Source organism: Stenotrophomonas sp. RIT309 (genome assembly GCF_000632045.1).
GTDB lineage: Bacteria > Pseudomonadota > Gammaproteobacteria > Xanthomonadales > Xanthomonadaceae > Stenotrophomonas > Stenotrophomonas indicatrix.
Genome location: NZ_JFYS01000001.1, coordinates 341,369 through 398,195, shown reverse-complemented (window position 1 = coordinate 398,195; position 56,827 = coordinate 341,369). Strand labels below are relative to the sequence as shown.

The 56,827-nt window shown below is 67.3% G+C and carries 56 protein-coding genes (2 of these 56 cut by a window edge); 5 read left to right on the top strand and 51 right to left on the bottom strand.

What is annotated here, in order from left to right; all coding sequences use genetic code 11:
- From flhF to BW38_RS18830, 42 genes are all read right to left on the bottom strand, one after another.
- A protein-coding gene (flhF, locus tag BW38_RS18625; RefSeq protein WP_032974844.1) for a flagellar biosynthesis protein FlhF crosses the window boundary here: on the bottom strand, positions 1-582 show its beginning. 1,044 nt of this gene lie to the left of the window's left edge; the window shows 582 of its 1,626 coding nt (coding positions 1-582); the start codon lies at positions 580-582; its stop codon lies off the left edge, out of view.
- Between the two features lie 145 nt (positions 583-727).
- The gene (gene flhA / locus BW38_RS18630) at positions 728-2,830 is read right to left on the bottom strand and encodes a flagellar biosynthesis protein FlhA (RefSeq protein ID WP_032974843.1); all 2,103 of its coding nucleotides are present in this window, start codon (positions 2,828-2,830) and stop codon (positions 728-730) included.
- The gene (gene flhB / locus BW38_RS18635) at positions 2,827-3,957 is read right to left on the bottom strand and encodes a flagellar biosynthesis protein FlhB (RefSeq protein ID WP_032974842.1); all 1,131 of its coding nucleotides are present in this window, start codon (positions 3,955-3,957) and stop codon (positions 2,827-2,829) included. Before flhB ends, flhA begins: the two co-directional genes overlap by 4 nt.
- Positions 3,958-4,123: 166 nt before the next feature.
- A complete protein-coding gene (locus tag BW38_RS18640; RefSeq protein ID WP_032974841.1) occupies positions 4,124-6,253 on the bottom strand; it encodes a bifunctional diguanylate cyclase/phosphodiesterase in 2,130 nt (709 codons plus the stop codon).
- A 161-nt stretch (positions 6,254-6,414) separates the two neighbouring features.
- Positions 6,415-7,206, bottom strand: a complete 792-nt coding sequence (fliR, locus tag BW38_RS18645) for a flagellar biosynthetic protein FliR (protein ID WP_032974840.1) — start codon at positions 7,204-7,206, stop codon at positions 6,415-6,417.
- A 16-nt stretch (positions 7,207-7,222) separates the two neighbouring features.
- Positions 7,223-7,492 (bottom strand): flagellar biosynthetic protein FliQ, encoded by a 270-nt coding sequence (locus BW38_RS18650; RefSeq protein WP_005413254.1) that lies wholly within the window; start codon positions 7,490-7,492, stop codon positions 7,223-7,225.
- Between the two features lie 109 nt (positions 7,493-7,601).
- Complete coding sequence (gene fliP, locus BW38_RS18655; RefSeq protein ID WP_025878986.1) at positions 7,602-8,381, bottom strand: flagellar type III secretion system pore protein FliP; 780 nt, start codon at positions 8,379-8,381, stop codon at positions 7,602-7,604.
- A 1-nt stretch (position 8,382) separates the two neighbouring features.
- Positions 8,383-8,787: a flagellar biosynthetic protein FliO gene (gene fliO / locus BW38_RS18660; protein ID WP_032974839.1), complete on the bottom strand. Its 405-nt coding sequence runs from the start codon at positions 8,785-8,787 to the stop codon at positions 8,383-8,385.
- Entirely contained in the window at positions 8,784-9,119 is a 336-nt protein-coding gene (fliN, locus tag BW38_RS18665) for a flagellar motor switch protein FliN (RefSeq protein WP_025878988.1), read from the bottom strand. The genes fliO and fliN overlap by 4 nt, the downstream gene beginning before the upstream one ends.
- Complete coding sequence (fliM, locus tag BW38_RS18670; RefSeq protein WP_025878989.1) at positions 9,116-10,120, bottom strand: flagellar motor switch protein FliM; 1,005 nt, start codon at positions 10,118-10,120, stop codon at positions 9,116-9,118. The genes fliN and fliM overlap by 4 nt, the downstream gene beginning before the upstream one ends.
- 10 nt (positions 10,121-10,130) lie before the next feature.
- Positions 10,131-10,646: a flagellar basal body-associated FliL family protein gene (locus tag BW38_RS18675; RefSeq protein WP_032974837.1), complete on the bottom strand. Its 516-nt coding sequence runs from the start codon at positions 10,644-10,646 to the stop codon at positions 10,131-10,133.
- A 221-nt stretch (positions 10,647-10,867) separates the two neighbouring features.
- Positions 10,868-12,031 carry a flagellar hook-length control protein FliK gene (locus BW38_RS18680; RefSeq protein WP_032974836.1) on the bottom strand — a complete coding sequence of 388 codons (1,164 nt, stop codon included), beginning with the start codon at positions 12,029-12,031 and terminating at the stop codon, positions 10,868-10,870.
- Positions 12,031-12,498, bottom strand: a complete 468-nt coding sequence (fliJ, locus tag BW38_RS18685) for a flagellar export protein FliJ (protein WP_025878992.1) — start codon at positions 12,496-12,498, stop codon at positions 12,031-12,033. Before fliJ ends, BW38_RS18680 begins: the two co-directional genes overlap by 1 nt.
- Entirely contained in the window at positions 12,495-13,895 is a 1,401-nt protein-coding gene (locus tag BW38_RS18690; RefSeq protein WP_025878993.1) for a FliI/YscN family ATPase, read from the bottom strand. Before BW38_RS18690 ends, fliJ begins: the two co-directional genes overlap by 4 nt.
- Positions 13,892-14,533, bottom strand: coding sequence for a FliH/SctL family protein (locus BW38_RS18695; RefSeq protein WP_032974835.1), 642 nt, complete (start codon positions 14,531-14,533; stop codon positions 13,892-13,894). The genes BW38_RS18690 and BW38_RS18695 overlap by 4 nt, the downstream gene beginning before the upstream one ends.
- Positions 14,530-15,516: a flagellar motor switch protein FliG gene (gene fliG / locus BW38_RS18700; protein WP_025878995.1), complete on the bottom strand. Its 987-nt coding sequence runs from the start codon at positions 15,514-15,516 to the stop codon at positions 14,530-14,532. Before fliG ends, BW38_RS18695 begins: the two co-directional genes overlap by 4 nt.
- A gap of 10 nt (positions 15,517-15,526) precedes the next feature.
- Entirely contained in the window at positions 15,527-17,173 is a 1,647-nt protein-coding gene (fliF, locus tag BW38_RS18705) for a flagellar basal-body MS-ring/collar protein FliF (RefSeq protein WP_025878996.1), read from the bottom strand.
- 12 nt (positions 17,174-17,185) lie between these two features.
- Complete coding sequence (gene fliE, locus BW38_RS18710; RefSeq protein WP_025878997.1) at positions 17,186-17,551, bottom strand: flagellar hook-basal body complex protein FliE; 366 nt, start codon at positions 17,549-17,551, stop codon at positions 17,186-17,188.
- 450 nt (positions 17,552-18,001) lie between these two features.
- Positions 18,002-18,418, bottom strand: coding sequence for a hypothetical protein (locus tag BW38_RS18715; RefSeq protein ID WP_032974834.1), 417 nt, complete (start codon positions 18,416-18,418; stop codon positions 18,002-18,004).
- Between the two features lie 249 nt (positions 18,419-18,667).
- Entirely contained in the window at positions 18,668-20,173 is a 1,506-nt protein-coding gene (locus BW38_RS18720) for a sigma-54 dependent transcriptional regulator (RefSeq protein ID WP_025878999.1), read from the bottom strand.
- Positions 20,170-20,547, bottom strand: a complete 378-nt coding sequence (locus tag BW38_RS18725) for a response regulator transcription factor (RefSeq protein ID WP_025879000.1) — start codon at positions 20,545-20,547, stop codon at positions 20,170-20,172. Before BW38_RS18725 ends, BW38_RS18720 begins: the two co-directional genes overlap by 4 nt.
- Before the next feature lie 14 nt (positions 20,548-20,561).
- A complete protein-coding gene (gene rpoN, locus BW38_RS18730) occupies positions 20,562-21,971 on the bottom strand; it encodes an RNA polymerase factor sigma-54 (protein WP_025879001.1) in 1,410 nt (469 codons plus the stop codon).
- Between the two features lie 300 nt (positions 21,972-22,271).
- The gene (locus BW38_RS18735; protein WP_025879002.1) at positions 22,272-22,904 is read right to left on the bottom strand and encodes a response regulator transcription factor; all 633 of its coding nucleotides are present in this window, start codon (positions 22,902-22,904) and stop codon (positions 22,272-22,274) included.
- Positions 22,905-22,995: 91 nt separating this feature from the next.
- Complete coding sequence (locus tag BW38_RS18740; protein ID WP_025879003.1) at positions 22,996-23,574, bottom strand: PilZ domain-containing protein; 579 nt, start codon at positions 23,572-23,574, stop codon at positions 22,996-22,998.
- Positions 23,571-23,864, bottom strand: a complete 294-nt coding sequence (locus BW38_RS18745; RefSeq protein WP_025879004.1) for a hypothetical protein — start codon at positions 23,862-23,864, stop codon at positions 23,571-23,573. Before BW38_RS18745 ends, BW38_RS18740 begins: the two co-directional genes overlap by 4 nt.
- A complete protein-coding gene (fliS, locus tag BW38_RS18750; RefSeq protein WP_025879005.1) occupies positions 23,861-24,277 on the bottom strand; it encodes a flagellar export chaperone FliS in 417 nt (138 codons plus the stop codon). Before fliS ends, BW38_RS18745 begins: the two co-directional genes overlap by 4 nt.
- A 129-nt stretch (positions 24,278-24,406) precedes the next feature.
- Positions 24,407-25,825 carry a flagellar filament capping protein FliD gene (gene fliD / locus BW38_RS18755; RefSeq protein ID WP_025879006.1) on the bottom strand — a complete coding sequence of 473 codons (1,419 nt, stop codon included), beginning with the start codon at positions 25,823-25,825 and terminating at the stop codon, positions 24,407-24,409.
- A gap of 443 nt (positions 25,826-26,268) precedes the next feature.
- Entirely contained in the window at positions 26,269-27,447 is a 1,179-nt protein-coding gene (locus BW38_RS18760) for a flagellin (RefSeq protein ID WP_032974833.1), read from the bottom strand.
- 86 nt (positions 27,448-27,533) lie between these two features.
- Entirely contained in the window at positions 27,534-28,724 is a 1,191-nt protein-coding gene (locus BW38_RS18765; RefSeq protein ID WP_032974832.1) for a flagellin, read from the bottom strand.
- 72 nt (positions 28,725-28,796) lie between these two features.
- Positions 28,797-30,017 carry a flagellin gene (locus BW38_RS18770; protein ID WP_025879099.1) on the bottom strand — a complete coding sequence of 407 codons (1,221 nt, stop codon included), beginning with the start codon at positions 30,015-30,017 and terminating at the stop codon, positions 28,797-28,799.
- 487 nt (positions 30,018-30,504) lie between these two features.
- Positions 30,505-31,707: a flagellar hook-associated protein FlgL gene (gene flgL / locus BW38_RS18775; RefSeq protein ID WP_032974831.1), complete on the bottom strand. Its 1,203-nt coding sequence runs from the start codon at positions 31,705-31,707 to the stop codon at positions 30,505-30,507.
- Positions 31,704-33,584: a flagellar hook-associated protein FlgK gene (gene flgK / locus BW38_RS18780; RefSeq protein ID WP_032974829.1), complete on the bottom strand. Its 1,881-nt coding sequence runs from the start codon at positions 33,582-33,584 to the stop codon at positions 31,704-31,706. Before flgK ends, flgL begins: the two co-directional genes overlap by 4 nt.
- 8 nt (positions 33,585-33,592) lie before the next feature.
- Positions 33,593-34,786, bottom strand: coding sequence for a flagellar assembly peptidoglycan hydrolase FlgJ (gene flgJ, locus BW38_RS18785; RefSeq protein WP_025879102.1), 1,194 nt, complete (start codon positions 34,784-34,786; stop codon positions 33,593-33,595).
- 1 nt (position 34,787) lies between these two features.
- Entirely contained in the window at positions 34,788-35,924 is a 1,137-nt protein-coding gene (locus tag BW38_RS18790) for a flagellar basal body P-ring protein FlgI (RefSeq protein WP_032952134.1), read from the bottom strand.
- A gap of 8 nt (positions 35,925-35,932) precedes the next feature.
- Positions 35,933-36,625 (bottom strand): flagellar basal body L-ring protein FlgH, encoded by a 693-nt coding sequence (gene flgH / locus BW38_RS18795; protein ID WP_025879104.1) that lies wholly within the window; start codon positions 36,623-36,625, stop codon positions 35,933-35,935.
- Between the two features lie 22 nt (positions 36,626-36,647).
- Entirely contained in the window at positions 36,648-37,433 is a 786-nt protein-coding gene (flgG, locus tag BW38_RS18800; protein ID WP_025879105.1) for a flagellar basal-body rod protein FlgG, read from the bottom strand.
- Between the two features lie 103 nt (positions 37,434-37,536).
- On the bottom strand, positions 37,537-38,286 hold the full coding sequence (locus tag BW38_RS18805; protein WP_025879106.1) for a flagellar basal body rod protein FlgF: 750 nt from the start codon (positions 38,284-38,286) through the stop codon (positions 37,537-37,539).
- 32 nt (positions 38,287-38,318) lie between these two features.
- On the bottom strand, positions 38,319-39,542 hold the full coding sequence (gene flgE, locus BW38_RS18810) for a flagellar hook protein FlgE (RefSeq protein WP_032974827.1): 1,224 nt from the start codon (positions 39,540-39,542) through the stop codon (positions 38,319-38,321).
- A 32-nt stretch (positions 39,543-39,574) separates the two neighbouring features.
- Positions 39,575-40,258, bottom strand: coding sequence for a flagellar hook capping FlgD N-terminal domain-containing protein (locus BW38_RS18815; protein WP_025879108.1), 684 nt, complete (start codon positions 40,256-40,258; stop codon positions 39,575-39,577).
- Between the two features lie 23 nt (positions 40,259-40,281).
- Positions 40,282-40,689: a flagellar basal body rod protein FlgC gene (flgC, locus tag BW38_RS18820; RefSeq protein ID WP_025879109.1), complete on the bottom strand. Its 408-nt coding sequence runs from the start codon at positions 40,687-40,689 to the stop codon at positions 40,282-40,284.
- 3 nt (positions 40,690-40,692) lie between these two features.
- A complete protein-coding gene (flgB, locus tag BW38_RS18825) occupies positions 40,693-41,088 on the bottom strand; it encodes a flagellar basal body rod protein FlgB (protein WP_025879110.1) in 396 nt (131 codons plus the stop codon).
- Between the two features lie 160 nt (positions 41,089-41,248).
- Entirely contained in the window at positions 41,249-42,193 is a 945-nt protein-coding gene (locus BW38_RS18830; RefSeq protein WP_025879111.1) for a chemotaxis protein, read from the bottom strand.
- A 132-nt stretch (positions 42,194-42,325) separates the two neighbouring features.
- Between BW38_RS18830 and flgA the strand changes: the two genes are divergently transcribed.
- The 4 genes from flgA to BW38_RS18850 all read left to right on the top strand — a co-directional run bounded on the left by flgA (position 42,326) and on the right by BW38_RS18850 (position 45,008).
- Positions 42,326-42,982 (top strand): flagellar basal body P-ring formation chaperone FlgA, encoded by a 657-nt coding sequence (flgA, locus tag BW38_RS18835; RefSeq protein ID WP_025879112.1) that lies wholly within the window; start codon positions 42,326-42,328, stop codon positions 42,980-42,982.
- Between the two features lie 75 nt (positions 42,983-43,057).
- Entirely contained in the window at positions 43,058-43,363 is a 306-nt protein-coding gene (flgM, locus tag BW38_RS18840; protein ID WP_025879113.1) for a flagellar biosynthesis anti-sigma factor FlgM, read from the top strand.
- Positions 43,360-43,698: a flagella protein gene (locus tag BW38_RS18845; RefSeq protein WP_025879114.1), complete on the top strand. Its 339-nt coding sequence runs from the start codon at positions 43,360-43,362 to the stop codon at positions 43,696-43,698. The genes flgM and BW38_RS18845 overlap by 4 nt, the downstream gene beginning before the upstream one ends.
- A gap of 92 nt (positions 43,699-43,790) precedes the next feature.
- Complete coding sequence (locus tag BW38_RS18850; RefSeq protein ID WP_025879115.1) at positions 43,791-45,008, top strand: ATP-binding protein; 1,218 nt, start codon at positions 43,791-43,793, stop codon at positions 45,006-45,008.
- Between the two features lie 95 nt (positions 45,009-45,103).
- Here the strand turns inward: BW38_RS18850 and BW38_RS18855 are convergent, their stop codons facing one another.
- The gene (locus tag BW38_RS18855; RefSeq protein ID WP_032974826.1) at positions 45,104-46,879 is read right to left on the bottom strand and encodes an EAL domain-containing protein; all 1,776 of its coding nucleotides are present in this window, start codon (positions 46,877-46,879) and stop codon (positions 45,104-45,106) included.
- A 4-nt stretch (positions 46,880-46,883) separates the two neighbouring features.
- On the bottom strand, positions 46,884-48,986 hold the full coding sequence (locus BW38_RS18860) for a PAS domain-containing sensor histidine kinase (protein ID WP_032974825.1): 2,103 nt from the start codon (positions 48,984-48,986) through the stop codon (positions 46,884-46,886).
- A gap of 143 nt (positions 48,987-49,129) precedes the next feature.
- Between BW38_RS18860 and BW38_RS18865 the strand changes: the two genes are divergently transcribed.
- Positions 49,130-51,889, top strand: coding sequence for an EAL domain-containing protein (locus tag BW38_RS18865; RefSeq protein ID WP_032974824.1), 2,760 nt, complete (start codon positions 49,130-49,132; stop codon positions 51,887-51,889).
- A 139-nt stretch (positions 51,890-52,028) separates the two neighbouring features.
- On the opposite strand, the gene BW38_RS18870 is transcribed toward BW38_RS18865, so the two are convergent.
- From BW38_RS18870 to BW38_RS18900, 7 genes are all read right to left on the bottom strand, one after another.
- Positions 52,029-52,556 (bottom strand): hypothetical protein, encoded by a 528-nt coding sequence (locus BW38_RS18870; protein ID WP_032974823.1) that lies wholly within the window; start codon positions 52,554-52,556, stop codon positions 52,029-52,031.
- Between the two features lie 67 nt (positions 52,557-52,623).
- Complete coding sequence (locus tag BW38_RS18875; RefSeq protein ID WP_025879121.1) at positions 52,624-52,839, bottom strand: hypothetical protein; 216 nt, start codon at positions 52,837-52,839, stop codon at positions 52,624-52,626.
- Between the two features lie 98 nt (positions 52,840-52,937).
- Positions 52,938-54,128 (bottom strand): methyl-accepting chemotaxis protein, encoded by a 1,191-nt coding sequence (locus tag BW38_RS18880; RefSeq protein ID WP_025879122.1) that lies wholly within the window; start codon positions 54,126-54,128, stop codon positions 52,938-52,940.
- A 174-nt stretch (positions 54,129-54,302) separates the two neighbouring features.
- Positions 54,303-54,917 carry a high frequency lysogenization protein HflD gene (hflD, locus tag BW38_RS18885; RefSeq protein WP_025879123.1) on the bottom strand — a complete coding sequence of 205 codons (615 nt, stop codon included), beginning with the start codon at positions 54,915-54,917 and terminating at the stop codon, positions 54,303-54,305.
- Positions 54,914-56,056 (bottom strand): tRNA 2-thiouridine(34) synthase MnmA, encoded by a 1,143-nt coding sequence (gene mnmA, locus BW38_RS18890; RefSeq protein ID WP_032974822.1) that lies wholly within the window; start codon positions 56,054-56,056, stop codon positions 54,914-54,916. The genes hflD and mnmA overlap by 4 nt, the downstream gene beginning before the upstream one ends.
- Entirely contained in the window at positions 56,053-56,514 is a 462-nt protein-coding gene (locus BW38_RS18895) for an NUDIX hydrolase (RefSeq protein WP_032974820.1), read from the bottom strand. Before BW38_RS18895 ends, mnmA begins: the two co-directional genes overlap by 4 nt.
- Before the next feature lies 1 nt (position 56,515).
- Positions 56,516-56,827, bottom strand: the 3' portion of a protein-coding gene (locus BW38_RS18900) for a hypothetical protein (protein WP_025879126.1). 177 nt of this gene lie beyond the right edge of the window; the window shows 312 of its 489 coding nt (coding positions 178-489); the start codon falls outside the window, past its right edge; its stop codon occupies positions 56,516-56,518.

Genomic DNA, 56,827 nt, shown 5'->3' with positions numbered 1-56,827 from the left:
CGGCGGCGGCGTCACTGCCGGCAGCTGCGCGCTGTCTTCCAGCGGCGGGTCGATCTGGAAGCGGGCGCGGTTCACCGGCGCGGCTGCCGCAGGCGAGGGCGAGGGCGCCACGATGGCGTCGGCAAACGGGGCGAAGATCTGTTCCGGCAGCGTCGATTCATTGACGGCGGCGCGCGCCAGGGTGGCGGCGAAACCGGTGCTGCCACGCGTCGGCACGATCTCGTCGGCGCTGTCCAGGGTGCGCCCGGTAGCGCCGACGGCGGCGCGGGCGAGGGCGGCAACGGCCGAGGTGGTGGCGGCCACCGGCTCCGGTGCCGGGGTGCTGCTGCGACGGCGGGTGACCGCGGCGATCACTGCGTCGGCGGCGCTGCGCGGCTTCGGCGCGGGCGGCGGTGCCACGTCGCGGCGCGACGCTTCCAGGGCGCGCTGCACGGCGCTCTCATCGTAGTTGGCGGCGGCCACGATCTCGATGCCTTCCTCGATCCGGCGGTTGGACAGGATCACGGCATCAGGACCATGTTCCTTGCGCACCAGGTTCATGGCCGAGCGCATGTCGGCGGCGACGAATCGTTTGATTTTCATGCTGTGGTCACGGGACGAAGTCGGCGGAGTGGCGGTCGGAGAACGCGGATGGTCGGTGGTCTGCACGGTTCGGGTTCCCCTTGGAATCTGTCTGTTGCGGGTGTTTGAAAGTGGTGTCTGTTTTCTGGCGCGTTGCAGGGCGGCGTCAGCTGATCGTTCCGACCAGCTTCAGGCGCTTGTCCTCCGGCACCTCGCTGTAGGCCAGGACCGACAGCGACGGAACGCTGTGGCGGACCAGGCGGGCCAGCGCGGCTCGCACCGGGCCAGGTACCAGCACCACCGCGGGCTCGTTGCGGGCTTCCTGCTTGCTGACACATTCGGCCAGGCTCTGGTGCAGTCGCTCAGCGAGTCCGGGTTCCAGCGCGGCGCCGTTGCCCTGCGTGGACTCCTGCAAGACACGTTCCAATTGCGGGTTGAGGGTGAACACCGGCAGCTCCGCCGACATTCCGGCGATCTCCTGCACGATGAAGCGGCCCAGTGCGGTGCGCACGGCGGCGGTCAGCGTGGCCGGGTCCTGGCTGTGCGGGGCGTGTTCGACCAGTGCTTCGGCGATCTTGCGCAGCTGGCGGATCGGAATGCGCTCGACCAGCAGGTTCTGCAGCACGCGCACCACCGCCGACAGCGGCAGCGCCTTCGGCGTCAGATCTTCGACGAGCTTGGGCGCGCTCTTGGCCAGGTTGGCCAGCAGGTGCTGCACTTCCTCGTGGCCGAGCAGTTCCGGTGCGTGCTCGCGGATCAGGTGCGAAAGGTGGGTGGCCACCACCGTGGCCGGGTCGACCACGGTATAGCCCAGGGTTTCGGCCTGGGCGCGCTGGTGTGGCTGGATCCAGGTCGCGTCCAGTCCGAAGGCAGGGTCCTTGCCGGCGATGCCTTCCAGCGGACCGAGGGCACTGCCCGGGTCCAGCGCCAGTTCGCGGTCGGGATGGATCTCGGCAGTGGCCACCGGCACGCCATGCACCAGTACCCGGTAGCCGTTGGCCGGCAGTTCCAGGTTGTCGCGGATGTGGACCGAGGGAATCAGGAAGCCGACGTCCTGGGTCAGCTTGCGGCGCACGCCCTTGATGCGCGGCATCAGCTCGCCGCCCTGGTTGCTGTCCACCAGCGAAATCAATCGATAGCCCACTTCCAGGCCCAGCGGATCGACCGGGCGCAGCTCGTCCCAGCTCAGTTCCGCGGTGGGTGCGGGGGCAGCGGGGCGGCCCAGCGCGTTCAGTGCGTTGGCGTCGCCTGCAGCGGTGTCGGCCTGCGCCGGCACCAGGCCCTTGCGGTACACCTTCCAGGCGATGAAGCCGAGGATGGCCGCCAGCGTCAGGAAAGCGACGTTGGGCATGCCCGGCACCAGGCCGACCACGCCGAGGATGCCGGCGGTGATGGCCAGCGCACGGTACTGGCCAAACACCTGGCCGGTCATCGCCTGCGCCATGTCCTGCGAGCGCGAGGCACGGGTAACCAGCATCGCCACCGCGCTGGAGACCAGCAGCGCCGGCAGCTGCGCCACCAGACCGTCACCGATCGACAGCAGGGTGTAGGTGGCGGCGGCATCGCCGAACGGCATGCCATGCTGCAGCACGCCCACGGCCAGGCCGCCCAGCATGTTGATGAACAGGATCAGGATGCCGGCGATCGCGTCGCCGCGGATGAACTTGCTGGCACCGTCCATCGCACCGTAGAAGTCGGCTTCCTCGCGTACTTCCTCGCGGCGCAGCTTGGCTTCCTCGCGCGTCAGCAAACCGGCGTTGAGGTCGGCGTCGATCGCCATCTGCTTGCCGGGCATGGCGTCGAGGATGAAGCGCGCGGTCACTTCCGAGACGCGGCCGGCGCCCTTGGTGATGACCACGAAATTGATGATGGTCAGGATCGCGAACACCACGATGCCGACGGCGTAGTTGCCACCGATCACGAACTCACCGAATGCGGCGATGACCTTGCCGGCCGCTTCGTGGCCGTTCTGGCCGTTGAGCAGGATCACGCGGGTGGAGGCCACGTTCAGCGCCAGCCGCAGCATGGTGGTGATCAGCAGCACGATCGGGAAGATGGTGAAGTCCAGCGGGCGCTTCACGTAGACCACCGCCAGCAGCACCATCAGCGAGATGGCGATGTTGAAGGTGAACAGCGCATCCAGCACCGGCGCGGCCAGCGGCACCACGACCATGGCCAGCAGGGCCAGCACGATCAGCGGCGCGCCAAGGCCCTGGCGGATCATTTCAAGCGCGCGGCGGGTATTGAAGCTGGATGCCTGGGCGCTCATGGACGGCCCCCGTTGCCGAACTCATCAACCTGGATGTGCGGCGTGGACGGCATCGGGCCGGTCCGCCAGCTGCGCAGCTGGTAGACGTAAGAGAGGACCTGGGCGACGGCTGAATACAGTCTCACGGGGATTTCCTTGCCGAGTTGGCCTTCCCGATACAAGGCGCGTGCCAAAGGCGGGGCAGAGACGATGGCGACCTTGTTGCCGTCGGCCACTTCACGGATGCGCAGGGCGGTTTCATCCACGCCCAGGGCGACCACGGTGGGGGCATTCATGGCCCCGCCTTCGTACTTCAGGGCCACCGCGTAGTGGGTGGGGTTGACCACCACCACGTCGGCAGTGGGGACCGCCTCCATCATCCGGCGGTTGGCCATCTGCTGCTGCAGCTGGCGGATGCGGCCCTTCACTTCCGGGCTGCCTTCGCTTTCCTTCATCTCCCGGCGCAGCTCCTCGCGGGTCATCTTCAGCTTGCGCATCCAGTTCCAGCGCTGGTACGGCGCATCGATGGCGGCCAGCACCAGCATCGCCCCGGCGGTGGCCAGCAGCAGCCGCAGGGTGAAGCCCAGTCCGTCGCTGATGGCCGTTTCCAGCGGCTGGTGGATCAGCCCGCGCAGGGTGTTGAAGCTGGTCCAGACCACCATGCCGGCGGCGACGCCGACGAAGGCCACCCGCAGCAGCGACTTGATGAACTCGGCGATGGCTTCGGGGCCATACAGGCGCTTGAGCCCGCTCATCGGGTTCATGCGGTTGATGTCGGGCATCATCGCCTTGGCCGACCAGCGCAGGCCGCCCATCACCACCGGCGCCAGGAAACTGGCCAGCAGGCAGACCAGCACCAGCGGGGCGATCACCCACATCAGCTGCAGCAGCAGGTCGCCGAAGTGGCCGAACAGCGCCTTCGGGTGCTGGCGCAGGCTCTGTTCGGGGCTGAGCGCATGGCGCATCCAGGCGCTGGCGCCGCTGGCCATCGAGCCGCTCATGGCCATCACCGCGATCACCCCGGCGCCGAACACGGCGGCCGTGCCCAGTTCACGCGAGCGCGGCAGGTTGCCCTGTTCACGGGCGTCGCGCAGGCGTTTTTCTGTCGGTTGTTCGGTTTTTTCGCCGGCGGATTCGTTCTCGGACATCACAGGCACTGCAGCAGGGAATGCCGGGGTGCGTGCAAGATTCGTTCCGTTACGGGTGCATGTGCCAACCGAAGTTGGCGCCTGCCGGAGCAGGTACCGGTAGCGCCGGGCCATGCCCGGCGAGCGGGCAGCCTGGATCATTGCATCCGGCGGGCATGGCCCGGCGCTACCCCGGGGGCCGGTCCTGCGGGCTCTGCGCCAGTTCCACCCGTGGCCGCGGCAGGTCGTGCAGCTGCATGAAGCGGGCCGCGTCCACTGGCCGGCCCAGCAGGAAGCCCTGCAGGTAGTCGCAGCCCAGCCGTTCCAGGTAGGCGCGCTGCGCGGCGGTCTCCACGCCCTCGGCCACGATGTCCATGTCCAGCGCATGGCCCAGCGCAACGATGGCCGACACGATCACCACGTCTTCGGCGCTGTGTTCCAGGTCGCGCACGAATGCGTGGTCGATCTTGATTTCGGTGGCCGGCAGGCGCTTGAGGTACAGCAGGCTGGAGTAGCCGGTGCCGAAATCATCGATGGAGATGCCCACGCCCAGGGCGGAGAAGCTCTGCAGCAGGCGCAGGCTGGTATCGGTATCGCGCATCACCGTGCTTTCGGTGATCTCCAGCACCAGGTTGCGCGGGGCGATCGCGTAGCGCTCGATCACCTCGCGCACGTCCTGCAGCAGGTGCGGCGAACTGAACTGCACCGGTGACAGGTTCACCGACATCGTCCAGCCTTCATGGCCGGCATCGTGCCAGTGGCGCAGCTGCTGGCAGGCCTGGTCCAGCGCCCAGCGGCCGATCTCGTTGATCGCGCCACTGCGCTCGGCCAGGCGGATGAAGCGGTCCGGCGGAATCAGGCCCTGTTCCGGATGACGCCAGCGGATGAGCGCTTCGGCGCCAGCCACCTTCTGCGTAGCCACGCGGATCTTCGGCTGGTAATGCAGGAACAGCTGCTCGCTGCCGATCGCGCGGCGCAGGTCGGCCAGCAGGCGGAACTGCTGCTCGGCGCTGTCGTTCATCCAGTCGGCGAACAGCACGAACGCATTGCGGCCCGACTCCTTGGCCTGGTACATCGCTGCATCGGCGAAGGCCATCAGCTGGCGTTCGCTGGCGGCATGGTCGGGGCAGATCGCAATCCCGATGCTGGCGCTCACCTGCAGCTCGTGGTCCGGCAGCAGCGGGCCGCTGCCCACCGCCTGCAGGATGCGCCGGGCCAGGGTCGGCAGGTCCTCGTCCTGTTCGATGCGCACCACCAGCACGAATTCGTCGCCGCCCAGCCGTGCCAGCATGTCGTGCGGCCGCAGCAGCTGGCGGGTGCGTTCTGCCACGGCCACCAGCAGCGCATCGCCGGCCTGGTGGCCATAGGCATCGTTGACCTGCTTGAAGCCATCCAGATCCATGAACATCACCGCGAAGCGGCTGCCGCCCTGTTCGGCCTCGGCCAGGGCCTGCAGGATGCGCCGCTGCAGCAGCAGCCGGTTCGGCAGGCGGGTGAGCGGGTCGTGCAGCGCGGCCTGGGTCAGTTCCTGCTGGGCGTCGGTCAACGAGGTGCTGAGCAGCGAATTGCGCAGGCGCAACAGCTGCGCCTCCACCCGCTGGTCCAGCCAGGACACCACCAGCACCACCGCCAGGATCGCCACGGTCAGCACCACCACCAGCATCGCCAGCCAGTTGTTCTGCAGGCCATCGCCCACCGCTGCGCCGCAGACGCTGCCTTCCGGGAAGCGGGCGGCGGCCATGCCGGTGTAGTGCATGCCGACGATGGCCAGGCCGAGCAGGCCGGCGGCGGCCAGGCGGTCGCCGATGCGGGTGTGCTGTGCGCGCAGGCGGAAGGCCACGTACAGCGCGGTCCACGACGCGGCCACTGCGACCAGCAGCGACAGCAGCAGCCACACCGGCTGGTAGTCGATGCCCGGTTGCATGCGCATTGCGGCCATGCCCACGTAGTGCATGCTGGCGATGCCGCTGCCCATCAGCAGCGCACCGCCGGCCAGGCGAGGATGGGGCAGGGTGCGCAGCGATACCAGCCAGAGCGCGAACACCGACGAGCCGATTGCCAGTGCCAGCGACAGCAGGGTGATGGGCAGGTCGTAGCCCAAGGGAATGGGCAGGTCGAAGGCGAGCATGCCGATGAAGTGCATCGACCAGATGCCCAGCCCCATCGCAAAACCGCCGCCCAGGCGCCACCACCAGGTCGCGCCCTTGCCGGGCGCGGTGACGGTGCGCCCGGCCATCGCCAGTGCGGTGTAGGACGCCATCACGGCAACCAGCAGTGAGGTCGCCACCAGCCATGGGTTGTACGTGCCTACCAGCATTCGTCAGTCTCCCGGACCTGCCTGTCAACGGAAAAACTACGGTGGGGCATGCGCAAGGCGGGCGACCAGAGCCGCCGGTTGCAGCGTCCCCCCGGTCGCTGCGCATTCACTCTAACGCGGGCACCGGGGGGGACGGCAAGCAGCAGAACGTGACGACCGCGTCAGCGGGTCACCGCACCGGCCGCCTGGAAGGCAGCGTCGAACAGGCGCTGCACTGGCGGCCCCATTTCGCCGACCAGCAGGGTCAGCAGGAACAGGCCCAGCAGCAGCGAGACCGGCAGGCCCAGCTGGATCGGATTCAACGCCGGCGCGGCGCGGGCCAGCACGCCGAAGGCCAGGTTGACCGCCAGCATCGCCACGGTCAGCGGGATGGCCAGGGTCAGCGCGCCGCGCAGCACGGTCAGCAGGAAGGTCGGGGCGATGCTGAAGAACGCGTGCGGGTCGGGCAGGGGCGCGCCGATGGGCAGGGCGCGATAGCTGTCCACCACCAGCGAGATCAGCGCCAGGTGGCCGTTGGCGGTGAAGAACAGCAGCCCGAACAACAGATAGAACCATTGGCCGATGACACCGGAGGTGCCGCCGCGCAGCGGGTCGCTCATCTGCGCAAACGCCAGGCCGGTGCCCTGGGCGACCAGTTCGCCGGCCATGGCGCCAGCCTCGAACACCAGCCGCAGCATGAAACCGATGGCCACGCCGATCGCCAGCTCGCGGGCAATGGTCAGCACGGTAGCGGCGTCGAAGCCAGTCCAGTCCGGTACCGGCGGCAGCAGCGGCGCCAACGCAATGGCCAGGGTGCCGGCCAGCATCACCCGAACCCGGCCGGGCACCGCGCGGGTACCGATCATCGGCATTGCCATGGCCACTGCGCCGATTCGCAGCATGGTCCACAGCACGGTGCCGATCATGCCGAAGGCGTTCAGGCCGTCGGCAGCCATCTGGGTGGCGGCGTCCATCTGCGTGCGCGTCCGTCTAGCCGATCAGGTGCGGGATGCGCTGGAACAGCAGCGTGGTGAATTCGACCAGATGGCCGATCAGCAGGCTGCCCAGTGCAAACAACACCGCTGTGAGGGCCGCAGCCTTGGCAACGAAGGCGATGGTCGGCTCGTTGAGCTGGGTCGCCGCCTGCACCACGCCCACCACCACGCCGACCACCAGTACGGTCAGCAGCAGCGGGCCGGCCACCCAGAGCACGGTAATCAGGCCACCACGCAGTTCGGTCAAGGCAAGTTCGGGAGACATCATGGTTCCATCGGTAGCGCCGGGCAATGCCCGGCGGTGGTCAATGCGGCGGCCGGCACTGCCCGGCGTCGCCTCTGTAGAGCCGAGCCATGCTCGGCTGACCTTCGGATCAGGCCGGATTGAAGCTGGCCGCCAGCGTGCCGACGGTCAGCACCCAACCATCGACCAGCACGAACAGCAGGATCTTGAACGGCGCAGAGACCAGCATCGGCGACAGCATCATCATGCCCATCGACATCAGCACGCTGGCCACGACCAGGTCGATGATCACGAACGGGATGAAGATCAGGAAGCCGATCTCGAAGGCGGTCTTCAGTTCGCTGGTGACGAACGACGCAACCAGTACCGGGAACGGAATCGCATCAGGGCTGGCGTAGGTGCCGTGACCGGCGATGCCGGCGAAGGTCATCAGGTCGGTCTCGCGGATCTGCGCCAGCATGAAGGCGCGCAGCGGCGTGGTGGTCAGCGTCCAGGCAGTCTGGAAGTCGATCTCGCCATTGAGGTACGGCGCCATGCCGGTGCTCCAGGCCTTGTCCCAGGTCGGCAGCATGATCATCGCGGTGAGGAACAGGGCCAGGCCCAGCAGGACCTGGTTGGACGGCGTCTGGCCGGTGCCCAGCGCCTGCCGCAGCAGGCCCAGCACGATGATGATGCGGGTGAAGGAGGTCAGCACCAGCAGCATCGACGGGATCAGGGTGATCGCCGTCATCAACAGCAGTGTCTGCAACGGCAGGCTGACCGGCGCACCGCCGATCTTGCCGACGTTGATGTCCGGCAGCGGCGTGGTCGGCGCGCCCGGGGCGGCGAACGCCAACGCAGGCAGCAGGCACAGGGCGATCAGGCTCAGCCACGGCAGCAGGGTGGCAAGACGGGAACGGGTCACACGCATGTCAGGGGTCCTTGCGCAGCCGCTGTTGCAGCAGCTGGGCGAAATTCGGCAGGTTCTTCAGGTCGGGTACGCGTACCGGCGCAGGCGGTGGCAGCGGTTCGGGCAGGGTGTGCAGGGCGTTGATGCCACCGGCGGTGACGCCCAGCAGCAGTTGCTGGCCATTGACCTCGACCACCACCACGCGTTCCTTGGCGCCAACATTCAGGCTCGCCACCAGCTTCATGCCCTCGGCCGGGCGGAAACCGCTGCCGGGCAGGCGCTTGAGCAGCCAGCCCAGGCCGATGACCAGGGCCAGCACTGCCAGCAGGGCCAGCACCGCACCGAACAGGCTCGGTGCGGCCGGCGCATGCTGGCCGACCTGCGGGGCCGTCTTGGCGACGGCCAGAGTGGTGGCGAGCAGGCTCAACGCAGTCTCCGGATCCGCTCGCTGGGGCTGACCACATCGGTCAGGCGCACGCCGAAGCGGTCGTTGATCACGACCACTTCGCCATGGGCGATCAGCGTGCCGTTGACGAACACGTCCAGCGATTCGCCGGCACCCCGTTCCAGCTCGACCACCGAACCCTGGTTGAGCTGCAGCAGGTTGCGGATCGGCAGGCGGGCGCGGCCGACTTCCAGCGACAGCGTCACCGGCACATCGAGGATCACGTCCAGGTTCAAATCCGGGCCGGTCGCTTCATCGGCCTGCAGGTTGCTGAACTGGGCCGGGGTCGGTTCGAGGGCGTCGATATCGTTCATTGCGGGTCTTCCTGGATGACGGGTACGCGCGGACGGGTGCCCGGCGGATGGGTAGCGGTGATCTTTACGGCGTTCATGCCGTTGGCGACGCCGAACTCACCGGTGAACACCGGGATGTTCTCCACGCACAGCGGCACCTGCGGGCTGAGGTCGATCGGCAGGATGTCGCCGACCTTCAGCCGGGTCAGGTCGCGCAGGGTCATGCGCTTGCTGGCCAGCACGCTGGACAGGGTCACTTCGGCCACGTTGAGCTGCTCGCGCAGGGTGCGGCCCCAGCTCTCGTCGCGGTCGTTGCGGTCACTCTGGATGCCGGCGTCGAGCAGTTCGCGGATCGGCTCCAGCATCGAGTAGGGCAGGGTCACGTGGATGTCACCGCCACCGCCGTCGAGTTCGACATGCAGGCGGCACACCACCACGTATTCGCGCGGCGTCACGATGTTGGCGAAGTGCGGGTTGATCTCCGAGTTGATGTACTCGAATTCCACGTCCATCACCGGTGCCCACGCTTCACGCAGGTCGGCGAAGGTCTGCTTCAGCAGCAGGTGGATCACCCGCATTTCGGTGGCGGTGAATTCGCGGCCTTCGATGCGCGTCGGGTAGCGCCCGTCGCCGCCGAAGAAGTTGTCGACGATGGCGAACACCAGGGTCGGTTCGAACACGATCAGGCCGGTACCGCGCAGTGGCTTGAAGCGGATCAGGTTCAGGTTGGTCGGCACATACAGCGAGTGCATGTAGTCGTTGAACTTGATCAGCTCGATGCCGCGCACGGACAGTTCGGCCGAACGCCGGATCAGGTTGAACAGGCCGATCCGCCACAGGCGCGCAAAACGCTCGTGGACCATTTCCAGGGTCGGCATGCGACCGCGGATGATGCGGTCCTGGCTGGCGAAATCGTAGGAGCGTGCTTCGCCACTGGGGGCGTCCGGCTCGGTTTCGACCGCGCCACTGTCCACGCCATGCAACAGGGCATCGATCTCATCCTGGGACAGCAGGTCATTCATCGGGGAGCCCTTACTGGGTCACGAAGCTGGTGAACAGCAGGTCGTCGGCACCGTTGCTGCCGGTCTCGGCCTTCAGCACCTTCTGCACTTCGGCCAGCGAATCGGCCTGCAGCTTCTGCTTGCCGGCGATGTTGGCGATCTGCTGCGGGCTGACCTGCGAGAACAGCATCAGCAGGCGCGCGCGGATGGCCGGGGCATGGGTCTTGATCGCTTCCAGCGCGGCCGGATCGCGGGTCATCAGCTGCACTTCCACCTGCAAGTAGCGCGGGCCGTCGATTGAGCCGTTGAGGTTGACCACGAATGCCGGTTCCAGCGCGAAGTACTGGGCCGGGGCCGGGGTGGTGGTCTTCTTCGGCGCCTGCGCGGCCTTGTCTTCGTGCTTGGACTGGGTGAAGAACCAGACGCCGCCACCGGCGGCACCGGCGGCCAGTACGGCGACCAGGGCGGTGATCAGGATCGGACTGCGCGGCTTGGCGGTCTTGTCCTTGTCGGCGGTCTTCTTGGTTTTGTCAGCGGCTGCGGCCACGGGGTGAAGCTCCTGAGGGTTGCTTCACCGGGATATGCAAGGGGTGTGCCGGAGCGGCCGGGGAGGGCGGTGACGGAATTCCGTCGGGTGTTCATATCGGCAGCGCCGGGCCATGCCCGGCGGAATGTCGGGAATCCGCCGGGCATGGCCCGCGCTACCCGTGTACTGCCAGGTGCCAACCGTCCCGCTCTGGTGGGTGCCAACCTTGGTTGGCACGCCTGTCAGGCGTACGCGTCCAACAACCCGCGCTGGCGGATCAGCTGCGACGCCGACACCGTGGTGTCGCCCAGTGACGGTTCTCCGTCACCGCCACGACCGCCGCCGCCCGCCGGGCTGCCCGGAGTGCCGTCGCCACTGTGCTGCTGGCCGACATCGGCATGGGCCAGCTGGAAGCCCTGCTCGCCGAGCAGTTCACGCAGACGCGGCAGGCTGCTTTCCAGCGCCTGGCGTACATCCACATGCGGGCTGCTGAAGCTGGCATGGACCTTGTCACCGTTCATCTGCAGGCGCACGTCCACCGGCCCCAGGTCTTCCGGATTGAGGCGGATGTGGGCATGGCCGATCTTCTGGTCGGCCAGCCAGCCGATGCGCGCGCCGATGGCCTGGTCGAAACCATCATCGCCCAGCACCGGCTTCGGAGTCGGTTCGCCATTGAAGACGGCATTGCTGGCCAGTGCGGCCTTCAGGTCCTGCAGGGCGGCGGGCAGGGGGGGCTGCAGCGGTGCCGGAGGTGCGCGGTCGCCGATCTGCAGGCTGTCACCGTCGTCGGCACGATCCAATGCCTTGCCACTCATCACCAGCTCCGGCAACGGCAGGCCACTGGCCTCATCATCGCCGGCAGCGGATGCCGGAGCGCTGGCGGCCGGCGCTGCCGCACCCTGCGCGGCATTGGTGGCCACTGCGGCGGCCGCAGGTGCCAGTGCAGCGGAGGGCAGCGCGCCGCCTTCGGCATCGCTGGCCGCTGGCGGCGGCAGCACAGGCGCCGGATCGACGCCGGTGGGCACGGCCAGCATCAGGCCGGCCAATCCGAGTGGCGGCCAGGGCGCGTCGTCCGCATTGGCCGGGGTGTCCTTGTCGTCGCTAGCAGCCGACGTTGCCGGTACAGCAGGTGTCGATGTGCTGGCGTCCGTGGCGGCTGCTTCGCCGTCGGTCGGCCGCGGCGTCGCCTTGCCCGGGTTGCCGTCGGCTGGTGTTGCAGCGTTGGCCGGTGTTGCCGGATTGCTGGCGTTTGTGGCGGTACCGGGCGTGCCGGTCGAGGCGCTGCCGCCCTGCAGCATCTGGCCGAAATCCTTGCCGGAATCGCTGCGCGAGGCGCGTGTGCTGCCGGCATTGCCACTGCCGCCGGGCGTCGGTGCGCTGGCGTTGCTGCTCAACGGGGAGGGCATCACGACCGGCCTCCCTGCTCGCCATCGTCCTGGTCTTCGGTCTGCGCCAGGCGCGCGCGGCGTGCGCCGATGTCATCCATCTCGCGCTGGTCGCGGCGGTCGGTCACCACTTTTTCCTGCGCGCGGTAGCTGGCGGCCAGCTGCTCCAGCACGGCCTTGTCACGGCTGGCCAGGATCAGGCGCGCGCGTTCGGCCTCCACTTTTTCGAGGTTGCCGTTGACGGTCTGCTGCTGCTGCTCCACCGCGCTGTCCAGCCGGTCCAGGAATGCGCGCCGGTTCAACAGCTGCGCCGGGCTGGTCGCGGCCATCTGCGCGTTGGCGTACTCCTCGGCGTAGCGCCGCAGTTCGTCCAGGCGCGACAGATGGGTGTCGAGCACGTTCTGGCGTTCCGCCAGGTCGCGGGCGACCGCGTCCTCGTGTTCCTGGGCCCGCTTCAGCAGGGGGTCGATGCGCTTGGACTGGATCATGTCAGCCTCTCGTTCTCTTGTTCCACCAGGCGCTGCAACGCCGCCTGGCTGTGCGGTAGATCTGCGGCCTTGGCCACATCCTGGCCGAGGAATTCCATGATTTCCGGCCAGCGCTCAAGGGCTTCATCGGTCGCCGCGTCGTTGCCGCGCTGATAGGCGCCGATGGCGATCAGGTCGCGGTTGGCCGAGTAGGCCGAGACCAGCCGTTTCAGCTTGCGGATGCGCAGGCGCCACGGTTCGTCGGCGATTTCCGTGACCACGCGGCTGACCGACGATTCCACATCGATGGCCGGGTACAGGCCGCTGTCGGCCACCCGGCGCGAGAGCAGGATGTGGCCGTCAAGAATCGCGCGCGCTGCATCGGCGATCGGATCCTGCGGATCGTCGCCTTCGGTCAGCACGGTGTAGAAGGCGGTGATCGAACCGCGCCCCTTGGCGCCGTTGCCTGCACGTTCCACCAGTGCCGGCAGCTTGGCAAACACCGAGGGCGGATAGCCGCGCGTGGTGGGCGGCTCGCCCACCGACAGGCCGATCTCGCGCTGCGCCTGCGCGAAGCGGGTCAGCGAATCCATCAGCAGCAGGACGTTCAGGCCCTGGTCGCGGAACCATTCGGCGATGGCCGTGGCACGGTAGGCGCCATGCAGGCGGGCCAGCGGCGGCCGGTCGGCCGGGCTGGCCACTACCACCGCGCGGCGCAGGCCTTCCTCGCCCAGCGTGCTTTCAACGAAATCGCGCACTTCGCGGCCACGCTCACCGATCAGGCCAACCACGATCACGTCGGCGGCGGTGTAGCGGGTCATCATGCCCAGCAGCGTCGACTTGCCGACGCCGGAGCCGGCGAACAGGCCCACACGCTGGCCGCGGCCGATCGGCAGCAGCGCGTTGATCGCGCGCACGCCCACGTCCAGCGGCTGGGTGATCGGTTCGCGCGCCAGCGGATTGATCGACACGCCGGCCATGCCGACGTGGCCTTCAGCGCGGATCGGGCCCTTGCCATCCAGCGGTACGCCATCACTGTCGATGACACGGCCGAGCAGGCCTTCGCCCACTTCCACGCCGCCACGACGTGCCGAGGGCACCACTCGCGCATTCGGTAGCAGCCCGTGCAGTTCGGCGCTGGGCATCAGGTAGGTGCGTTCGCCGGCGAAGCCGACCACTTCGGCATCGACCCAGCCGCCGTCAACTACTTCCACCTTGCAGCTGGCGCCGAGCGGCGCTTCGCAGCCGACCGCTTCCAGGGTCAGGCCGACCGCCCGCCGCAGCACGCCTTCGCGGATCAGCCCGCGACCGTGCGCGGTGTCGACTTTCAGGCCGTCGAGGCGGTTGGCCAGGCGCAGGTTGCGGGCAACGGCCCAGTCGGCCGGCGGCGACGGCTGCGAAGCGGTATTGGTGTTCATGCGATGGCTCCGGTCTGGCGGATCACGGCGTCCAGCGCGCCGCGCAGGCGGGCTTCCAGGGTGCCGTCGATGCGTACCGCTTCGGCATGCACGCGCAGGTCGCCACGGCTCAGGCTGGTGTCAGGCACCAGGCGCTGCTGCGGCGACAGGGTCAGCAACGGGGCGAGGGCGTTGATGTCATCGGGGTGCAGGCGTACTTCCACCTCGCGGTTGCTGCCGCCGACGGCGTCAATCGCCTCGCCGACCAGTTGTCCCAGCAGCGCCGGATCGGCCTCGTAGGCACGGCCTACCAGCGCACCGGCAATGCGTACCGCCAGTTCGCCGAGGGCGCCGACCACTTCATTTTCCAGGCGTGCCAGCGGCCGGCCGAAGTTGTCGAGGATGCCCTCGATCTGCGCGACCAAGCGGCGCACCTCGGCCTGGCCCTGGCTGAAGCCATCGGCATGGCCCTGGTCGAAACCTTCCTTCTCGGCGCTGTCCTGGATCGCCTGGATTTCCTCCAGGGTCGGCAGCTGCAGCGGCGGCTCGGGCTCATGCTCCGGGTCCGGCTCGGTGAGTTCGAAGGCCTCGTCGTGGTCCAGCACCGGTTCGGGCTGGGCCAGCAGGTCCGGGGCAAGCCAGCGCACGACGTTGCTCACAGCATCGCCTCCGCGCTGCCGCCGATGGTGACAGTGCCCTCATCGGCCATGCGCTTGACGATGGCCAGGATCTCGCGCTGCGCCACTTCCACGTCGGACAGGCGGACCGGGCCGCGCGCTTCCATGTCTTCCAGCAGGATCTCGGCTGCACGCTGGGACATGTTGCGGGTGATCTTGTCGCGCACCTTGATGTCGGCGCCGCGCAGGGCCAGGCCCAGTCGCTCGCCGCTCACTTCGCGCAACACCAGCTGCATCTCGCGGTCGTCCAGGTCCACCAGGTCGTCGAACACGAACATCAGGTCCTGGATGCGGCCACTCAGCGGGGCGTCGATGCGCGCGATCTCGCCCAGGATCGCCTGGTCCTGGCCGCTGTCCATGAAGTTGAGGATGTTGGCCGCGCACTGCACGCCGCCGATGTTGGACGACTTCAGGTTCTGGTTGCCGGCGAACTGGCGTTCCATGATCTCGTTGAGTTCGTTCAGCGCATTGGGCGGAATGCCGTCGAGGGTGGCGATGCGCAGCAGCACGTCCACGCGGGTGCGCTCGGGCAGCAGCTTCAGCGCGTCGGCAGCCTGGTCGGTTTCCAGGTGCGCCATCACGATGGCGATGATCTGCGGATGCTCGTTGCGCACCAGGTCGGCCACCGCACGAGGGTCCATCCACTTCAGTGCGTCCAGGCCGGTGGTGTTGCGGCCCAGCAGGATGCGGTCGATCAGGTTGCCGGCCTTCTCGCTGCCCAGCGCCTGCACCAGCATGTTGCGGATGTAGTCGTCCGAGCCCACGCCCAGCGAGGTCTTCGAGCCCAGTTCCTGGCTGAACTGGTCCATCACCCGTTCCACCTGTTCGCGGGTGATGTCGGACATGGTGGCCATGGCGATGCCGATCTTCTGCACCTCCTTCGGCTCCATGTGGCGCAGCACTTCGGCCGCGTCCAGTTCACCCAGCGACAGCAGCAGGACGGCGGCGCGCTGCACGCCGGTCAGGGGCGCGACCTCAGTCATTGGCCACCCAGCCCTTGACCACCTGGGCCACGCGCTTGGAGTCGGTCTTCACGGCTTCACGGGCCATCCGCAATCGTTCCTCATAAGAATCCACCGGCAGGGCCAGCGCTTCCGGCCCGCCCAGGCTGACCCGGTCGGCGCCCAGCGCCGGCAGCGGGGTGCCATCGTCATCGACCAGCTGCACGTCCGCGGTGTGCGGTTCCAGCGCCAGTTCTTCGTTCTTGCGGTTCTGCCCGGTGATGCCGCGCAGTGCCGGGCGCAGCACGCCGAACAGCAACGCCATCACCACCAGCGCACCCAGCAGCATGCGGCCGGCATCGTGCACCCACGGCAGTTCCCACCAGGCCGGGCCTTCCACCGGCGTGGTGTCACGCACGAACGGGGCATTCATCACCGACACGGTGTCGCCACGCTCGGCACTGAAACCGACGGCCTGCTTGACCAGTGCCTCGACCCGGGTCAGTTCGGCCGCCGACAGCGGCTGCGGTGCAACCTTGCCGTTGGCGCCGGCGCGCGGCACGTTGTCCACCAGCACCGCCACCGACACGCGCTTGATGCGGCCGGCCGGCTGGCGGGTGTGCTGCAGGGTACGGTCCAGCTCGTAGTTGCGGGTCGCGTTCTTGCTGCTTTCGGTCGGTGCCTGCGCGGTGGCCGGTGCGGCGGCCTGGCCCGGCGGGCTGTTGCTGGTGGCACCCGGTACGCCCTGCGGGCCCGGCGTGCTGCTGGTGTTCTCGCTCATCTGCTCGCTGCGCAGCTTCTGCGGCTCGCCGTTGTACAGCTCGCGCGCTTCCTCGGTCACCGAGAAGTCCATGTCGACACTGACTTCGGGGTTGACCCGGCCGGGGCCGGTCATCGGTTCCAGCAGCTCGCGGATACGCTGGTTGAACGAGGTTTCCTGGCGGCGCACCTGTTCGAACTGGGCGGCGTTGACGGCCGCTTCGCTGTTGGGGTCGCTGACGCTGAGCATGCGACCGCTCTGGTCGACCACGGTCACCCGTTCCGGCGCCAGATCGGGAATGGCTGCAGCAACCATGTGCACGATCGCATCAACCTGGCTGCGTTCCAGCTGCTGGCCGCCACGCAGTTCAAGGGTAACCGAGGCACTGGCCACATCACGCTGGCGGGTGAACGCACTGGGCTTGGGAATGGCCAGGTGCACGCGCGAATCGCGCACCGGGCGCAGCGTGTTGATGGTGCGCGACAGCTCGGTTTCCAGCGCGTGCTGGTAGCGCGCACTTTCCACGAACTGGCTGACACCAAAACCGGGGTCGCGCTCCATCAGCTCGAAGCCGAGCTTGCCGCTGTCGGTCAGGCCCGAGCCCGCCAGTTTCAGGCGGGCATCATGCAGGTTCTTCTCCGGCACGGTGATGCCACCGGTGGCCGGGTCCAGCTGGAACGGAATCTGTGCGGCACGCAGCAGATCGGTCGCTTCAGCGGTGGCCTTCTGGTCCAGGCCGGTGTACAGCGGCACCATGCCCGGCTTCTGCGACCAGAAGAACACGAACAGCCCGGCCGCGACGGCCACGGCGATCATCGCCATCAGTCCGAGCCGACGGGTGATCTGCAGGCTTTGCAGCCGATCGAACCACTGGCCCGCCTTTTCGGCGTTCAGGGATTCCTTGGAGAGCGACAGGGCCATGCGGTTCTATCCTTACAGCGGCATGTTCATCACGTCCTGGTAGGCCTGGACGAGACGGTTGCGGACTTCCACGGTGGCGCGGAAGGCGATCTGGGACTGCTGCGAGGCGACCATCACCTTGGCCAGGTCGGCACCGGGTTCACCCAGTTCGAAGGCCTTGGCCAGCGCGCCGGATTTCTGTTGCGCATCGTTGACGCCGGCGATGGCGCCGCGCAGGGTTTCAGTGAAGCTGGCAGGCTGGACCTGCGGCGCATCCAGCACCGTGCCCGGCAGGGCATTGCTACGCGGCGCTTCGGCCAGCGGGTTGAGCGCGGGCTGTCCCACCTGGGTCTGGTAGGAGCGGATCTGGGAAAGGATCGAAGTGACGGAGTGGGACATCTGCAACGGTTCCAGAAACAGGGATGGGGGTGTCTGCTGGAGCTAGTGCAAGTGCCGTGCCGAAATGGCTGATCGGTTCAGTGAAGTGAGGGGGTGGTGCTTTGCGGGGTTGCGCCCCGCGCCCCGCGGTAGTGCCTGCCGCTGGCCTGCAACCTCAACAGCGACAGCCAAAGCGGGTTTCCTGAGGGATGGCGGGGTGGGTCCGGTTGCGGGGGACGCCGTGAACCCGTCCATGGGGGCATGGCCGCGGCATCCATGCCGCGGACACCCCCGCAACCGGACCCACCCCGCCTTCGACAATTTCCCGCTGCTGTTGGTGGGTGCTGACCGTTGGTCGGCACGCTGTTCTTGGTAGGTGTCGACCTTGGTCGACACGCTTGATCCACGCCATGCATGAATGCTGCTCTCGAGGCGTGTGACGCGTCATTTCACCGGCGTCGGTTTTTTGGCCTATGGCTGCAGGGTCCAGCGGCCGGAATTCTGGCGCTGGCGTGGGGCGATGGGGCCGTCGTGCTGGGTGTAGATGAAGCGACCCTGGCGGTCGGTCAGGCAGGTCAGCAGTAGGGTGTAGCGGGCGGCGCCGGCGGGGTGGGCTTCTGTCATCTGGATTTCCGCAATGTGCGGAGCCAGTTGCTGGTAACGGTAGCTGCCGCCGATGCGGAGGTCGGTGCCGAGGATGTGCAGCACGTACTGATTGCTGCCGAAGCTGACCTGCACCATGCGTCCGGCATTCGGATTATCTGGCTGGTACAGCGGATCGCTGAGGTTGGTGAACTGACGCTGGTCGAGTGTGGTGGGCAGCGTGCAGTTGGATGCTGCGGCCAAGGCCGGGCAGAGCAGGGCGGCAAGCAGAGTCAGACGATGCATGGCGGAACCTCGTTGGGACGTCCTTGCCATGCTCCGCGGTGCGGTTGCGTTGTCTGTAGGAAAACGTGCAAATGCAGCGAAATATTCTCGGTACCGTCGCCCGTCATCCACGCATGACGTGGATCTACTGAGCAATCCGGCCGCTGCCATGGAACCGTCGCACCCGCCCGCGCATCAGGCGGACCCCCACAAACACCAACGCCCGGGCAAGCCCAGGCGTTCGTGCCCCCTTCATGCTGGCAACGCGTGTCAGCTGGCCAGTTCGGCCGCTTCGCGTTCGATGCCGTATTTGCGCAGCTTTTCCACCAGGGTGGTGCGGCGCAGGCCGAGCAGCTGGGCGGCGTGGGCGACCACGCCCTGGGTGCGTTCCAGTGCTTCGTTGATCAGGCCCAGTTCGATGTTGGCCATGTGGTTGCGCAGGTCCAGGCCGTCGTCCGGCAACGCGGCCGGCGCTGCGGCGCGGTTGACGGCGATGCCATGCTCGAGTGACGGCTGGTTGCCGCTGCCCGGGGTGTGGAACGAGAAGCTGCGCAGGTCCAGGCGTTCTTCGCTGGCGACCACCGGAGCGGCCGCGACCACAGCGGGTACGGCCAGCGCGGCGTCGCCGCGGTAGCGCGCCGGCAGGTCCTGCACGCGCACCGAGCCACCCGGGTGCAGCACGGCCAGGCGCTCGACCAGGTTGGTCAGTTCGCGCACGTTGCCCGGCCATTCGTAGCCGGCCAGCGCCTGCAGCGCTTCCGGGGTGAAGCGCACTTCGCCGCGGCCGGTGCGGGCCAGCTGGGTGGCGATGGTTTCCACCAGCGCTGGCAGGTCTTCGCGACGCTCGCGCAGGGCCGGCACATCGATCGGGAACACGTTGAGGCGATAGAACAGGTCCTCGCGGAACTTGCCATCGGCAATGCGGCTTTCCAGGTCGCGATGGGTTGCGGCGATCACCCGCACGTTGCAGCGGATGGTCTGGTTGCCGCCGACGCGCTCGAAGCTGCGCTCCTGCAGCACGCGCAGCAGCTTGACCTGCATCGGCAGGCTCATGTCGCCGATCTCATCGAGCAGCAGCGTGCCGCCCTCGGCCATTTCAAAACGGCCCTTGCGCGCGGTCAGCGCGCCGGTGAAGGCGCCCTTTTCGTGGCCGAACAGCTCGCTTTCCAGCAGTTCGGCCGGAATCGCGCCGCAGTTGATCGCCACGAACGGACCATCGCGGCGCGGCGAGCGCTGGTGGATGCTGCGCGAGACCACTTCCTTGCCGGTGCCCGATTCGCCCAGCACCAGCACGGTGGTGTCGAACGCGGCGACCTGCTCGATCATCGTGCGCAGTGCGCTGACCGCCGGACCGTTGCCGGTCGGTCCCTGGTCCTGCACGGCACCGGCCTGGTGTTCGGCATCCAGGCGCTTGAGGCTGGCGCGGCGCAGCAGGGCTTCCATCTGTGCGTGACGCAGCGGCGCTTCCAGCGGCCAGATGTTGGCTTCGTGCAGGCCATGCCGCTGCGCGAACGCAGTCGCGTCACCGTCGGCCAGCAGCACCGGCGGCGGCAGGCTGCTGCCCCCCAGCCAGGCGTACAGGGCGGTGCTGGCGGCACTGTCGTCCAGGCTGCCGACGATCACCGCCATCCAGTCGTTCTGGCGCTGGCGCGTCAGGTCGAAATCGGCCGCGTCGGAAACCCAGCGCGGGTTGAAGTCCATGAATTCCAGCAGGGCCACGGTGCGCTCGGCACGCACCGCGTCGTTGTCCAGTACCAGGATGCGCGATTCGCTCACGACCGTTCCTCCCTGAGGCCTTCCAGGATCGGCATGACTTCCTGGATGTAGGACAGCTTGCTGACGAAGTTGTCGGCGCCGGCGCGCAGTGCGTGCTCGCGATGCTCGACGTCATCGAAGTGGCTGGCGATCACGATGTACGGGGCATCATCCTGCGACTTGATCAGGCGGGTGGCCTGCAGGCCGCCCATTTCCGGCATCGCCAGGTCCATCAGCACCACCTGAGGGCGCAGGCTTTCCGAGCGTTCGATCGCTTCCAGGCCGTTGCCGGCGCTGCCGACGATCTGCAGCCAGTCGATCTTGCGGAAGTGGCGCATGGCCGCGTTGATGAAGCCCTCGTGGTCATCGACCAGCAGAACTGTGAGCTTGTTCATGTCCAACATCCTTTTCAGCCCACCCGGGCCAGCTGCGGTTGCCTGGCGTTGACCCGGCGCCGTTCGCGGGCCGGGGCGATATCCAGTTGTTCGCGGTATTTTGCGACGGTTCGACGGGCAATGTTCACCCCTTGGCGGGACAGCAGGCCAGCGATGGCCTCGTCCGCCAGCGGGCGTCCGGCCGGTTCGGCGTCGATCAGGCGGCGGACCATGGCCTTGACCGCTTGGCCGGACACGCTGGCCCCTTCCAGGCGCACGGCGAAGAAGTGCTTGAGTTCGAAGGTGCCGCGCGGGGTCTGCAGGTACTTGCCGGTGGTGATGCGCGAAACGGTGGATTCGTGCATGCCGATTTCTTCGGCCACTTCCTTCAGGGTCAGCGGTGCCATGGCTTCCTCGCCACGCACCAGGAAGGCTGCCTGGCGCTCGACGATCACCCGCGCGGTGCGCAGCAGGGTGTCGTAACGCATCGACAGGCCGCGGCTGAACCAGCGTGCCTCCTGCAGCATCTCGCGCAGGGCCGGCGCAGCCTCACCGCTGTCAGCCAGGGCCTGTTCGTACTGGCTGTTGATCGACACCCGGCGGCTGGTGGCCGGGTTCAGCGCCACCTTCCATTGTTCGTCGGCGTGCCAGGCGACCACGTCCGGCACCACCACTGCATTGCGCTCGGGCAGCAGGCTGTCGCCCGGGCGCGGCTGCAGCGACAGGATCAGGCGGACGGCTTCGCGCACGTCCTCGATCTCGGCATCGTGCTGGCGGGCGAGGGCGGGGTAGTCGTGCGCGGCCAAGGCATCGAGCGCGCCCTGCAGGATGCGCGCAGCCAGATGCCGGGCCGGCACCACGCCGTGCAGGCTGCACAGCTGGGCCAGCAGCGATTCGCGCAGGTCCTGCGCGGCCATGCCGGCCGGCTCGCCCTGCAGCAGGTGCTGGCGGACAGCTTCAACGCCGTCGGCATCGATGTCGAACTGCGCACTGGCCAGCAGCTGCAGCTGCGCCAGCGGTGCCTGCAGGTAGCCGGCATCGTCGCAGTGTTCCAGCCAGAAGGCGGCCACGGCCAGTTCGTGCTCGTCCAGGTCCAGCGCCAGGCGCTGCAGCACGCGCAGCTGCGGGTCGCTCGACTCGCCCGCGGCGATGCGCGCCATGCGGTCGTCGTCGCCGTCCTGCCAGTTGGCGCCGGACACCTCCCACATCGAGGATTCGGGCAGTTCGTCGAACGCGGCCGTATCCAGCGTGGTGGTGGCCGGATCGGTAGCTTCGGCGGCGGGCGCTTCGGCGTCTTCGATTTCCAGCAGCGGATTGGAGTCCAGCAGGCGCTGGATTTCCTGTTCAAGGTGCAGGCCGTCGAGCTGCAGCAGCCGGATCGACTGCAGCAACTGCGGGGTGAGGTGAAGTTGTTGGCCCAGCTGGGTCGAGAGTGAAGCCTTCATCGTGGTTCCCCGGCGCCGCTCCCCGACGCCTTGTGGAACACATCTTGCTTTTGATCCGGCAAGGGCGGAATCGGGGGGTTCCTGAAGGTGTTGGTGGTGTTCCCGACACCGTGTAGGGAAAGCCCCTACACAAGCGCGGGATTTTGACGATCATGCGCGCCAAGTCATTGATTCATGGTCAGCGGCCACGGCGGCAGGTCGTGCGTGCTGTACGGAATCCCGTCGGGATGCGTGTGGGTGACGGTATTTCGGCGCCAGCCCTGCCAGTGGCGCTGCGGCGTTAGCGCCGACGCGGGGACGTCATTCCAGTTCGTGCTGGTGGCGCGCGGCCAGCAGCAGCAGATCATTGGCGCGACGGCAACCCAGCGATTCCATCATGCGTGCGCGATGGGTCTCCACCGTCTTGACGCTGATGCCAAGATCGGCGGCGATTTCCTTGTTGCTCTCGCCCTTGCCGATGCGGCGAAGGATCTCGCGCTGGCGCGGCGACAGTGCGGCAATGCCGGTCGGTTTTTCGCGACCGAGCATCGGCGCCAGCATCTTGGCCGAGATCTGCGGGCTCAGGAATACCTGGCCGGCATGCGCGGCACGCAGCGCCAGTTCCAGCTCCTGCGGTGCGGCATCCTTGACCACGAAACCGACGGCACCCCGATCCAGGGCGTCGCGCACGTGGGCGGCGTCGTCGTGCATGGTCATCATCACGATGCGCGTGCCGGGTGCGCGCAGGCGGATGTCGCTCAGCGCTTCCAGGCCGGTGCGGCCGGGCAGCGACAGGTCCATCAACACCACGTCCGGTGCGTGCTGCAGGGCCATCTGCAGTGCCTGTTCGGCATTGCTGGCCTCGGCGACGAGCTGCACGTCGGCAAACCCCTGCAGCAGCCGCGCCAGGCCGGCGCGAACCAGGGTGTGATCGTCGACGATGAGAACTCGCACAGGCACGCTGGAGGTTGGGGAGGGGGCTCCACCTTAACTTAGCTGAACGGGCACGCCAAGGGCTGTCCGTCCGCCTGCATGGTGGCAGATTTCAGCGTGCGCGGCGGGCCTCGGCCACCTGCCGGCGGTGCAGCCGGAACAGATGCCGTTCCATCGCCATTTCCAGGCCATCGCCGAGGCGATGGAAGCGCAGCCACAGATAGTGACCACCACCGCCATCGGCCGCTTCGGCGATGACTTCCACCGGCAGGTCGATATGGTCGGGCAGCCAGTCGCTGGGTTGCAGGCGGACAACGCCGGCCTGGCCGGGCGTGCTGCCGCTGCGTGGGCCCAGCTGCAGGCGGATGCCACGGCGCGACCAGCGCACCGGGCGAAGCGTTGGTTCCTGGCCCTGCTGGCGGATCAGGCGGCCGAGCAGGACCATGGTCAGGTCCACCTTGGCTTCCAGGCGCTGCAGCTGCAGGCTGGCTTCGCTGCGTTCCTCGTGTTCGTCGATGCGGCTGTCTTCGACCAGTGCCAGGCTGCGCAGCAGGCCTTCGGCACTGCTGGTCCGGCCCACTGCACTGCCGGCCTGGAACTCGGCGGGCAGGGCCAGTTCACAGCTGAGCGTTTCGTCGAACAGCTCGCTTTCAGCCGGGTGGTGCAGGGACGTGGTCGGCAGCACGGTCATGCCAGCGATTCTGCCTGCAGGTAGGCATGCGCGGCGCGAAGGGAGCGGCGGCCGTCCTGCATCTGCACGGAGACTGCGTCGCGACGCTGGCGCAGCAGGCCGAGCAGGCTCTGCTGGCGCTCCAGCAGGGCCGACAGCGGCGCGTGGTCGGCGCTGCCCAGCGGCTGGCTCAGCAGTGCGTGCAGGGTGCTGTCATGGCCATCGAGCAGGCTGTCGGCCTGTTCGAAGGCCTCTTCGTCGAGGGCCTTCTCGAAGGCATCCAGCTGCGCGTTGAGTTCAAGCAGGCTCATGGCGCCACCGCCGCGGGACGGCGCTGTTCGTGCGGAATGGCATTCCAGGCACCGTCGATCTCGCCCAGCAGCTGCAGCGATTCGTCCAGCGCGGCGCGGTCGTTGTGCAGGTTGGCTTCGGTCAGGCGCTGCAGCAGGTAGTCGTACAGCGCCGACAGGTTGCCGGCGATTTCGCCGCCGGCTTCATGGTCCAGCGAGCCGTTGAGGTGGGCGACGATCGCGCATGCTTCGCCGATCGCCTTGCCCTTGCCGGCCTGGTCGCCCTGGTCGAGGGTGGCCTGTGCACGGCGCACGCGCTCCAGCGCGCCAGACAGCAGCAGCGCCACCAGTTTGTGCGGATCGGCATCGGCGACCGCACTGGTCACACCCACCTGGCGGTATTGCTCGGCGTACTGACGGCTGGAACCGTACATTCGTGATTCTCCCTTGCGCGGGGTGCCGGGGTGCGGTCGAAGGGACCGTTGACGCCGGCACTGCGATGATTGCTGTTGCGTCCGTTATCGGTGCGTACGGCGCCAAACTTGAGCGCCGTGCGTGTTTCCTCAGCGGTTCAACTGGGCCAGCTGCTGCTGCAGGGCGGTGTTGCTCTGCTGCAGCTTGCCCATCAGGCTGTCCAATGCCACGAACTGCTTCTTGTAACGGGCCTCGACACCGACCATGCGCGCGTCCAGGTCCTTGCGGCGCTTGTCGATGTTGTCCAGCGTGGTGTTCAGCCCCTTGGTGCGGGCGACGAAGGCGCCTTCCTTGCCAACCGTGGTGCTGACGTAGCCGTCCACCAGTGAATACAGCCGGCCGGCACCGCCGGTATCGCCGGTGACCGCCTGGCGGATCTTCTCCGGCTGCGCGGCGAGGGCTGCGGCGAACTTGGTGCTGTCCAGCACCAGGGTGCCATCGGCATTGGGATAGCCGCGGGTCTGCAGGCCCAGTGCCTTGGCATCCAGCTGGTCGCCTGCCAGGTCCTTGAGCACACCGGACATCGTCGAACGCAGCTGGGCGATCGCACCCCGCATCTGCGCATCGCCGGTCAGCGCGGCGGCTTCCTTGGTCTTCGGGTCGTACTTGGTTTCGGTGTTGATCGCCGCGACGGCCGCGTTGTAGGCGGTGACGAACTCCTGCATCACCTTGGTTGCGGCCGTGGTGTCGGTGCTGATGACGACCGTGCTCAGGCCCGGCACCTTCAGGTTCAGGGTCAGGCCTGGCACCGCGTCGGTCACGGTGTTGCTGGCACTCACCACTTCCACGCCGTCAATGGTCAGCAGCGCATCCTTGGCGGGGCTGTTTTCCTTCAGGCTGCCGACCAGCGCGCCCAGCTTGGGATCGCTGCCGGCGTATTCCAGCTTGATCGCGCTGGCCGCGCCGGTCTTTTCCTGGGCGATGGACAGGTACTGGTTGTCGCCGGAGCTGATCAGCGTGGCCTGCACGCCTTCCTTGCGGCCGGCGGCGTCGATCTTGTTGCGGACGGTGGTAAGCGTGTCGCCTTCCTCCACCTGCACGTTCATCGTCTTGGCCTTGTCACCCACGCCGACGGTAAGCGTCAAGGTTCCGGCACCGAAGGTATCGGTCTTGGGAACCGACGTGTCGGCAATCAGCTTGTGCGCCGACGCCAGGTTCTTCACCTCGACCTTGTGGGTACCGTTGGCTGCGGCCGCCTTGCTGGTACCGAGGTCGTACAGCGCCACCGATGCCGTCAGCACATCCTCGGTATTGCCTGGCTGTGCTTTGCCGGAGGCGGTTACCGTGCGGGTGTCGAAGGCGGTGGTGGCCTTCAATGCGGTCAGGGCGGTCTTCAGCTTGTCGAAGGCCGAGGTGACCGTGCCGAGCGACGACAGCTGCATCTTGGTCTTGGACTGCTGCAGGTTCAGCGCATTGTCGGCCGGCTTGCGGTCCGCTGCGACCAGCTGGTTGACGATGCTGGAGATGTCCAGCCCTGAGCCAATGCCACCGTATCCAAAGTCTGCCACGTCGTTTCTCCTGGTATACGGGCCTGGCCGTCGTGCAGCGGCCCGTCGTCAACGAAAATAGCGGCCTGTGCCGCTGGGTCTTGAGGACTTCGTTGATGCATGCGCCGTGCCACTGGCCGGTGGGGCGGTTCTGGCACGCCGGTTGCAGGAGGTCTGGGGCAGGGTGCGGGTGGGTTCACCGCGGGCTGCCGGGGGTCTGTAAAAAACCCTCCCCCAATGCAGGGGAGGGATCAGGCTACTGACAATCGGGGGGAGACGAAGCCGCCCGGTACGTACAGTCAAAATGCACAACGCTGAAAGAGAGGTCCGCAGGGGCGGGCGATGCCAAGCCGGTTCGGGAAGCTTCCCGGGCCGGGCATGGCCGGCACCTGAGTACGCCGTGGCTGTCGGGTTGCCGCTACCGTCGGTTCAACCCGACGGTAGCGGCGCCTTCTTGCCGTGGATCAGCGCAGCAGGCTGAGCACGCCCTGCGGCACCTGGTTGGCCTGGGCCAGCATGGCCGTACCGGCCTGCTGCAGGATCTGGGTGCGGGTCAGCTCAGCGGTTTCCTTGGCGAAGTCGGTGTCCTTGATGCGGCTGCGCGACGCCGACAGGTTTTCCGACGAGGTCTGCAGGTTGGCCACCACCGAGGTGAAGCGGTTCTGGATCGCACCGAGGTCGGCACGGGTGCTGTTGATCGCACCCAGGGCCTTGTCGACCACTTCCAGCGACTGCTGGGCGCCGAGCACGGTGCTCACGTCCAGCTTCTGCACGTTGGCCGAGGTATCGGTACCGGCGGTGTAGGCGCCAGCGGCAGCCGCGGTGCCCCAGGTCTTGCCGGTGGCATCGTAGTCGCTGCGCATCAGGGCGATATCGGCAGCGGCAACAGCCTTGCCTTCCTTCACCGAGCTCAGCTTCAGCGTGCCGTCGGCATTGGCTTCGGCGTAGATGCCGGCTTCGCCGAGCTTGGCGTTGATGGCGGTCGCCACGGCCTTGGATGCGTCGGCCGTGGTGGCACCGGCCTTGACTTCAACCGTGCCGATGTCCACGCCCATCACCGTGCCGGAGAAGCGGGCACCGTCGGTGCTGGCGGCCAGGGCAGCGGTCGCGCCGGTGGCGAAGGTCGAGGTGCCCAGCGAGCCAGCCTTGGCGTCGATGGTCTTGTCGATGGCGATGGCCTGGCCGGCGTTGGCGCCGACCTGGAACAGCTGGCTGGAGAACGAACCGTCCAGCAGCTTGGTGCCGTTGAAGTCCGACTGCTTGGCGACGCGGTCGATTTCCGAAACCAGCTGGGTCACTTCGGCCTGCAGTGCCTTGCGGTCGCTGGCCGAGTTGGTGGCGTTGGAGGCCTGCACCGACAGCTCGCGGACGCGCTGCAGGTTGTTGCCGATTTCGGTCAGCGAACCTTCGGCGACCTGGGCCAGCGAAATGCCGTCGTTGGCATTGCGGATGGCCACGTCGGTGCCGCGGATCTGGGTACCGAAGCGCTCGGAGATCGCCAGGCCGGCCGCATCGTCCTTGGCGCTGTTGATGCGCGAACCGGAGGACAGGCGCTGGATGGTGGTAGCGAGCGAGCTGCCGCTGGTGCTCAGGTTGCGCTGAGCATTCAGGGACATGGTGTTGGTGTTGATGACTTGTGCCATGGTGCTTTTCCTTTGGCGAAGGTGGAACGTATTTCAGGAACCGGGCGGCAGCTCAGCCGCCGCCCGGTGGTCGATCAAGGAGCCGATCAGCGCAGCAGGCTGAGCACGCCCTGCGGCACCTGGTTGGCCTGGGCCAGCATGGCCGTACCGGCCTGCTGCAGGATCTGGGTGCGGGTCAGCTCAGCGGTTTCCTTGGCGAAGTCGGTGTCCTTGATGCGGCTGCGCGACGCCGACAGGTTTTCCGACGAGGTCTGCAGGTTGGCAACGACCGAGGTGAAGCGGTTCTGGATCGCACCGAGGTCGGCGCGGGTGCTGTTGATCGCACCCAGGGCCTTGTCGACCACTTCCATTGCCTGCTGTGCACCCTTGACGGTGCTGACGTCCAGATCGCTGGCGAACTTCGAGGCCGGTGCCGCCGCAGCGGTGGTGGCGGTGAAGGTCGGGGCGGTGGCGCCAGTCCAGGTACCCGGCGTTGCGGTGATGGCCTTGAACGAGCCGTCAGCGTTGGTGCTGTCCTTGACCGAAGTCAGGGTCACGCCGGTGGTGCCGTTCACTTCGGCGTAGACGCCGGTTTCGCCGATCTTGGCGTTGATCGCGGTCACCAGTGCTTCGCGCGAGGCCTTGCCGGTGGCAGCGGCGTCGGCGCCCTGCTTGACCGAGACGTCGGCGATGGCCACACCGTTGATCGACAGGCCGCTGGTGCTGAAATCAGCGTTGGTGCCCGGATCGGCCAGGGCCAGCGCGTTGGTGTCGAACTTGGCGCCACCCAGGGCATTGGCCTTGGCATCGATGGTCTTGTCGATGGCAATCGCCTGGCCGGCGTTGGCGCCGACCTGGAACAGCTGGCTGGAGAACGAACCGTCCAGCAGCTTGGTGCCGTTGAAGTCCGACTGCTTGGCGACGCGGTCGATTTCCGAAACCAGCTGGGTCACTTCGGCCTGCAGCGCCTTGCGGTCGCTGGCCGAGTTGGTGGCGTTGGAGGCCTGCACCGACAGCTCGCGGACGCGCTGCAGGTTGTTGCCGATTTCGGTCAGCGAACCTTCGGCGACCTGTGCCAGCGAGATGCCGTCGTTGGCATTGCGGATGGCCACGTCGGTGCCGCGGATCTGGGTGCCGAAGCGCTCGGAGATCGCCAGGCCGGCCGCATCGTCCTTGGCACTGTTGATGCGCGAACCGGAGGACAGGCGCTGGATGGTGGTGGCCAGCGAGCTGCCGCTGGTGCTCAGGTTACGCTGAGCATTCAACGACATCGTGTTGGTGTTGATTACTTGTGCCATGAGGAGAGGTCCTTGAGCGGTTGCACGTGAGTTGGGTTAGACGCCCCCGACGTGCCCCGGGGGCGGCTCATGTCAGCGCTGCAACAGGCTGAGCACGTTCTGCGGTACCTGGTTGGCCTGGGCCAGCATGGCCGTACCGGCCTGCTGCAGGATCTGGGTGCGGGTCAGCTCGGCGGTTTCCTTTGCGAAGTCGGTATCGCGGATGCGGCTGCGCGATGCGGACAGGTTCTCCGAGGAGGTCTGCAGGTTGGCGACCACCGAGGTGAAGCGGTTCTGGATCGCGCCGAGGTCGGCGCGCACGCTGTTGACCGATTCGAGGGCCTTGTCGACGATCGACATCGCCTTCTGTGCGCCTTCGGCCGTGGTGACGTTCAGGTCCTTGACGAAGCTGGCCGTTGCACCGGTCAGCGTGCCGCCGTTGGTGCTGGTCTCGGTCAGGCCCAGGCCGGCGATGGTGGCGGCGGTGGCGCCGGCCGGCGGGGTCGCCGCGCTGACACCCAGAGCGAAGGTCTGGCCGTCCTTGACCGAGGCCAGGCTGACCACGCCGGCGTTGACGGAGGCGACCACGCCGGTTTCGCCCAGCTTGTTGTTGATCGCGGCTGCGGTGGCCGAGGTGATCGATTCGCCTGCCTTCACGGTGAAGTCGCTGACGGTGACCGTGGTGGCGGCGCCGCCCGGCGGGGTCACCGAGATCTGCAGGCCGGAGTAGGTGGTATCAGCGGTGGCCTTGTCGGCTGCAGCCAGACTGGTGCCGGTGTAGACGTTGGCGAAGCTGGCCGCGCCCAGCGAATCGGCCTTGGCGTTGACCACGCTGTTGATGGCGATGGCTTGGCCGGCGTTGGCGCCCACCTGGAACAGTTGGCTGGTGAACGAACCGTCCAGCAGCTTGGTGCCGTTGAAGTCGGCCTGCTTGGCGACGCGGTCGATTTCGCTGACCAGCTGGGTCACTTCAGCCTGCAGCGCCTTGCGGTCGCTGGCCGAGTTGGTGGCGTTGGAGGCCTGCACGCCCAGTTCGCGGATGCGCTGCAGGTTGTTGCCCACTTCGTTCAGCGAGCCCTCGGCCACCTGGGCCAGCGAGATGCCGTCGTTGGCGTTGCGGATGGCCACGTCCAGACCACGGATCTGGGTGGTGAAGCGCTCGCTGATGGCCAGGCCGGCGGCGTCGTCCTTCGCGCTGTTGATGCGCAGGCCGGACGAGAGGCGCTGGATGGTGGTGGCGAGCGAGCTGCCGCTGGTGCTCAGGTTGCGCTGAGCGTTGAGCGACATCGTATTGGTGTTGATTACCTGTGCCATGGGGTCGTCTCCTCTTATGTGGAACCCGTTGGTGAATGAAACGAAGCGCCGCCTGATTTTTTTGTTTGGCTGTGTGCTTCGCCGTTGCCAAATGAATAACGGCGCTTTGTCAACAACCTTTAGCCGGGAATTTCGTTGCAACCGAATTTCGTCGCTGAAAGCTGTTTTTCCGGGGATTTCCGCCCTGGAAGAGCGTCAAGGCCACCCCTGGTAGGGGCGGTCGGGCATGCCCAACCCACGCTGATGAAGGTATCGGCGGGGGCCGGCGGGGCTTGATGGGCGATCTCGCAACATCCGCCGGGCATGGCCCGGCGCTACCAGAGCCAACCCTTCGGGACATCCGCCGGGCATGGCCCGGCGCTACCAGGGCCAACCCTTCGGTAGCGCCGGGCCATGCCCGGCGAGCGCAGCGGTACATGACCGCCGAAACGAAAAAGGCCGCGATGCAGGGCATCGCGGCCTTGGGCTCCAGCGCTGGCGCGTGGAATCAGCGGATCTTGTTGAACAGCGACATCGACTGCATCTGCGAGAACAGCGTCTGTGCCGCCTGCAGCGCGGTGCTTTCCAGCTGGTACTGGCTCAACGCATCGGCGTAGTCCAGGTCGCGCATCTCCGACAGCGTGGTCTTCAGCGTCACGCCATTGGCCTCACGCATCTCCGCCGCGTTGTCCAGCGCCTTCAGCTGCGCGCCACCGGCAGCGCGCGAATCGATCATCCGTTCCGCCGCGCGGCCGACATCACGCAATGCGCTCTGCAGTTCGTTCTGCTGCGCGGCCATCTTCGCCGGGGTACCGGTATCGGCATCCAGTGCGGCGATCAGCTTGTCCATGGTGCCGAAGATGTCGCGGCTGCTGGCGGCCTGCACGTTGAAGCTGTCACCTGTTGCTGGCGCGCCAGCGATCTGCAGGCGAACGCCATTGATCTCCAGTTCGCTGCCGGCCTTGTAGGTGCCGGTGCCGGTCACGTTGCCGGCACCGTCGAGCACTTCGTACTGGTCGGCCGCGGTGAAGCGCACGCTGAACGATTGCCCGTTCCAGCTGTCGCTGCCATCACGGGTGATGTTGGTCAGCACGCCGTTGCCGGCGTTGCCTGCCGCTGCGCCGCCATCGACGAAGCCATCGCCGGTGGGGATGCGCAGGAAGATCTCGCTGCCGGGCAGGGCGTCGCGCACGTAGGTATCCGGGCCGACTTCCACCTGGCGCTGGGTCTGGTCGCCGCGATAGACAACCTTGCCGTCAATCTTGGCGAACGGCGGATCGCTGTCGTTGGTGCCGCCGAACACGTAGCGGCCGGTGCCGTCGCTGCTGTTGGCCAGCGACAGCAGGCCCTCGCGGATCTGGTTCAACTCGGTGATCAGGGTCTTCTTGTCGGGCGCACTCAAGGCGGGATTGCTGGCCTGGATGGTCAGATCGTTGACGCGCGCCATCAGGTCGTTGACCTGGGCCAGGGTGTTTTCCTGCACGCCCAGACGGTTCTGCACGTTGTTGCCATTGAGCTTCATGCGTTCCAGTGCGGCCAGGCTGCGGTCCAGGCCCACCGCAGCGCCTGCGGCGACCGGATCGTCCTTGGCGCTGACGATCTTGCTGCCCGTGGCGATCTGCTGTTCCAGGTGGCTGAGTTTGGCCTGCTTGGCCATCATCAGCGCTACCGACTGGCTGTACATCATTCCGGTGGAGATGCGGTTGCTCATCGGCGCACGGCTCCCAGGATGGTCTGGAACATGGAATCGGCGGTGGAGATCAGCTGCGAGGCGGCCTGGTAGGCCTGTTGCAGGCGCAGCATGTCGGCCGCTTCCTCATCGAGGTTGACGCCGGACACTTCGTCACGCGCTGCCTGTGCCTGGTCGGCGATCACCTGCTGCGCCCCCAGCGAATACTCCGCCGAACGCGCTGCTGCACCGACCTGGGTGGTCAGCCCGCCCAATGCGCCGCCCAGCGTCACCGTGCCGGCGTTGAACGCCTTGGCCGATTCCACCTTGGACAGCTTGGTGGCATTGCTGTTGTCCGACGAGCCGGCCGGGGTCGGGGTGATGTTGAAGGTGTCGCCATTCTTCGGCACGCCATCGAGCACGAAGCTCCAGCCGTTGGCGCTGATGGTCTGCCCGGGCGTATAGGTCTGCGGTGGGCCGCCATCGATGGTGTAGGTGGTGGCCGAGGTGAACACGATCGCAGCAGGATTGCGCAGGTTGGCGTTGGCCGCATCGGTCACGGTCACGCCGCTCAGCTTGCCGGTGCCGGTGTTGGCCAGTGCGGCAGCGCCCTTGATGGCGGCGGCCGCGGCAATGCGCGACGGATCGGTGATCGCCATCTCCAGGCTGCCGGCCACGCCAGCCGTCGGCTGCAGCAGGAAGCGGTCGTTGGCCGCCGGGGTGCCGCCCACCACCAGCTTCACGCCGTTGATGATCAACGGGTCGGCAGCGGTACCGGTGCCGGTCAGCGGCACGCTGGCGCCGGTGTCGGCGCGGCTGGCGGCCCAGTTGCTGCCATCGAACTTGAGCACGATGTTCTGCGCTTCCAGCTTGCCGAGGTCGCCGTAGCTGGCGGTGATCGCGCCGGTGCCGGTGTTGCCGGCATTGCCGGTGACACGCGGCGTGCCGATGTTGAAGAAGTCGCCGCCCATCTGTCCGTACAGATCCACGCCCTGGCGATGGGTGCTGTTGAACGTCTCGGCCAGGCCCACAGCCAGCTTGCCCAGTTCGGCCTGGGCCGGAGTCAGCACGGTGTCGCGGAACTCGAGCAGGCCGCCGATCTGGCCGCCCACGGCCTTCGGGTCCAGGGTGATGGTGCCGCCCTGGGTCTGCAGCGCCAGCTGCAGGCGCTCGGGCTGGTACGGGTCGGCCACCGTGGTGACCTTCGATGCGGTGGTGCCCACCACCAGCGCTTGGCCGCCGGCGGTGTAGACGTTCATGATGCCGCCGTCCTGGATCACCGCGGTGCCGCCGGTGTAGCCCACCAGCTGCGAGATCAGCTGGTCGCGGCGGTCCAGCAGGTCGGGTGCGGCGTTGGCGATGTTGGTGCCGATGGCACCATTGATCTGCGCGATCTCCGACGCCAGCCGGTTGACTTCGGTGGCACCGGCCATCAATCCATTGTTGACCTCGCCATTGAGGTTGTTCAGGTGGGTGTTGAGCTGGCTGAAGCGGTTGGCCAGGGCCTTGGCGCCATCGAGCATGTTCTGCCGGTCGGCCGTGCCCGCTGCGTTGGAGGACAGGCCGCTGACGGTATCGAAGAAGTTCGACCAGACCCCGGCCACGTTGGTGGCCGCGTCGGAGAACAGGGCATTGACCCGGTCGGCCATGCCCGAGAGCTGCTTCAGGCGTGCCAGTTCGCCACCGCTGTCGAGCAGGCGCGAGATCGCCAGCTGGTCGGCGGCGCGGCGGATGTCGACGATGCGGGTGCCGTTGCCAACGTCACCATAGCCGTAGTTCTGCGGGGTGGCGGTGGCGAAGTCGACCTTCTGCCGGCTGTAGCCGGGAGTGTTGAGGTTGGCCACGTTGTGGCTGGTGGTGGCCAACGCACGCTGGAAGGCGAGCAGGGCACTGGTACCGGTGGAAAGTACGCTGGACATGGGGTTCCTCAACGACGGGTGATACCCAGCGCCGCGGTTGCGGTGCTGGCGAAGGTCTGGCCGATGCGTGAGCCGGCGTCGGCCACGGCGGCCACGGCGCGCTCGATGGTCGGGCCGCCGGCGATCGCGGCGATCTTGGCCGCGTAGCGCGGGTCGGTGGCGTAGCCGGCGCGTTGCAGGCCGCGCGCGAAGCCCTGCACATCGGTGCCGGCCTGCAGCGCCTGCTGGTAGCGCGGGCTGGTCTTCAGCAGGCGCACGTAGTCGGCAAAGCTCTCTGCAGGCGAGGTGTAGGCGCGGAAGCTGGCGGTCTCGTTGCGGCGCACGCCATCGACATACTCATGGGTGCCGGCGGTAGCGCTCTGGCCCTTCCAGCCGGTGGCCTTGATGCCGAACAGGTTGTGCGAGGTGCTGCCATCGGCATGCTTGATCTGGCGCTTGCCCCAGCCGGTTTCCAGCGCTGCTTGGGCAACCAGGGCGCGGGCGTCCACGCCCAGTTCCTTGGCCGCGCTCTGTGCGTGCTGCCAGATGCTGGCGACGAAGCCTTCCGGGGTGTGTGCGCCCAGCTGGGCGACGGCGGTGCGCGTGGCCAGTGCATCGGCCGGGGTGCCGCTGCTGCCGCGGTTGCTGGCGGTCGGCGCCCACTGGTCGCTGGCAGCGGCCCAATCGGCGCCACCGATGGCACCGGCATAGGGATCGTCGGTACCCAGCGAACGGTGCATGCCGCTGCTTTCCCGGCCCGCAATCAGGTCCAGCGCCTGCTCCATAGGGGCGACGGAGGACTGCGCACCATCCTGCACACCGGCCGCCATCTGCTGCAGCATGCGCACGGCCTGGCCGGCGTCCTGCAGCGGCAGCGACGGCGCCGCGGGCGCATTGAGCTGGTAGGCGCGGCTGGCCTTGGCCGGGTCCACCCGGGTATCCAGCGCCGGGCCATCGGCCTGCGCGCCGGACAACTGCCGGGTGATCATGCTCGACAGGCCCAGGCCCTTGCCGCGGGTCATCGCCTCGGCGATCTTCTGGTCGTACATCTCCCGGAACATCTTGTTTTCACCCGGGAACAGCGAATCGCCGAAGCTGGCGTCACGCATGCTCTTGACCAGCATCTGCGCGAACTGGCCTTCAAGCTGGCGCGCGACCTTGTCGATCTTGGCCGGGTCGTTCTGCTGGGCCGGGCTGAGTTCGAATGCGGGAGTGATGCGCATGTCAGATCACCTCGAGCTCGGCGCTCAGGGCGCCGGCCTGCTTCAGTGCTTCCAGGATCGCGATCAGGTCACCCGGTGCCGCGCCAACGGCGTTCACCGCATGCACGATCTCGTCCAGGGTGGTGCCGCCGTTGAACTTGAACATGCGGCTGCCATCGTTGGTGGCGGTGATGGTCGACTGCGGCGTGGCCACGGTCTGGCCACCGGCAAAGGCGTTGGGCTGGCTGACGTTGGTGTTTTCCTGGATGGTCACCGTCAACGAGCCATGCGAGATCGCGGCCGGGCCGACACGCACCTGCTGGCCGATGACCACGGTGCCGGTACGCGAGTTGACCACCACCTTGGCCGGCGCAGCGCCCGGGGTCAGTTCCAGGTTTTCGATACGGGCCAGCAGGCCGATGCGCGCACCGGCGTCGGTGGGCGCACGCACGGCAACGGTGCCGCCGTCCACGGCACGCGCCGAACCCTCGCCGAAGGCATTGTTGAGCGCACCCACCATCCGCGAGATGGTGGTGAAGTCGCTGTTGTGCAGGTTCAGGGTGATCTCGCCGCTGGCACCGAACACATCGGGCAGGGCGCGTTCAACGGTCGCACCGTTGGGGATGCGGCCGACGCTGGGCACGTTCACCGAGACGCGCGAACCGTCCTTGCCCTGTGCACCGAAGCCGCCCACGATCAGGTTGCCCTGGGCAATCGCGTAGACCTGGCCGTCGGCACCGCGCAAAGGCGCCATCAGCAGCGAGCCACCGCGCAGCGACACGGCGTTGCCGATCGAGGACACGGTGATGTCGATCGGCTGGCCGGGCTTGGCGAACGGCGGCAGCTCGGCGTGGATTGCCACTGCCGCCACGTTCTTCAGCTGCGGGTTGACGTTGGCCGGTACGTTGACGCCCAGCTCGCCCAGCAGGTTCTTCAGGCTCTGCACCGTGAAGGGCGCCTGGCTGGTGCGGTCGCCGCTGCCATCCAGGCCGACCACCAGGCCGTAACCCACCAGTGCATTGCCGCGCACGCCACCCACCTGGGCCAGGTCCTTGATGCGCTCGGCGCTGGCGGGTGCAGCCACCGCAAAGACCATGAACACGGCACAGTAGAGCGACGCTGCGCGTCGCTGCCAGGAAGAAGAGAAGGAGAGTTTCATGGCCATACTCAGAACGGCGTCAGGCCGGAGTTGAAAAAGCGGCTCAGCCAACCCATCGCGTTGGACTGCGCGACAGGGCCGCGGCCGCCATAGACGATGCGCGCTTCAGCCACGCGGCTGGAAGGCACGGTGTTGTCCGCGCTGATGTCGCCGGGGCGCACGATGCCCTGTACCTGCACCAGCTCATCACCCTGGTTCAGGCGCAGGTTCTTCTGCCCCTGCACCACCAGGTTGCCGTTGGGCAGGCGCTGCACCACCGTCACGGTCACGTTGCCCTGCAGGCGGTTGCTCTGCGCGCTGTTGCCCTTGCCGGTGAAATCGCGTGCGCCCTTGGCCGTTGCACTCAGGATGTCCTTGCCGCCCAGGGTGACCGGTGCGCCGAGAATCGACGGCGTGCCGAGGCTCAGGTTCGATTCCTTGTTGGTGGCGGTGTTGGCGCTGGTCTGCGCGGTGGTGTTTTCCAGCAGGGTGATGGTCAGCAGGTCGCCGACATCGCGCGCACGGCGGTCCGAATACAGCTGCAGGGTCGGGCCGGCGGCGTAGATCGCGCCGGCGGTCGGTTCGGCCTGCGGCGGCATGATCGGCTGCAACGGCGCCATCGTCGGATAGGGGCGCACGTCGCCAGCGATCACGCAGCCGCCGAGCAGGGCAGCCACGGCGCAGGCGAGGGCAGTACGGGCGAAGGAAGAAAGGGGCGACATGGCAGTTTCCCGGTGAGGGCGGTCAGAGCTTGTTGCTGAGGTAGCCGAGCATCGAGTCGGTGGTCGAGATCGCCTTGGCGTTCATTTCGTAGGCGCGCTGGGTTTCGATCATCGACACCAGCTCTTCCACCACGTTGACGTTGCTGCCTTCCAGCGCACCCTGCACCACGGTGCCCAGGCCGTTCAGGCCGGGATTGCCGTTCTGCGCCGGGCCGGAGGCGGTGGTTTCCAGGAACAGGTTTTCACCACGTGCCTGCAGGCCCGCCGGATTGACGAAGTCGGTAAGGGTCAATGCACCGACTTCCACCGATGCCGCGCCGTCGGCCATCTTCACGCTGATGGTGCCGTCGGTACCGATGGTCACCGACTGCGCGCCTTCGGGAATCTGGATGCCCGGCTGCACCGGGTAGCCGCTGTTGGTGACCAGCTCGCTGTCCTGGTTGATCTTGAACGAGCCGTCGCGGGTGTAGGCCGAGCTGCCGTCGGGCATCTGCACTTCGAAGAAGCCGCGGCCGTTGACCATCACGTCAAGCGCGCGGCCGGTCTGCTGCTGGCTGCCCTGCTCGAAGTTCTTGGCGGTGGCCACCACGCGCACGCCGGTGCCGATCTGCAGGCCGGTGGGCAGCTGGGTCTGTGCCGAAGAGGAACCGCCGGGCTGGCGCACCTGCTGGTACAACAGGTCCTCGAAGCTGGCGCGGTCCTGCTTGAAGCCGGTGGTGTTGGTGTTGGCGAGGTTGTTGGAAACCACCGACATGCGCATCTGCTGCGCATCCAGTCCGGTTTTCGCGATCCACAATGCCTGGTTCATCTTCGGAGTCCTGTCTGGGTGAAGCCGGCCGCGCGGTGCGGCCCATGGGGTAGGGGGTGCAAGCGGCGTGCCAGCACCGGCGCGGGCCGGTGCCGGAATTCCGTCAGCTGCCCAGGCGCAACAGGCTGTTGGCGCTGCGCGCGTTGTCATCGCCGTGCTTGATCACCTGCACCTGCATTTCGTACTGGCGCTGCAGCTGGATCATCTGCACCAGCGCGCCGGCGGCATCGACGTTGCTGCCTTCCAGCTGGCCACTGTGCACCGCCGTGCCCTGCGCCTGGGCGAACGGCTGCAGCGGATCGGTATTGCGGAACAGGCCATCCAGGCCGCGTTCGAGGCGATCATCCGGCGCCTGCACCACCTTGATCCGGCCGATCATCGCCATCGTCTGCGGGCCTTCGCCCTGCGGGATGATCGAGATCGTGCCGTCGTTGCCGATCTCCATCGCCTGGTAGGGCGGAATCGCGATCGGGTTGTTGTTGTCGTCCAGCACCGGACGGCCGCTGGAGGTCACCAGCTGGCCGTTCGGGGTCACCGATAGTGCGGCGCCACGGGTGTAGGCCTCGCTGCCATCGGTGGACTGCACGGCAAGCCAGGTGCCGGTCTGCAACGACAGGTCCAGCGGCTTGCCGGTGATGTGCTGCGCGCCGGCCGTGCGGTTGAAACCCGCATCGACATGCAGTGCATCCACCCGCGAGGCAAAGCCCGGGCCACGGATCGGGAAGGCTTCGGTGTTGGCCAGCGCTTCCTTGAAGCCGGGGGTGTCCGAGTTGGCGAGGTTGTGGCTGAGCGTTCCCTGCGCCTGCAGGGAGGCGCGGGCACCGGTCATCGCCACGTAAAGGGCTTTATCCATGCGGGGAGTTCCGTGACAGGGTCAGCAGGTCATCAACGGATGTTGATGACGGTCTGGGTGATCTGGTCCTGGGTCGTGATCATCTGCGCGTTGGCCTGGAAGTTGCGCTGCGCGGTGATCATGTTGACCAGCTGTTCGGTCAGGTCGACGGTGGAGGATTCCAGCGAACCGGCCTGGATCTTGCCGAGGTTGGAGGTGTCGGCGGCGCCGGTGCGCGGCGTGCCCGAATCGAAGGTCTCCACCCACAGGTTGTTGCCCTTCTGTTCCAGGCCCTGCGGATTGTTGAAGCTGGTCAGTGCAACCTGGCCCAGCGGCTTGTCGTCGCCGTTGGAATAGCGGGCGAACACCACGCCGGTTTCCGAAACGGTGATTTCGTTGAGCTTGCCGGCCGCGTAGCCATCCTGCTGGGTGTTGCGCAGGGCGAACTTCTCGCCGTACTGGGTCGAGCCGCTCACATCCAGCGTCATGTTCAGCACGCCGGCGCCGGTGGTCGGGGTGAAGGTGCCCAAGCTGATCTTGCCGTTGGCCGGTGCGGTCAGCTTGCCGGCGTTGTCGAAGGTCAGCGGGGTGGGCGTACCGGCCGGCTGGCCATCGACGTAGTTGTGCACCGTCCAGGCGTTGGTGGCCGCTTCCTTGACGAAGTAGGACACTTGGGTGTGGCTGACGCCCAGCGAGTCATACACGGTGATGCCGCCGCTGGAATGGCTGTAGCTGTTGGAATTGGTGGGGTCGAAGGTGGTCACTGTCGGCTGCTTGGCATTGCCCGGCAGGGTGAAGCCGACCTTGACCTCGCTGGTCTGCTTGGGCGGGCTGTCGGTGGTCAGCAGCTGCAGGTCGACCAGGCGGCCGGCGTCGAAGTTGGTGCCGTCGGCGTTCGGTGCGAACACCTGCAGGCGTGCGCCCTGCGGGTTGACCACGTAGCCGGCGGCGTCGGTCTGGAAGTTGCCGGCGCGCGAGTACACGCGTGCACCGTTCATGTTCATGGTGAAGAAGCCCTCACCGGAAATGGCCATGTCCAGGCTGCGGCCGGTCTGCTCGTTGTTGCCCTGGATGAACTGCTGGGCCACGTTGGAAACACGCACGCCCGAGCCGATCGCGTTCTTGGACAGGCCGTAGCTGGTGGCGGCGAACAGGTCGGCGAATTCCGCACGCGACTGCTTGAAGCCGGTGGTGTTGACGTTGGCCACGTTGTTGGCGGTGACGCTCAGGTCCGAGTTGGCAGCGTTGATGCCGGACAGGGAAATGTTGAAGCCCATGGGATGCTCCTGTTGGATGCGGTAGGTGCGGCTCAGCTGACGCGGAGCACGTAGTCGAGAGGGGCCGTGCCCAGGCCCTTGAGGTTCAGGTAGAGGCCGTCGGAACCGACGGTCACGCTTTCCACCGGTGCCTGCACGAAGGTGGACAGCTTGGTGCTCTTGCCGGTGGTGTCGACGTGGTTGGCGACGATGTTGTACTTGCCCGGCTCCATGCGCTTGCCGTTGGCATCCTTGCCATCCCAGGTGAACGCGGTCTCGCCGGCGGCCTTGGCTTCAACGCTGATCGAGGTGACCTTGGCGCCGTTGGCGTCGGTGACGTCCACGGTGACGATGCCGGCGGCCGGCGCGGCAACCGTGCCCTCCACCGAACCTTCCTTCTCCAGCACCAGCTTTTCCGACGGCACCAGCACCTGGTGGCCGACCAGGGCGGCGCCACGCAGCACCTGGTCGCTGGCCATCGACTCCTGGAAGCCCTTCACCGACTTGTTCAGATCGGTGATGCCCTGCACGGTCGACATCTGCGCCATCTGCGAGACCATCTGCGTGTTGTCCATCGGCTTCAGCGGATCCTGGTGCTGCAGCTGCTCGGTCATCAGGCGCAGGAAATCGGCCTGGTCCAACGTGTTCTTCTTCTTGGTGGCGTTGCTGTTGGGGGCGTTCAGGCCGAGTGCGGCGTAGACGTCCTGGTTGCTCTGGTTGTTGACGGCAGTGGTCATGGCGGTGTCCGGTGCAGCGGGCCTCAGCGGCCCATGGTCAGGGTGGCCAGGGCCAGTTCCTTGGCGGTGGTCAACATCTCCACGCCGGCCTGGTAATTGCGCGAGGTCGAGATCAGGTTGACCATCTGCGCCACCGGATCGACGTCGGGCTGGTAGATGTAGCCATCGCCGTCGGCCAGCGGATGGCCCGGCTCGTAGCGCTTGATCGGCGCCGCGTTGCTCTGGGTGATCTCCTTGACCTGCACCGAGGTGATGTTCGGATCGGTCTTGCTGGTCACCGCCTGGAAGATCGGTTCCAGCGGCTTGTACACCGCGTCGGCCGAGCCGGCGATGCTGTCAGCGTTGGACAGGTTGGAGGCGATGGTGCTCATGCGCACCGACTGCGCCTGCAGCGCGGAGCCGGCGATATCGAAGATCGGCAGGTTGCTCATGGCTTATTGCCCCGTGATCGCGGTGAGCATGGAACGCACCTTGCTTTCGACGAAGCTCAGCGAAGCGCGGTATTCCAGCGCAGCGCGCCCATAGGCGGCGCGTTCGGCATCGGGGTCGACGGTGTTGCCGTCGATGCTGGGCTGTACGCCCTCGCGGGCCACCTGGAACGGGTTGAGGCCACTACCGATTTCGTAGTGCTGCTCGTTGGTGGTGGTCATCAGGCCGTTGGCATCCAGCCCCTGCGCATGGCGAAGGGCCGAATCGAAGTCCAGGTCCTGGGCCTTGTAGCCGGGGGTGTCGGCATTGCCGAGGTTGCTGGCGATCAGCTTCATGCGCTGTTCGCGCAACGGCATTGCCTGGGCATGGACGCCCAGGTAGTCGGTAATCAGGTTGCGCACGGTGCACTCCCACGGGAACGTTGCCCGGGAAGCTGCAAGCGGTGTGCCAGAACCGTGGTGCGCAACATCGCGCTCGCCGGGCATGGCCCGGCGCTACCGTGGGTCGGAGCAGGTGTCTGGTAGCGCCGGGCCGTGCCCGGCGGAGACGCGTGCGGCGGCCTTACGCCGCCATCGCCACCTTGCGCAGGCGGTCCAGCACGAAGTCGGCCAGCTCGTGCGGCGAATACTTGGCGACGAAGGCGTTGGCACCCACGCGCTCGACCATCGCATTGTTGAATACGCCCGACAGCGAGGTATGCAGCAGCACGTACAGCCCGGACAGGCCGGCATGGCGCCGGATTTCCGTCGTCAGCGTGTAGCCGTCCATGGCCGGCATCTCGATGTCCGAGATCACCATGGCGTAGCGTTCGGCCGGGTTTTCACCCGAGGCATGGATCTGCAGCAGGTGGTCCAGCGCCTGTTTGCCGTCGGAGAGCAGGGTCGCGCCCACCCCCAGCTGGTCCAGCACGCTGCGGATCTGCTGGCGCGCCACCCGCGAATCATCCACCACCAGCACCTGCAGCTGCGGGGCGTCGGCGGGCATCGCCATGGCCGGGTCGAGCACGGCCTCACCGCGCACCTGGGCGATGTCGGCCAGCACGCTTTCCACGTCGATCACCTGGATCAGCTCGCCCTGGAAGCGGGTCACCGCGGTCAGGTAGCTCGATTCAGCGCCCAGTTCCGGCGGCGGGTGGATGTCTTCCACCGCGATGTTGACGATGCGCTCCACGCCGCTGACCAGGAAACCCTGGATCGAGCGGTTGAACTCGGTCACCACCAGGTAACCGGGTGCGGTGTCCGCATCGGGCTCGCGCTCGGGGTGGCCGATGGCCAGGCCCAGGTCCAGCACCGGCACCGAACGGCCGCGCACGTCGGCCACGCCGGCGAACTGGCCGGGCAGGCCGGGTACCTGGAACAGTTCCGGGCGGCGCAGCACTTCCTGCACCTTGAAGACATTGACGCCAAAAAGCTGACGTCCGCCGAGGCGGAACAGCAGCAGCGCCAGGCGATTGTGGCCGGCCAGTCGGGTTCGCTGGTCGATCCGGTTGAGCAGGTCATGGGACATGGCTGCTGTATCGGCGCGGGCAGGGGGGAACTTGAGGGCGAGTGCAGCGCCGCGGCCGGGAAGCTGTCCGCCCTGTGCCTGTGGCACGCAGCTTGCACGCGTCTGGGCCAGGTCTTACCGACAGGAGGCGCCATGCGCCGCATTGCTTCTTTCCTTGCCATTGCAATGGCCGTGGCCGCGCCGTGGGCAACCGCAGCCGATTGGCAGCCGGTGGCCAGCATCCGTGCTGCCGCGTTGTCGACCCTGGCCGCCGGCACTGAAGGTGAGGCCGTGGTTGCCGATGCGCTGCGCCTTCCAAAATGCGGCGGCGCGTTGCAGGTGCAGCCCACGGCAAACACCACCGTGGAAGTGAGTTGTCCCGACGCCGGTGGCTGGCGCCTGTTCGTGCCGGTGAAGGTGCGCCGCAACCAGACCGTGCTGGTGCTGACGCGAGGCATCGGCACTGGAGAATCCATCGCCGCCGCCGATATCAGTACTGCCCAGCGTGACGCGGCACGGATTGCCGGTGCAGTGCTGGCCGATCCTGCCGCAGCGATCGGCCGCATCGCCCGTCGGCCGTTGCCGGCAGGAACACTGTTGTCGAGCAACGATCTGGTTGCACAGCGTCTCATCAAGCGAGGAGACAGTGTGGCACTGGTATCGCGGCGTGGTTCGGTCGAGGTCCGCATCGCCGGCCGCGCACTGGGCGATGCCGGCCAGAACGAGCGCGTCTCGGTGGAAAACCTGTCCTCGCGCCGTATCGTGCAGGGCACGGTGGACGCGACCGGTGACGTAATCGTGGCGCGTTGAAATAATGCAGAATTCCCCTAAAGATCACGGCCCTGCGGCCGTTATCCCTTGTGTACGGCAACTCCAGGACACCCCATGAGCCAGAAAATCGACGGCAACCTGCAGGTCCCCCAGGCACTGCGCAGCGTGACCACCCCGGCCGCCAAGCCCGGCGTCAGCACCGATTCGGCGGCACGTCCAGTCGAGGCGGCCGACAGCCTGCGCCTGACCGGCGAAGCCACCAACCTGCAGGCCATCGAGCGTGAGCTGAGCACCGCTCCGGCTATCGACGCCCAGCGTGTTGCAGCGGTGCGCGAATCGCTGCAGAACGGCACCTACAAGATCAATCCGGACGCGATCGCTTCGCGCATGCTTGAACTGGACCAGCAGCTGCAAGGATGACCGCGGCGATGAGCGAGCCGCTGCAGCGCCTTGCCCAGGCCCTGGACGTTGAACGCCAGGCCCTGGTCGAGCACGACGTGCACGCCCTGATCCGTGCCACCGGCGCGAAGCTGGAAGCGCTGCGTGCGCTGGAAGGCGCGCCACCGGTGGGCGAGGGCGAGCAGCTGCAGGAACTGGCCGAGCGCAACCGCGCCAACGGGGTGCTGCTGTCGCGGCGCCGGCGCGAGGTCAACTGGGCACTGCGCCAGATGGGCCGCACCGAAGAGTCCTCTGCATACGATGCCAAGGGCCAGTCGCATACCGTCACCGCGCGGCGGCCACTCGCCGTCGCCTGACAGGACCGGCGGTCGGCTGACCGCCCGATGGCGGCTGTAGGCCGCCGCATGAACGCGTATATTGGGCGCCTGTTTGATCGCCCCGAGCCGCCGTGTCTGCCGCCAACGTTCTGGTTACCGCCCCCCTTCCGCCGCAACCGGTGCTGCAGGCCCTGCTTGAGCGCCTGCGCGAAGGCCTGCTGCTGTTCACCGAAGATGGGCAGGTCGCCCTGGCCAACCCGGCCGCGCAGAGCCTGCTGGGCAGCGATGAAGGCACCTTGCCGCCGCCGCAGCGCCTGCGCCAGCTGCTGCCGCCGGATGCACTGGAACATGCGCGCCAGCACGGTCACTGGAACGGCAGCCTGCCGCTGGGCGAGGGCGTGGTCATCGCCCATCTGTACTTCCATGGCGAACCCGGTTCGGGGCACTACCTGGCCTTGTTCCGCCATATCGAAGGCCAGGAAGACTACGAACGCGAACTGCAGCAGCGCCATGCCGAACTACGCCAGGCCTACCTGCGCTTGAACGGCACCCAGGAAAAGCTGCTGCAGTCGGAAAAGATGGCGTCCATCGGCCAGCTTGCCGCCGGCGTGGCGCACGAGATCAACAACCCGATCGGCTACGTGCATTCCAACCTGGGCAGCCTGCAGGAATACCTGCGCAGCCTGTTCACGGTGATCGAAGCCTACGAACGCGCCCTGCGTGCGCCCGACCCGAAGGCGCTGATTCCGGAAATCGACGATATCCGTGACCGCCTGGACATCGATTTCATCAGCCGCGACCTGCCGCAGCTGATGGCCGAGTCACGCGAAGGCATCGAGCGTGTCACCCGCATCGTGCGCGACCTGAAGGACTTCTCCTATTCCGGCCGCGACGAGTCGTGGAAGCTGGTCGACCTGCATTCCGGCCTTGAATCGACCATCAACATCATCTGGAACGAGCTCAAGTACAAGGTGCACCTTGTGCGCGAGTTCGGCCAGCTGCCGCTGGTGGAATGCCTGCCCTCGGAGTTGAACCAGGTCTACATGAACCTGCTGCTCAACGCCGGCCACGCCATCGCCGAGCGCGGCACGATCACCGTGCGTACCGGCGTGGACGGCGACACGGTGTGGGTCGAGTTCGAAGACACCGGCGGTGGCATTTCGCCGGAACTGCGCCAGCGCATCTTCGATCCGTTCTTCACCACCAAACCGGTGGGCAGCGGTACCGGCCTGGGCCTGTCGATCTCCTACAGCATCATCAACAAGCACCACGGCCGCATCGATCTGGACAGCACCCCGGGCGTCGGCTCGCGCTTCCGCCTCGTGCTGCCGATCAAGCAGCCGCGCTGAAGCAGCACGGTAGTGCCGGCCGCTGGCCGGCAACCCGATGAGCCTGGAAACCCCGCATCTGCCGGCCAGCGGCCGGCACTACCCGTGTGCGGGGTTCAGCGCAGCGGCGAACGATCCTCACCGCTGTCGGCCGGCTCGACAGCCGCCAGGCCACCGTTGCTTCGCCGCTGTTCCTCGTACGTGCGGAAGGCCTGGTGGATGTGCTTGCGCAGCTCGTCGTCGTTCCACGGCTTGGTCAGGAACCGGTAGATCGCACCGCGGTTGATCGCATCGGTCACCGTGTTGAGGTCGGTGTAGCCGGACAGCACCAGCCGGATCGTGTCCGGGTACAGCATCTTCACCCGGCCCAGGAACTCGGTGCCGCTCATGTCGCTCATGCGCTGGTCGGACAGGATCACCTGCACATCGTTGATGGCCAGCAGATCGAACGCATCGCGCACGTTGCCTGCCGCCAGGATGCGGTACCCATCGCGGCGGAACAGGCGCACCAGCGAGCGCAGCACGTTCTCCTCGTCGTCCAGCAGCAGCAGGGTGCGGTCCGGCCGGGTTTCGGCGAACGCTTCGGGACGCAGGTAGCGGCGGCGCAGGGTCATGCCGGCGGCATCGGCGGACATCGGTTCGCCGAACAGGTAGCCCTGGAACACGTCGCAGTCGTTGCGGCGCAGGAAGCCCAGCTGTGCCTGCGATTCCACGCCGTTGGCGATCACCGTCATGCCCAGCTGATGGCCCATCGCAATGATCGCGCGTGCGATCGCCGCTTCACGGTTGCCGGCCGGGGCGCTCTTGATGAAGCTGCGGTCGATCTTCAGCTTGTCCACCGGGTAGCGCACCAGCGCACTCAGGCTCGAATCGCCGGTGCCGAAGTTGTCCAGGCTCAGGCTGATGCCTTCGTTGCGCAGGTTGGCCAGCGTTTCGTGGACGAAGTTGACGTTGTTGGTCAGCGCGCTTTCGTTGATTTCCAGCGTCAGCATCTGCGCCGGCACGCCGGACGCCTGGATCACGCCCATCACTTCGGCAAAGAAATTCGGGCGCAGCAGCTGCAGGGTGGACACATTCACCGCGATGGTGAAGTCATCAAAGCCCTGGTCGCGCCACAGCCGGGCCTGCTTCAATGCACCCTCCAGCACCCACGTACCAATCTGCACGATGATGCCCAGGCGCTCGGCGGTGCGCATGAACCGCTCCGGCACCAGCATGCCCAGGGTCGGCGACTGCCAGCGCAGCAGCGCCTCCATGCCCACCACGTGGCCATCGCGGGCACTGACCAGCGGCTGGTAACGCAGCTTCAGTTCGCCATTGGGAATGGCATCGACGATCTGCCGCGCGATGATGCTCTCGCTGTGCGCGCTCGGCGGCGTGTCCACCGCATGGATGCGCACCGCATTGCCGCCTTCGCGGGCGGCCTGGTACAGCGCATCCTCGGCATGGTCGAGCAGGCGTGAGGCATTGCTGGCGTGCTCCGGGCACAGGCTCACGCCCAGCTTGCCGGTCATGAACAGCGTATAGGGCAGTACCGACAGCGGCAGTTCCATCTGCTGGCGGATCTCTTCGGCGAAATCCTCGGCCAGGGGCAGATCGGCGGTGCGCGGCACGGCAATCAGGAACTCATCGCTGCCATGCCGCCACAGCATGCCGCGTCCGCGCAGGTAGGACTGCAGGCGCTGGGCCACCAGCACCAGGGCCTGGTCACCAACCTCCGCGCTCATGTTCTCGTTGACCGAGGCAAAGTGGTCGATGTCCACATGCATCAGCATCAGCGGGGTACCACCGGAGGCGGCTTCGGCGACCATCGCCTGCAGCTCGGGGTTGCCGGCGCCGAGGCGATCAGGTGCATCATCGATGCTGACCGGGGGCAGGTTGGGGTTCCACATGGGCTCAGTATTCCGCTGACTCGACGGCCGCCGTAACAGCGGCCTGGTAAGGAAGGTGGACATCGACGAGGGTACCGGCGCCATGCGCCGACTCGATCCGCACATGGCCGCCCACGCTCTGCGCGCGCTCGCGCATCACGATCAGGCCCAGGCCGCGCGGGCCATCCGGATCGAACCCTTCGCCATCGTCACGGATCATCAGGTGCAGCCCGCGCTGGTCGACATCGCGCAGCTGCAGCACCACCTGGCTGGCGCGCGCGTGGCGCAGCGCATTGGTCAGGCTTTCCTGGGCGATGCGGAAACAGGCCTGCTCGATGCTGTTGTCCGGGCGCGTGGGCAGCGATTCAATCTCGGCCTGCAGCTCGACGGTGGACGAGCGGAACAGCACGCGTGCCTGCCAGCTCAATGCCGCTTCCAGGCCCAGCGCATCCAGCTGCGGCGGCCGCAGCAGGGTGGAGATGTCGCGCAGCTTGGCAACGGTGGTATCGGCCAGGCTGACGATCTGTGCCAGGTCCTCGCCGCGCCGCTGCGCATCGTCCTCGTCCTGCGCCGCATAGGCCGACAGCTTGATCGCGGTGATCGCCTGGCCGATGTCATCGTGCAGGTCGCGCGAGATTGCCCGGCGCTCGTCCTCCTGCAGCGAGAACAGGCGGCCGGCCATCGCCTGCAGCTCGCGGTTGCTGGTCTCCAGCGCGCTTCGGGTCTGTTCGGATTCACTCAGGTCGCGCACGATCAGCAGCTTGCAGTCGCGCCCGCCGTAGCGCACGTCGCCCACCGCAATGCCAGCCTGGAAGCTGCGGCCATCGGCGCGCTGCATGGCCACCACGCTGCCGTGGCCCGGGCTGTGCTGCGGCTGCCCGGCGCGCATCTGCGCGCGCATCCGGGCCAGATCGCCGCCTGCCACCAGGGCCGACAGCGGCTCGCCCAGCAGCGTGTGGCTGCCGTAGCCGAACAGGCCGGCAGCCCACGCATTGGCATACAGCACATGTTCGTCGGACAGGATCACCACGCCATCGGGCAGCACCCGCACCAGCTCGCGGAACTGCTCTTCGCGTTCGCGCAACAGGCGCCGCGACTGCTCACGCTCGGTCACGTCCTGCAACGTGCCCAGTATCCGGTCACGTCCGGCTTCATCCACGCCGCTGGCGGCACGCAGGTGCACCATCAGCGCACGGCCATCCATTGCCAGTACCGGCAGCAGCACGTCCACCTGCACCTGCTCACCCGAGCACAGCTCGGCCAGCACCTGGTCGGTCTGTGCGGCCGTGGCCGGGTCGGCTGCCACCAGCAGCTCGTCGAAACGGTGCCAGCGTCGCGCCTCGGGCGGGCGACGGCCCAGCAGGCGATAGACCTGGTTGGAGTAACGGCCCTGGCCGGTGGACGGGTCCAGCTCCCACGCGCCGATCCGGGCCAGCTCGTGGGCTTCTTCCACGCGGGCCAATGCCTGGTCGCGCCGCAGTTGGGCCAGGTCTTCAGCGGTGCGGTCGATGGCGATCAGCAGGCGCGCAGTGTGGCCGTCGTAGTCGATCGCGTTCGAACGCAGTTCCATCTGCCGCAGGCTGCCATCACGCAGCTGCAACTGCGCGCGCAGGATGCACAGCTGGTCGGGCGCGCCGCGGATCTCCTCCAGCTTGGTCTGCAACGCCTGGTCCTGGCCGGGTGGCCAGAGCACGTCGATGGTCTGCGCCAGAAGCGCCTCGCGGTCCCAGCCGAAGGTGGTGCAGGCCGCCGGATTGGCATCGAGGATGGCCAGGCTGTCCAGGTCATACACCAGGATCGGGCCCGGGTTGCCCTCGAACATCTGCCGCAGGCGCAGTTCGGAGGCCTGCAGGCGGGCATGGGTGTGCAGCACGTGCTCGGCCAGCGGCCGCAGCAGCAGGTACAGCAGGCCGGCGCTGGCCAAAGCGAAGAACGCGCCCTTCATGCTCTGCCAGAGCGCCGCCTGCTGCGGGTCGGGCACCAGCGCGGTCACCGCGCCGTCGGTGGCGATCATCCAGGCCAGCGCCATCGCCAGGTAGCTCAGCACGATGCGCCGACGGTCGCGCCCCAGCGCCTGCGCCATCCGCGGGTCGGGAACAGGGGCGGTGCCGGTCGGTTCTACGGGCATGGACAGGGCAGGGAGGCGGGCAGGGAGAAGGGGTGCGGGCCATCTTACCGCGCAGCTGTGCCCTGGCCACTCAATTATCCGCCGCAGGCGCCGTTAACCACTGCGTGCCCCGCTGTCGGGCGTTTCATCCGGAGCAAGATCGCGTGGACCAAGGGATCATCGCCAGCCTGCTGCAGCATCCGCTCGCCTCGGCGCTGGTCATCGTCGACCGCAGCGGGCGCCCGCTCGCGGCCAATCCGGCTGCGCGCGAGCATGGCCTGCCGGCCACGGTGGCCGCCTACGCGCCGATGCTGGAAGACCTGCGCCTGCTGGCCGCCGACGGTGGCATCGTCGCCTGCACGCTGCCGGGCGGCCCGCGCGGCCACTACGATGGCCACCTGCGCGCCGTGCATGACGGCAGCGGCAACCTGCTCGCCTTCACCCTCAGCGTGCCCGAGCCGGTGCCGGTTGATGGTGGCGGTCGCTGGGAACTTGCACTGGACAGCGCCGGCCACAGCCTGTGGGACTGGGACATCCCCAGCGACCGGGTGGCGCGCACGCCCGCACTGGGTGAGGAAACGGCCACGCAGATCCTGGCGCGCGTGCACGCCGACGACATCACCCTGGTGCGCGCCGCGCTGGATGAACACCTGCACGGTGACAGTGAGCAGTACAGCGCCCAGTTCCGCTTCCGCCAGGCCGATGGCCAGTGGCGATGGGTGCTGGACCGCGGCCGGGTGGTGGCCCGTACCGCCGACGGCCAGCCGCTGCGCATGGTCGGCACCCATACCGACATCGAGCAGCAGAAGCAGCTGGAAGCCCTGCTGCAGGAGCAACAACTGCATCTGCGCGAAGCCCAGCGCATCGCCAGCATGGGCAGCTGGTCGTTCGATCCGCACAGCCGCCAGTTCTGGTGGTCGCCGGAACTGCGCTCGCTGCTGGCACTGCGGCAGGACAGCATCCCGGGGCAGCGACGCTGGCTCAAGCAGCTGCACCCGCGCTCACGTGGTGCACTGCGTGCGGCCTGGCGCCGCCTGTGGCGCGATGGCCGGGCCGCCAACCTCGAACTGGAACTGACCCGCGGCAACGAACCCTCGCAGCATCTGCGGTTGTGGATGCAACCGTTGCTGGACATGGACGGGCAGCCCAAGCGCCTGCTGGGGCAGGTGCAGAACATCACCGAACAGCATCAGACCGATGCCCTCATCCGCTGGCGTACCGAGCTGCTCAACCGCGTGTCCGCGCTGGGTCGCATCGGTGGTTGCGAGATCGAAGTGGCGACGCGCAACATGCAATGGACCGAGGAGTGCTATCGCATCCACGGCCTGCGCAAGGAACCGATCACCCTCGACCAGGCGCTCGCGTTGTATGCCGAGGATTCGCGTGCGGCGTTTGAAGCCGCGCTGGGGCGCATTGCCGGTGGCGGCCTGCCGGAGCAGCTGGATCTGTGCTTCTACCGCCAGTCGGGGTTGCGCGTATGGGTGCAGGTGCTGATCGAACTGGACCGTCGTGATGGCCTGCCGCCGCGCTTTGTGGTCCTGTTCCGTGACATCACACGCGAGCGCGAAGCGAACGAGCGGATTGAACTGCTTGCCCACTACGACCTGCTGACCGGACTGCCCAACCGGGTGCTGCTGGGCGAGCAGACCTCCGAAGCCATCGAGGAGGCGCGCGATCGCGGCACCTCGCTGGCGATGCTGTTCATCGACCTGGATGGTTTCAAGAACATCAACGACAGCTTCGGCCACGCCACCGGCGATGCGCTGCTGAAGGCCGCCGCAACCCGGCTGCACCAGAACCTGCGCAACAACGACCTGTTCGGCCGCTTCAGCGGCGACGAGTTCATCGTGGTGCTGCGCGACCTGGCCGAACCGGAAGATGCCGGGCACGTGGCGCGCAAGCTGATCAATTCGCTGGCCGAGCCGCTGCGCCGTGGCGACACCACCTTGAAAGTGGGTGCCAGCGTGGGCATCGCCATGCTCGGCGAGAGCCAGACCGACTTCGATTCGCTGCTGCGCGCTGCCGACGCGGCGATGTACGCGGCCAAGGAAGCTGGTCGCAATACCTATCAGTATTACAGCCAGGACGCGCTGGCGCGGATCCAGCGCCGGCTGGAGATCGAGCACGGCCTGCACGGCGCCATCGAGCGCGACGAGTTCAGCCTGGCCTATCAGCCACTGCTGCACGCCCATCACGGCGAGCCCCCCGCAATCGAGGCGTTGCTGCGCTGGCATCGCCCGGGCATCGGCTACTGCAGCCCGGCAGAATTCATTCCGATCGCCGAAAAGTGCGGCGAAATCGTCCGCATCGGCGACTGGGTATTGTCCGAAGCCTGTCGCCAGGCAGCCGCGTGGGATCGTGCCGGCCTGCATTTCGAGCGCATCGCCGTAAACGTGTCGGCAGTGCAGTTGCGCGATCGTGGCTTTGCCGAGCGCGTGATCGAGATCTGCCACGCGCACGGCTGGCCGCCGCAGCGGCTGGAGCTGGAGCTGACCGAATCGGCGTTGATCCGTGACACCGACATCCTGCGCCACTGCTTCGATGTGCTGGAACGGCACGGCGTGCCGCTGGCAGTGGACGACTTCGGTACCGGCTTCTCCAACCTCAACTACCTCAACCGTTTCCCGGTCGGCCGCCTGAAGATCGACCGCAGCTTCGTGCAGGGCATGCTGCACGACTCGGGCACCGCCGAGGTGACCCAGGCCATCGTCCATCTTGGTCACGCCCTGGGCATGAAGGTGGTGGCCGAGGGCGTGGAAACGCACCAGGAAGAGGACATGCTGCGCCGCCAGGGCTGCGACGAGATCCAAGGCTACCTGTACTCGCGCCCGCTCACACCGCGCGACCTGGCGCAGTGGCTGCGCCAGCAGCACCTCGCCCCAGGCCGCACCGATGCCGCCAGCGAAGTGATGCTGGCGCGCTGACGCACTCTCATCCACGCATGGCGTGGATCTACTTCTGGGCCCGCCCTGGTGGGTGCCGACCTTGGGCAAGCTTTGGTGGGTGCCGACCGTTGGTCGGCACTGATGCCTGCACTCGCGATCATCCACGCATGGCGTGGATCTACTGCGGCGCGGCAACCAAGCGCTGCGGAAATTCGGAGCGAAGTCGTGCGCGTACCGCTTCGACCACCTCTACATAGCGTCGGCGCTGGATGAAATAGCCTATGTAGAACAGCACCAGGGCCACCAGCATCGGCCACGCAGCGGGTCGGACGAGGATGACCGGCACCAGCATCAGTGTCAGGCCCAGCGCGAACCAGCTGCACAGCCCGATCACCCGCACCTCCCTGCGCCGTGCATCGATCATCACCCGCCCGCGCATCAGCGGAAAGTAGCGACGGCCAACGCTCGGCACGAAGCTCTCGCGAAAGGCGATGCTGCCGTCCGGCAGCGCGCGGAACACCAGGCAAAGCCAGGTATCGGGCGGCAGGTCATGCTCCAGACCGGCCAGTGAAAGCTGCGCCAGCTCTGCCGGCGTAGCGGCGATGCGCTGGTTGAACAGCGCGATGCCGGTGCGGAAGAAGAACGGCGCCCAGAGGGCCAGCAGCAGGAGTTCGATCAGCAGCAATGCGATCAGGGCGATGGCCATCGGTCTTCCATGAACGGGACCGGCGCATCATGCCACGTGGGCAGTTGCATCCACGCATGGCGTGGATCTACTTCAAGGCACTGCCATCCAGCCCCAGGTCCCACGCCAGGCCCAGCACGTCATCGCCGGCTGCCGGTGGGGCAGGGCGCGCGTCGGCCAGTTTCTGCAGCTCCTGGATTTCTTCGCGGGCCACCTCTTCCAGCTGGCGCAGCTGCTCACGTACGCCCGCATTGCGCGGGCGCTCGTTCTCGTTGATCGGGGGCAGGGCGCGGATCAGGGTCATGGTGCGCTTGCAGGATGCATCCAAAGGCGGGTCACACGCAAAGGCCCCGGCAGAACCGGGGCCTCGCACGCTGCCGGACGGGGCAGCGGACATCAGGATCAGAACAGCTCGACCGTACCGGCGCCCATGCTCTGCTGGGCAACCGGCTTGTGCGGCGGGCGCTCCCATTCGCTGCGCAGTTCGCGCAGGCGGTTGCCGGTGCGCTGCAGGGCAGAGGCGATTTCTTCGTCGAACACGCCGCCATTGCGATGCAGCAGTTCCTGCAGGGCCACCGCTTCGCGATTGATCGCGGTCAGGCGGTCCAGGTGGGTATGCACGCCGCCCAGGGCCTGGGTGGCGATGTCCTCGAACTGCAGGGCACGCACGGCTTCGGCCACGCTGCCGTCGATCGAGCGCGCGCAGTCGGACACTTCGCGCATGCCGTCACCCAGCGAAGCGTTGATCTGCGCCACGTTGTCCAGCATCGCCGCCGCTTCCTGGCGCGCTTCACGGGAGCGGTCCATATCGCGCGAGGCCATGTGCGAAACCGTCTCGCGGACCTTGGCGATGGCATCCTTGGAGCTGTGCGCCAGCTTGCGGATCTGCTCGTTGAAGGTGGTCGAACGCTCGGACAGGTTGCGGACCTCGTCGGCAACCACGGCGAAACCGCGACCGGCTTCACCGGCACGCGCAGCTTCGATGGCAGCGTTCAGGGCCAGCAGGTTGGTCTGGTCGGCAATCGACTTGACGTCTTCCAGCAGCGCGAAGATGCCATCCAGGTGCTGCGCCATCTGGTCGATGTGCTGCACGGTGGTGCTGCTCTGGCCGCTGACCTGCTCCAGCGCTTCCACCAGCTGTTCCATGCGGTGGCTGGCGTGCTGGGCGAAACGGGCAACGTCGAGGCCGGCGCCGCCTTCGTCACCAGCGCGGTCGACGATGCGTGACAGGGCCTGGCTCTGCTGGCGCGACTTGCGGTTCATGGCATCGAAGCTGCCGCCGAGGCTGGAGACGGCCTGACGGATCAGGTCGCGGGCGCGTTCCACTTCACCACGCGAACCGTCGATCTCGTTGCCGACGAAGTTGCGCAGTTCGGTCAGCAGCTGGTCCTGCTCACGCAGGACACGGGCATGTTCCGGGGAACGGTGCGCCTGGGCGCGGGCGGTCCACCACGCAAAGCCGAGCCAGCTCAGCGTCATCGTGGTCAGGATCGCCCAACGCAGGGCGACCGGCCATTCGAAACCGATGGCGAAGGGGAGCAGCAGGGTCAGAGCCAGGGGGGCGGCCAGACGGATGAAAATGCGTGAGTACATGGACGTTCTCGGGAGGTGCACGGAGGATGTATCGGCCGTACCCCCTTTCTCTTTAACGTCGATGTGCTCACTGAATGCGCCGGATTTCTGGCGCCGTCCGCCGGGCATGGCCCGGCGCTACCCTCGTGGCGCTGGGACGCCAGCGCCGGGCCATGCCCGGCGGGCTCCCCGCCCTCAGGCCAGCTGCCGGTCCACGGCCTCGACCATCGCCTTGCGGCTGAGCAGGAAGTCCCAGTAACTGCCACCCAGCTGCCGCCACAGTACGGCGGCGCGCACGGCGGCCAGCAGCAGCGCGCGGATCTCGGCCACCACGCCGGCCTGGCCCAGGTAATGCGGGTTGCCCTGCACCATGACCCGCGGCTTGAGGTGGCTGATGGTGTCTGCATACAGGCCGCCCAGCGCGGCCAGAACATCCGGGTGGCCGCTGTCACCCAGCTCGGTGGCCTGGCGCTGGGCGCGCTCGATACCCGAGGCGACCTTGTTCACGGTGGCGCCGTCCTGCACGAAGCGGCGCTCCAGCTGCAGTACCGACAGGGCCAGCTTGGGCAGGATCGGGTCCTGGCCCTGGCTGCGGAAATAATTGTGCAGCAGGCGCAGGCCGGATTTCAGGGCGTGCCGATCGCCAAAAACCGCCTGCGGCGAGGACGCATCGATGCGGAACACGCTGTCCACGGCAGTGCGCACGGCAGCGGCGTCGGAGTGGCCGGTATCGGCGATACGGCGTACCTGCTGCAGGGCCTGGGCAATGCCGGCCAAAGCCAGAACGCGGTCGTCGACAGTGAAACTCATGCAGCGATTACCTCAAAAGGAGAAGGGGTGGTGCGCAGGCGCTGTTCCAGCGGCGCGTCGGTGGCGGCGATCACCGCGCCACCCAGGCAGACCTCACCGTCATACAGCACCAGGGATTGCCCGGGGGTGACTGCACGCTGCGGCCGGGCGAAGGTGACCTGCACGCTGCCGTCGTCCAGCACGTCCACGCTGCACGGCTCATCGGGCTGGCGGTAGCGGGTCTGCGCGGTGCATTCAAAATGCCGTGCCGGTGGTGCGCCGGCAATCCAGTGCGCGGTCTCCGAGCGCAGCCTGTTGGACAGCATCCACGGGCTGTCACGGTCCTGGTCCACGTACAGCACGTTGCTGGCCACGTCCTTGCCGACCACATACCAGGGCGCGGCAGGGCGGCCGCGCACGCCGCCGATGTTCAGGCCTTCGCGCTGGCCCAGGGTGAAATAGAAGACGCCAGGATGTTCGGCGATCACGCTGCCATCGCTGGGATCGAGGATCTGCCCGGCCTTGGCCGGCAGGTAGCGCCCAAGGAACTCACGGAAATCGCGCTCGCCGATGAAGCAGATGCCGGTGGAGTCCTTCTTGGCATGGGTCGGCAGGCTGACGTCGCGGGCAATCCGGCGCAGGTCGCTCTTTTCAAGGTCACCAATCGGGAACAGGGTGGCCGCCAGCTGCTCCTGCCCCAGCTGGTGCAGGAAGTAGCTCTGGTCCTTGGAACGGTCGGCGCCACGCAGCAGCAGCCACTGATGGCCGCGCTGGGCAATGCGCGCGTAATGGCCGGTGGCGATCCGCTCGGCGCCCAGTTCGCGGGCCGCATCAAGGAAGTGCTTGAACTTCACTTCGCGGTTGCACAGCACGTCCGGGTTGGGCGTGCGGCCGGCGGCGTATTCGGCCAGGAAGTGCTCGAACACGCCCTGCCAGTATTCGTTGGAGAAATCGCGGAAATGGAACGGAATGCCCAGCAGTCCGCAGACCGCTACCGCGTCGCGGCGGTCGTCCTCGGCGCGGCAGTCACCGCTGCCGTCGTCGGCCCAGTTCTGCATGAACAGACCGGCCACGGCCTCGCCCTGCTGCACCAGGCGCCAGGCAGCCACGGAAGAATCCACGCCGCCAGACACGCCAACCATCACCCGAGGGCTGCTCATGCGACCTCCCGGACCAGTGCAAGCGGATAGCGCTGGCCGGCCAGATAGTCGGCCAACACCTGCCAGACCAGCGGGCTGCGCTGGCGTCCGGCGGCGGCCTGCAGTTCGGCCGGGGTCATCCACAGCGCCCGATCGATGCCGGCATCCAGCGGCCGCGCCGGGTCGTGCGAGACCGGGCGCGCGGCATAACAGAAGCGCAGGAACGGGGTGCCGTCACCGGCGGTCCACTGGTAGCAGCCGATGAAGGCGGTCAGTTCCACCGTCCAGCCGGTTTCCTCGACGGTCTCGCGCAGGGCGGCCTCGGCCAGGCTTTCACCCGGCTCCAGATGCCCGGCCGGCTGGTTCAGCACCTGCCGGCCCTCGATGGTTTCTTCCACCAGCAGCACCCTGCCGCCGTCGACCACCACGGTGGCGACGGTTGCATGCGGTGCCCAGCGCGGGTCCGGCGAGCTGTTCAACTCAGAGATCGTCCTTCTTGGTCAGCTCCAGCTCCATCGCGTCGGCGGTGCGGATGGCCGCATCGATGGCGTCGCTGAGCTGGTCGGAGGTGGCGTCGGCATCGATCTTCACCACGAACATCGCAGTCGATTCCTGCTTCACCCAGCCGCCCATCTTGGCGTCCTGCGAATCTTCCAGCAGGCGGTTGGCCACGGCCACCGGGAACTGCTTGGTCTGCGAGGTGTAGCCCGGCGACCAGATCTCGCGGATGTTGTGGGTACCGAAGTCTTCCACCGACGAGCGCACATAGACGATCTGGGTGCGATCGCCTTC

Coding starts and splice junctions, on each gene's coding strand:
- rpoN (WP_025879001.1), bottom strand. CDS start 21,971: ATGAAGGCTTCACTCTCGACCCAGCTGGGCCAACAACTTCACCTCACC.
- flgE (WP_032974827.1), bottom strand. CDS start 39,542: ATGGGCTTCAACATTTCCCTGTCCGGCATCAACGCTGCCAACTCGGAC.
- BW38_RS18830 (WP_025879111.1), bottom strand. CDS start 42,193: ATGTCCCATGACCTGCTCAACCGGATCGACCAGCGAACCCGACTGGCC.
- fliR (WP_032974840.1), bottom strand. CDS start 7,206: ATGGACGCCGCCACCCAGATGGCTGCCGACGGCCTGAACGCCTTCGGC.
- BW38_RS18640 (WP_032974841.1), bottom strand. CDS start 6,253: ATGCTGGTAGGCACGTACAACCCATGGCTGGTGGCGACCTCACTGCTG.
- flhA (WP_032974843.1), bottom strand. CDS start 2,830: ATGAGCGCCCAGGCATCCAGCTTCAATACCCGCCGCGCGCTTGAAATG.
- hflD (WP_025879123.1), bottom strand. CDS start 54,917: ATGAGTTTCACTGTCGACGACCGCGTTCTGGCTTTGGCCGGCATTGCC.
- flhB (WP_032974842.1), bottom strand. CDS start 3,957: ATGTCCGAGAACGAATCCGCCGGCGAAAAAACCGAACAACCGACAGAA.
- flgH (WP_025879104.1), bottom strand. CDS start 36,625: ATGTCGCCCCTTTCTTCCTTCGCCCGTACTGCCCTCGCCTGCGCCGTG.
- flgL (WP_032974831.1), bottom strand. CDS start 31,707: ATGAGCAACCGCATCTCCACCGGAATGATGTACAGCCAGTCGGTAGCG.
- BW38_RS18845 (WP_025879114.1), top strand. CDS start 43,360: ATGACCGCGGCGATGAGCGAGCCGCTGCAGCGCCTTGCCCAGGCCCTG.
- BW38_RS18815 (WP_025879108.1), bottom strand. CDS start 40,258: ATGACCACTGCCGTCAACAACCAGAGCAACCAGGACGTCTACGCCGCA.
- BW38_RS18805 (WP_025879106.1), bottom strand. CDS start 38,286: ATGGATAAAGCCCTTTACGTGGCGATGACCGGTGCCCGCGCCTCCCTG.
- BW38_RS18860 (WP_032974825.1), bottom strand. CDS start 48,986: ATGCCCGTAGAACCGACCGGCACCGCCCCTGTTCCCGACCCGCGGATG.
- BW38_RS18880 (WP_025879122.1), bottom strand. CDS start 54,128: ATGTACTCACGCATTTTCATCCGTCTGGCCGCCCCCCTGGCTCTGACC.
- BW38_RS18745 (WP_025879004.1), bottom strand. CDS start 23,864: ATGAGCCTGCTTGAACTCAACGCGCAGCTGGATGCCTTCGAGAAGGCC.
- BW38_RS18790 (WP_032952134.1), bottom strand. CDS start 35,924: ATGAAACTCTCCTTCTCTTCTTCCTGGCAGCGACGCGCAGCGTCGCTC.
- flgM (WP_025879113.1), top strand. CDS start 43,058: ATGAGCCAGAAAATCGACGGCAACCTGCAGGTCCCCCAGGCACTGCGC.
- fliJ (WP_025878992.1), bottom strand. CDS start 12,498: ATGATCCAGTCCAAGCGCATCGACCCCCTGCTGAAGCGGGCCCAGGAA.
- BW38_RS18770 (WP_025879099.1), bottom strand. CDS start 30,017: ATGGCACAGGTAATCAACACCAATACGATGTCGCTCAACGCTCAGCGC.
- fliS (WP_025879005.1), bottom strand. CDS start 24,277: ATGTACGGTTCCAGCCGTCAGTACGCCGAGCAATACCGCCAGGTGGGT.
- fliN (WP_025878988.1), bottom strand. CDS start 9,119: ATGAACGATATCGACGCCCTCGAACCGACCCCGGCCCAGTTCAGCAAC.
- BW38_RS18855 (WP_032974826.1), bottom strand. CDS start 46,879: ATGTGGAACCCCAACCTGCCCCCGGTCAGCATCGATGATGCACCTGAT.
- fliE (WP_025878997.1), bottom strand. CDS start 17,551: ATGTCCCACTCCGTCACTTCGATCCTTTCCCAGATCCGCTCCTACCAG.
- flgC (WP_025879109.1), bottom strand. CDS start 40,689: ATGAGCAACCTGCCGATCTTCGATATCGCCGGCTCCGCGCTGCAGGCG.
- BW38_RS18680 (WP_032974836.1), bottom strand. CDS start 12,031: ATGCCCTCCCCGTTGAGCAGCAACGCCAGCGCACCGACGCCCGGCGGC.
- BW38_RS18875 (WP_025879121.1), bottom strand. CDS start 52,839: ATGACCCTGATCCGCGCCCTGCCCCCGATCAACGAGAACGAGCGCCCG.
- BW38_RS18650 (WP_005413254.1), bottom strand. CDS start 7,492: ATGTCTCCCGAACTTGCCTTGACCGAACTGCGTGGTGGCCTGATTACC.
- BW38_RS18870 (WP_032974823.1), bottom strand. CDS start 52,556: ATGGCCATCGCCCTGATCGCATTGCTGCTGATCGAACTCCTGCTGCTG.
- BW38_RS18690 (WP_025878993.1), bottom strand. CDS start 13,895: ATGAACACCAATACCGCTTCGCAGCCGTCGCCGCCGGCCGACTGGGCC.
- flgJ (WP_025879102.1), bottom strand. CDS start 34,786: ATGCGCATCACTCCCGCATTCGAACTCAGCCCGGCCCAGCAGAACGAC.
- fliM (WP_025878989.1), bottom strand. CDS start 10,120: ATGAATGACCTGCTGTCCCAGGATGAGATCGATGCCCTGTTGCATGGC.
- BW38_RS18760 (WP_032974833.1), bottom strand. CDS start 27,447: ATGGCACAAGTCATCAACACCAACACCATGTCCCTGAATGCTCAGCGC.
- fliF (WP_025878996.1), bottom strand. CDS start 17,173: ATGGCCCTGTCGCTCTCCAAGGAATCCCTGAACGCCGAAAAGGCGGGC.
- mnmA (WP_032974822.1), bottom strand. CDS start 56,056: ATGAGCAGCCCTCGGGTGATGGTTGGCGTGTCTGGCGGCGTGGATTCT.
- flgK (WP_032974829.1), bottom strand. CDS start 33,584: ATGTCCAGCGTACTTTCCACCGGTACCAGTGCCCTGCTCGCCTTCCAG.
- flgG (WP_025879105.1), bottom strand. CDS start 37,433: ATGAACCAGGCATTGTGGATCGCGAAAACCGGACTGGATGCGCAGCAG.
- BW38_RS18715 (WP_032974834.1), bottom strand. CDS start 18,418: ATGCATCGTCTGACTCTGCTTGCCGCCCTGCTCTGCCCGGCCTTGGCC.
- flgA (WP_025879112.1), top strand. CDS start 42,326: ATGCGCCGCATTGCTTCTTTCCTTGCCATTGCAATGGCCGTGGCCGCG.
- fliP (WP_025878986.1), bottom strand. CDS start 8,381: ATGCGTGTGACCCGTTCCCGTCTTGCCACCCTGCTGCCGTGGCTGAGC.
- BW38_RS18725 (WP_025879000.1), bottom strand. CDS start 20,547: ATGAACAAGCTCACAGTTCTGCTGGTCGATGACCACGAGGGCTTCATC.
- BW38_RS18740 (WP_025879003.1), bottom strand. CDS start 23,574: ATGACCGTGCTGCCGACCACGTCCCTGCACCACCCGGCTGAAAGCGAG.
- BW38_RS18765 (WP_032974832.1), bottom strand. CDS start 28,724: ATGGCACAAGTAATCAACACCAACACGATGTCGTTGAATGCTCAGCGT.